This is a genomic window from Stenotrophomonas sp. STEN023 (genome assembly GCF_056760135.1).
In genome coordinates this window covers 1-51,031 of record NZ_JBRREF010000005.1, presented here as the reverse complement: position 1 = coordinate 51,031, position 51,031 = coordinate 1, and the positions used below count along the sequence as shown (strand labels likewise).

Genomic DNA, 51,031 nt, shown 5'->3' with positions numbered 1-51,031 from the left:
CGCGATGCCGGCGTCGGCTGCGGAGATTCCGGAGTTGCTGACCTGGATTCGCCACCGGGATGCCAGTGGAGTAGATCCTGCCGTGGCTCTGATCGCGATGGGCGATGCGATGCCGCCGGCAGCGTTCACCAGTTTCAGCACCCCTGCACCGATCAGCTCCATCACCTGGAACGTAGAGCTGCTTGAGCCTGTGCCACAGGGTGAGTGGTTCCTGCTGCGCTCTTTCAGCCAGCATGCGCGCGATGGTTATTCATCGCAGGACATGCAGGTATGGGATGAGCAGGGCCGGGTGGTGATGCGCGGCCGGCAAAGCGTGGCGGTGTTCGCCTGATGCGCGCCATGCGTGTGTTGGGTGGACTGGCGCTGCTGCTGGCGATGCTTGGCTGGAGCGCGTGGTTCGTCATCTGCAATGTATATGAATTCTCGCTCGCCTTGGATCCGGTGGCGTTCGCCTGCGGCTGGTTGTTGAGCGTGGTGCTGGTCTGGCGTGTGTTCCGCAGCGCTGTCCGCCGTGTTGCCTGGCCGTTGTTTGCACAGGCAAGCTGCATCGGCGTGTACCTGTTGCTGATCCATCGTGGCATCGGCGAGGCCACTGCGCTGGCGCTGTTTGTCGCAGCCAGCGTAGCGGTTGTTGCCGCGGCATTGCGGTTGACGCTGCGCGCTCGCCCCGCCTGAAGCAGGCTCAGCGCTTGATCCGGATTTCCCCTTCGACCAGCGCCTTCCGCAGGAATGCCAACACTGCCGGGCCGCTCTCCCGGTCGGCGCGCGCATAGCCTTCGGCAGTGCCGCCGACCGGGATGTAGGGGCCGGTGTCGCTGCGGAAGGTGGTGGGCTGCAGGAATGGTGTGATCAGATGACCAGCGTCGGAGTAGTAGAGCAGCACATCGGGCTGCGGCGCACTACGACGCTTCAGACGCTGCATCGCCAACGCCGCCATCTCGCCGGAGGCGCCGAGCTGGTCGTCACCGCCTGCGATCAGCAGTAGCGGGCCGTTGATGCGTTCGATCGGCAGCATCGCCTGCTCCAATGCTGCCGCGTGCGCGCCGGGCTGATTCCAGTTGAGTTGTTCCACATAGGGCAGGAACGGGAGGTCGCGTCCAGCAACGCTCAATGCAGGCTCATCCACGGCGCGGAAATCGGCCGGCGGCACATCACGGCGGATACCGCGGAACGGTGCGGGACTGCCTACCCATGACACAGCCGCCTGCAGGCGCGGATCATGTGCGGCGGATGCCATCGCCACGGTGCCGCCCCAGGAACCTCCCATCACCCCGACCTTGCCGGCAAAGGGCTGGGTACGCAGCCAGTCGACCGTGTTGCTGACCGGGTCGATCGGTACGCGGATCAGATCCTTGGGCAGTCCGGGCATCCGGTAATAGGCAACAGCCACAGCGACGAAACCGTTGGACGCCAACCAGGCGGCATACAGATTCGCGGTATCGATGCCGCCTTCGGCGCCGCCCAGGGTGATCACGACAGGATGGCGGCGGCCATCGTCCAAGGCTCCTGCAGGGTGATAGAGATTACCGACCACTCCTCGCAGCTGCAAAGGCGTGGCAACGACTTCGGCCGCGTTGATCCGCCGCAGCAAGGTCTGTTGCCCGATCCGTTCGCCATCAACGAAAGCCTCCAATTGCATCGTTGCTGGCGCATGGCGCAGGCCGTCTGCTTCATTGCGCATGGGCAGTGGCGTGGGTCGACCCTTGCCCGATTCCGGCCGCATCGACCAGAACAGTCCCATCGCATCGACACCTGCGTAGCTGCCGGCCTCGGCGCCAGCCGTGGCGGTATCGGCAATGCCGTTGTGATCGGCACGGTAGTTGGCGTGCGCCAGCCAGCGGTTGCCGCTACTGTCCTGCAGGGAGAGCTGCAGTTTCACCGCTTGGCTTGGCAGCAGCCCGGCAACGCTGATCTGCACCGGTTGATCGGCTGGGCCGTCCACGGGATGTACGCGTAGTTCGGCGGCAAAGGCGAGGGGGCTGCAGCTGAGCAGCAGCGGAAGCAGGAGATGCTTGAGCATTGGTGTTGTGAACGAGGAGCGGCCTGCGATGTTGCCGCTGCAGGAAATGCAACGGAACAGCTGGGCGCCAGCAATGGTGCAGGCCGTGCCGGGCTTGGCATGAGCCGTGCGTCTCAGCTGGCCTTGCCCATCTTCGCTTCGAACGCTTCGCGATGCAGCCGGCTCAGTGGCAGTTGGGTGCCGTCCAATAGCTCCAGCGTCGCATCGCCATTGCGGCGTGGCAGCAGGCTGCGCACGCGTGCGCAATTGACGATGACCGCGCGCTGCACCTTCACGAAGCCGGCCGGCGCCAATTGCTCTGCAAGCCGGCCAATGCTCTCGCGCAGCAGGTGCACCTGCTTGCCGACATGCAGGCAGGCATAGTGGCCGGCGCTGTCGATGTAGTCGATGTCGGTCGGCGACACGTAGTCGCTGCGGCTGCCATTGCGGATGCACAGCGGTGCCAGCGGGTTGGGGGTCTCGCGTGCCAGATGCCTGCGCAGCCGGTCCAGTGCGACGGCAAGACGGCTGGCATCCAGTGGCTTGGGCAGGTAATCGACCGCGCCCAGTTCGTAGGAGGCCAGTGCATGTTCTGCATGGGCGGTGGTGAAGATGATCGCCGGTGCAGGCGCGGCCAGGCTGCGCGCGAGCTGCAGGCCGTCTTCATCGGGCAACTGGATGTCCAGCAACAACAGCTCGACCTGTTCGGTAGCCAGCAGCGAACGTGCATGGGCAATGCTGGGCGCCTCGCCGACTATCTGGATATCGGCATGTGCGCCCAGCAGGTGGCGCAGCTTGTCGCGGGCCAGTGCGACGTCGTCGATCAGCAGGGTGCGGATCATGCGGCGGGCTCGCTGCTGGCAAGTGGTAGCTGGATGCTGACCTGGAAGTGCGCAGCGTCGCATTGTGCGTGCAGCGTGGCACGCTCGCCGTAGATCGCCTGCAGACGTTCGTGGCTGGCTTGCAGACCAATCCCCATGCCGGCGGCAGCGTCGCCAAGCGGGTTGCGGATCTGCAGGTAAAGTTGATCATCGCGAGACTCGAAGTGCAGGTTGATCGTGACGTCGTCCGTACCCGCGGCGCTGGCGAAGCGCACGGCGTTCTCGATCAATGGCTGCAGCAGCAGGCTGGGCACGCGCGCATCCCATGCATCGGCGCTGGCCTGCAGTTGCACCTGCACTGGCTGTTGCAGCAGCAGTCGCTGCAGTTCGATGAAGGTCATCGCCTGCGCCACTTCCTCGCGCAGGGTGACGAAAGGTTCGCTCCGCAGCAGGTTACGTAGTAACTCACCCAGCTGCACCAAGGCAGCGTCAGCGCGCTCGGCATCGCGGTAACCCAGTGCGCCGATCGCATTGAGTGCGTTGAACAGGAAATGGTGATTCAGTCGCGCTCGCAAGGCTTGTTCGCGCGCCTGTGCCAGCAGCTCGCCACGACGGCGATAGCGGCGAATATAGGCCAGTGTCTGGCCGATGCCGATCACACCGATGTAGGTGGGCAGCGCAAACAAGCTGGTGGCGATAACCGCATGCAGCCAGCTGTCGGGCAGCGCACGGGGCAGCGCCAGTTGCGAGAGGGAGTAGCCAAACATCCAGCCCATCAGCGACAGCGCAGGAATGATCCAGATGCCGGCAGCTAACAGCTTGCCCGCCGCTCTGGCGTCGCTGCCCATGCCCAGCGGCCAGCGTGCGCACAGCCGCCAAAGACCAGGCGTCGCCAGCAGCCAGGGGCTGTAGATGCCGAGCAGGAACAGCAGGGAACGCATCAGCTCGATGGGAGCCAGACTGCCTGCGGAGGGGCCGGTGAGCTGTACTGCCGGCAGGGTGACCAGGGTCAGCAGCAGCCAACCCGCAGACACGGCACGCCACGGAAAGGCCGTGGCGTGCGTATCAGCCGCAATGCTGGAAGAGCGGGTGTCCGGCTGGGAAGTCATACGCGCGTTCAAGCGCCGGGCTGGGCCGGCGCCTGCTTACATCTTGCGAACGCGGAAACGCTTGCCCTTGATCTTGCCGGCTTCCAGGCGTGCAAGAGCCTTGCCTACCTGCTCACGGGCAATGGCCACGTAGGAGCGGGTGGGGAAGATGTCGATCTTGCCGATCGCCTTGGCCGACAGCCCGGCATCACCGGTCAGAGCACCGAGGATGTCGCCAGCGCGCAGCTTGTCGGTCTTGCCGCCATCGATGCGCAGGGTGGTCATCGCCGCCTGCGGCAGCTCTGCCGGCCGCGCCGTTGCCAGCGGGGTCTTCTGCCAGTTCAGCGGCTTGCCCTGCTGTGCTTCCAGCGCATCGGCGCGGCTGCGCTCGCGGCCGGCAACCAGGCTCAATGCCAGGCCATTGCGACCGGCACGGCCGGTACGGCCAACGCGGTGCTGGTAGGTGTCGATGTCGGTCGGCAGCTCGTAGTTGACCACGGCAGCCAGGTCTTCCACGTCCAGGCCGCGTGCGGCCACATCACTGGCGACCAGCACGTTGCAACTGCGGTTGGAGAACTGCATCAGCACTTCGTCGCGGTCGCGCTGTTCCATGTCGCCGTGCAGCGCCAACGCCGAGAAGCCGAATTGGCGCAGCGAGTTGGCCACTTCGTCCACGTCCTTGCGGGTGTTGCAGAACACCACCGCCGATTCCGGCGTATACCTCAGCAGCAAGCCGCCGAGTGCCTTCTGGCGGTTGGCCGGCTCGGTTTCGAAGAACAGCTGCTGGATGGCCGGGGCCTCGGCCTGGCCATCGACAGTGACTTCGGCCGGCTCGTTGAGCAGGGCGCGGGCCAGTTCGCGGATCGCTTCCGGGAAGGTGGCCGAGAACAGCAGGCTCTGGCGTTCCTTGTGGGTGCGGCCGGCGATCTCGCGGATCGGCTCTTCAAAACCCATGTCGAGCATGCGGTCGGCTTCGTCCAGCACGAAGGTTCGGACCTGGCCCAGATTCAGCGCGCGCTTGCGTGCCAGTTCCTGCACGCGGCCGGGGGTGCCGACCACGACCTGCGGGTCATGCGCTTCCAGCGAGGCCAGCTGCGGGCCCAGCGGCATGCCGCCGGTGAGGATCAGCAGTTTCAGGTTGGGAATGCCGGTGGCGAGCTTGCGCAGCTGCTTGCCGACCTGGTCGGCCAGTTCGCGGGTCGGGCACAGCACCAAGGCCTGGGTGCGGCTGATCGACAGGTCGAGCCGGTTGAGCAGGCCAAGGCCGAAGGCGGCGGTCTTGCCGCTGCCGGTCGGTGCCTGTGCGATTACGTCGCGGCCTTCCAGGATCGGCGGCAGGGCCAGCGCCTGGACCGGCGTCATCGAGGTGTAGCCCAGCGCGTCGATGCCAGGAGCGAGTGCCGGCGACAGCGGCAGGGAAGAGAAGTCAGTCATGCCATATTTTCGCAGAAGCCGGGCGACGGCGCTTGCCATCCTGAATGGGTAGCGTCGCGGGCTTCATCTAGCGCCCAAGGGAAGGATTCAACCCTTGCGATTGTTGGTGACGGGCTTGCTCTTGGGTGTGACGGTCTTGGCCCCGGCTGGCCGCTGGTGAACGAAGGGATAGGGCACGGCAGGTGCTTCCGGCAGGCCCGCGCGCCATTGTTCAAGCACGCTTGCGACCGTCCTGCCGTTCTTGAACTGCGGTTCGGAGGGGAGTTCGCCTTGCTCCTTCTCGCGGCGCCGCACATTGCCTGCGGCCAGCGTGTAGGCGTGGGCAAAGTCATTGGTGGCGTTCAAGGCCTCGACCAGGAAGGCGCGGCCAAACCAGGTTGCGCTATCGGTATTGCCGCAGCCAAAGGATGGGCGGTCCTTACGCGCGGCGGTGATCACCATGCGTTGCGGAGACATCAGCGCCGGTACGAAGGCACCTGAGAAACAGGCCGAAACCACGATCACCGCATTGCCGATCTGGGCCTGATCCAGCATCCGTGCGAGCTGTGCCGGTGCCAGGTAGTCTTCCTGGTCGCGGCCGGTGTGCAGGTAGACGCTGTTGTCATGCAGACCGTGGCTGGTCAGGTAGAGGAACAGCACGTCTTCATTCGGGTCCAGCTTCTGCCCGAGTCCATTGAGGGCATGGCCGATGCTGTCGGCGGTAGCCATAACCTGCGGCGGGCCGCCATGGCCCAGGGCGGGCTGGTTGACCAGGCTGATCATGCGGCCTTCGGCACCCCAGCGTGTTGCCGACAGTTGCCGCAGGTAGGCTACTTCATTGGTGAACACGTCTTCGTCGGCATCGCCGGCTACGCCGAGCACGTAGATGTCGGTGACGCCGGGGCGCTGGGCTGGCAGGCTCGCTAATGCGGCGTCCAGCATCGTGAGCTGGCTGCCTTCGAGTTTGGGTGTGGTGGCTTGCCGTTCGGACTCGTCTGCCGCGCTGGCGAATGCGGGCAGGGCCACACAGGCCGTCAGCAATGCGCTCGCGATGGCCCTGATAAGCCGGGGAGGGGAAGGCTGTGAACCGCGTTTGGCTGCCATTGCCGTAATCCATGACGGTGGGTATGGCGGCAGGGTCGAGCCGACCGTGCTGCATCCAGTGCGCGCCGATGGGCGGCCCTGATGGCTATGGTGCCGGAGTTGAGGGATGAATGCGTAGTGGGCGTGTCGCGGATCTTCAGAAAGCGCAGCCAGCGATCAAAACCGCAGGCATGGGGCGAGTGCCCAGTAGCCGGGCAGCGCTTGGTCAAATCAGTCCGTATGCAGTGACCAGCCATAGGCCAGGGCGGACTTCTTTCTGAGGTTCTCAAGCTGCTCGGCGGCATTGATGGCGCTGTTGGCGCGGTAGACCAGGTCTTCCAGCCGGCACAAGATGCTGGCCTGTTCGTCATCGTCCGGCACTACCTCGACGATCTTGTCGACCAGTTGATGCATCTCCAGCAGCTTCTGCTTGCGCTCGTACTCGCCAAGCGACGTGGCGTCCTGCACGACCTGCTGCGCCAGAACGTCGAAGCTATCCCGCAACTTCTCGTAGTCCATACAGCACCCGCTGTGATGGCTGCCAGCCAATGGCCTGTAATGGTGCTGTCGGGGATACCACTACATCTATGAGGGATACACCTTATTGAGGCTAGGATTTATCTGACAAGATGAGAGTTCAGCAGCGTGCGCCCCAATTTGAACGGTAGCGAGCCGAAGGGAAGCATCAAGACTCAAGCGCCGAGCAGGCGACGGGCAAGGATGGATTGCATGTCCCGACGGCCGTCAGCTATCAGATAGATGATGACCTGGTCGCCCGCGATGCGGTAGATCGCCCGGTAAGGTTTGAAGAAAGTCTGGCGAAACTCTTTGATACCAAGTGCGGCCAACTCGTTCGGGTGACTACCACGCTCTGGAAACCTGGAAAGGCCATCAACAACGTCCATCAGCGCATCCAGCACGGTGTTGGCGTTGGCTGCACAGTCGAATTCCGCGATGTAGTCGTGGATGGACTCCAGATCCTGCTCAGCCCCTTGGGTGAGTAGAACCTCGTAGTCGGCCGATGCAGCAACCATCAGTCGGTTGCACGCTTTGCGCGAAGGCGGGCGATGACATCGGCCACCGGCTTGACCTTGCCTGCACCAACATCCTGGGTGCCCAGCGCGAGGATCTTCAACAGAGCCAAGGTCTCCTGCGTCTCTTCGAAGGAGCCGACGTCTTGGAGTACGGCCTTTGCCTCACCGTTCTGGGTGATCACCAACGGCTCGCGCCGCTCAGCGAGCTGCGTCAGGACCTCGGCCGCATTGGCCTTGAGGTAGCTGATCGGCTTGACTTGAGATGAGTAGCGCATGGCCTGGCTCCTGAGTAACAAGGACCAAATATAGTTCTTATATGGTCTTTCGGCAATGTCGAGACGCTGGGCCTTGCTGAACATCGCGCAAAGAAAAACCCCTGATTTCTCAGGGGTTTTTCGTGTTGCCGATACCTTGCGGTACCTTTATATGGTGGAGGTGGGCTCTACATCAAACCCGGCGTAAGTTATTGAGTGAGAGGGGTTAATTGGCTTGGGGCCGAGCTGATGCCCCCATTGGTGCCCCCGCATTACGCCGCGCTCGCCATACCGCCCTCCCGAGTGGCCATCTTGGCCTCAAGCCAGGCGTCGATTTCCGACTCGACCCAGGCCACGATGTTGCCGCCGAGGTGCAAGGATTTCGGGAACCGGCCTTCCTTCATCCAATCGTAGATGGTGGTCTTGCCCAGGCCGGTGCGGCGGCGAACCTCTGGCAAGCGGATGAAAGTTGGCGCAATGCCGGATGCAGTCATAGGGCTTCTCCTTCCAGCGCCGCGCGGGCGCTCTTGATTCGGTCTTCATTGGCCAGCTCCTGGGCGCGGAGCCGGATGATCTCGTTTGCGGCCGCGGCAAGCTGCTCGCGCAGGAAGTCCTTGAGCGGCTGCTTCATGCGCTTGACCGGCTTGGGGAACAGCTGCGGGGCGGTCATCGGCGCTTCCTCGCAAACGGCGCCATGATCTTGGTGGCCTCGTCGAGATCGCCTCGGGCGAGGGCGATCACAGCCAGGCCGCGCGCCTCCCACATGCGGCGGGTCTTCGGCCGGGCCTTCTCCAGGTTCACGCCGGTCTTGCGCGCGAGGTCGTGGCCGATGGCAACGTGGTCGATGGCTTCCGTGGTGCTCATACGGCATACCTCGGCTGCGGCCGCACAGGCCCGAACCACAGGGAAGCGGCGTTGTTGATGCGGACCTGCTCGATGTCAGGCACCTGGTCGGGCAGGGGAGCACGCAACCGGCGCATGTCGTTGGTGCACGGCACGCACACGCCGGACCGGCCTTGCTTCCCTGCGCGGTTGAACTGCTGCAGCGGCAGGGAGCGGACGCATTTGGTGCAGGTCTTATGCATCCTTCACCCCCTGCGGAGTGGTGGCAGGGAACGCTGGCAGGTCCATCCACCACTGGTAGGGCGCGTTCTCCTTCGGCATCTTGCTGCCGGGCGTCGCGACTGCAAAAGCATGCTCGGCGCAATCTTCGTGCTTCGCCCAGAGTCTATCCTCCAGATAGTCGAACTCGTAGTTCTCTGGGTAGTGCGAGTCTTCGATGTCCAACCAGCCGACCACCACCAGCCGGCCTTCCGGCGCAGATTCGATGGGCCTCCACTCCGGCGCGGCGCGCAGGGCGGCGGTGATTGCGGCGATGGCCACGTTGAAATCCCGCGCCGATCCCAGATGCGGGTCCATTCGGTTTGTCCGATTTTCTCGGGCGGAATCAACCAGCCCGGCGCGCTCATACTCCTGCGCAAGCAACTCCCTGGCACGCTGCTGGTCATCCATTGCGGGCCTCCGTAACCGTGGTGATGGCTTTGATGGAAGCGACGCCGACGATGCGGATTCGCTCTTTCTCGAACAGTCGGCGCAGCTTTCCGACAGCCTCTTCGGACGCCTGCCTGTAGACCTGCGATAGCTCGCAGCCAGTGCCCCACGACCCGGCGGGCACCTCGACGGTGACCTGCACTAGGGCGGTCGTACTTGTGCGGATGGTTGGCTTACTCACGGGACACCCGGGCCTCGCGGCGGGCTTTGGCCAGGATCTCGCGCAGGTAGTCCTGTACCTTGCGGACTTCGCCCTAGGCAATCGCGGCGGCCAGTGCGCGCTCCAGCGCGTAGACCCAGTCGTTCGGATGGATGTATGTCATGGCAGAATCGGCTTGAACAGGGAGGGGTTATGAAAGATTTTCTGTACTGGACCTTCGTCCGTTGCTGGCCGCTGGGCGAAAAGTGCGAGGTGAACTGGGATGCTTGGGCCGCAATCGGCACGTTGGCAGCAGTAGTCGTTGCTCTGCGTATAGCAAATAGGGACAAATTGCGCCGGTGGGATGAGGCGGATGCCAGAGCTGGAGTGGCGTACGCAAAGCTGCTCCCACCATTGAAAGCCTGGCAGGAGTTGATCGAGGGGTATTCGGACTTGATCCGTGATCGAGACCTCGAATCAATGCGCCAGAAAATTGATGGCGGATTTATGCGTTGGTCTGCCCACTTAGTCGATACTGCGGGCGAAATGCGGGACCTAGGACCTGCTACGGAGGCAGTAATGGAAGCCTTCGTCAGGTCGGAGCAGGCTTCATCTCTTGATGAAAAAGTGCTCGAGATCGCAGTCTCTCCCCAATTGACGGAGACGTCTTTTGGCAGAGAAACGTTAGCCGAGTATGAATGGTCGGTCCGCATGGCGTATCGCGCGGCCAATGCTGCCACTGGGCTTATGAGTTCTCGATTGGATAGAGTCACAAAGAAAACGCGTTGGAAGACCCGATATGAGGATGAGTTGTTGGAGCGGTGGGAGCGCGAGGGGATCCCAATGAAGTTCGTTGGACCGCGAGCGTGGATTCCGCGGAGGTTGTTCAATTTGATTGCGCGCCCTCTGCGACGGTTGTATGAAGAGAGGCCTTTTAGAGGTCGCTGATCCAATACGTTCATGACGCCGCCTCCATCGCCACCAGGTCGATCTCGTCCACGTCGTCGCGCAGCTGGCGCTTCAAGCTGCGCAGGACCTTGGCGATGTGCGCCGGCTCGCTGCCGGTGAAGAACGTGCGGGCCTCCATGTGCAGCTTTCCGCTCAGCTCGCGGCGGAAGATGCGGTACACCACGGCCGAGCCGTCATCGGTTGGAAACCGGCCCCAGCTCAGGCCCTGATTGCGCTTCGGTGCCCGGCGGGTGAATCGGTTGCGGCTCACTGCATGTTCCTCTCATGGATTGCGAGCCCTTCCCAGGTCAGTGGGAACGGGCCACGCTTAGCGCGCCTGAGTGCGGTTTCTTCGTGGATGCCGATGCGCTTCGCGATCTGGCCAGTGGTGACCAGCTTTCCCTCGACAACGTGGGCGAAGCGCTTGGATGCCGCTGCCGTGCAGTTTTTGCGGTGATGCGGCATGACGTAGCGGGTGGTCGGGATGCCGCGCATGTCAGGCGGCCTCCTGCTTCAGCTGGTTCTCAAAGCTGTCGACCATCGCCTTGAAGCTGGCTAGGTCGTCCTGCAGCTTCTCGATGTAGGCATCGTCGCGTTTGAAGGGACGCCACCACAGTTGCCTGCCGACGGCAGCGAGGGCAGGGCAATACAGGCCGATGTGCCACCACTTGCGCTTGGTCAGCCACATGCAGCCCTGGGCCTGCTCAAATACCTCGCTGGCATCGTTGTCGATGTGGAAGGCGCGCAGCTTCTCGGGGTTGAGAAAGCACTTGTATTCCGAGCCGCCGTCCTCGCCGATGAAGCCATCGGCCGAGCAGCCATAGGCGCCATCGTCGCTCAAGACAAAACCAGCCCGCCGAACGATTAGGCCTGACTGCACCTCATGCTCAGCGCGGGCAGCCGGTTCCAGTTCGTGGCCACGGCGCATGGCGAAAGTCTCGAAGCCTTCATCCAGTGGCTCGCCGCTGATGCGTTCGATTGCCAGGCGGAAAGCGTAGTTCTTGGCGACCTCGCCGAAGTCGCCGATAGGCTCACCCGCAATGGCGCGCTCGATGATGGCGGAGCGCGGCACGGCCTTGTAGCCAGCGTGCTTGGCGGCGACCTTCGAAGTGTTACCAGCCCTTACCGCATCCACGTAGATCTGCTGCTGTTCGGTGAGTTCGCCGACACGCGTGCGCGCCGTGGCGAACATACTGGCGGTGATCACGCCGGCGCGTGCGCGGTGCCACGCCTCGCTCCCCTGGTCGCAGTTGACGAGGATCATTCGACCACCTCAGCAGCGGCCCGTTCCGCCTCCGCCTTCAGTGCGTTCAATCCAGTGTGGCCGATCATGGTGCGCTGCTCTTTGGTGAGCTTGGCCCACGCCTCACTGAGGGCGTCTGCGCCCTTGGTCGCAATGTCCTGCAGGCTGGCATAGAGCGCCAACCGCTCCGGCGTGTCCTCGGGCGGAGCTGGCAATGCGCTGCGCTGCGGCTGCTGCACGTCAACAAACGCGAGGCCTTCGCCGCCATCGGTGTTGAGGTGGTGGATTGCCTGGTCCAACCGGTCCGTCTTCGGCCAGTACTTGTAGGCACGCTTGACGACGGTTTTCTTTGCCATCTCGCCCCAATCTGTCAGCCACGGGCAGGACTTCTGCTTCGAGATCCACGCCTTCCATGCCGACGAGCGGCCGCGGATGGCGTTGATCTCGTCAACCGACATGGCATCGGTGAGGTAGTCGCCGTCGGCGGTCTTCACCACCACATAGACGCCCACCACATCGCCACGGTCCCGCGCGAACGGGTTGCGCAAATGGGTCGGCTGTTGATCGACGCCGTTGAGACTGAAGGTGTCCGCCTCGTAGACCAGCTCTGCCTGCCCTCAGCGGATCGAACCCGAATCAATCGCCAGATCCATCAAGCCCATGTAGCTGATGTCGAGGCAGATCTTTCCGTCGCGCGGGACCAGGTAGGCCTGCTTCTTGGCCGGATTGAGGCTGATGCCGATCGCGGCAATGTTCACGACTGCTGCGATGACCGACGACCGGTTCTGCATCGCGATCTTCATCGCATAGTCGTTGCCGTACAGGGTCTGCAGGGCGAACTCGGCTTCGCGGTCGAAGTTGATGGAACGATCAGTCAGCACCGAGGCGAATGAATCTTTGGTGCCGTAGATGGAGTGCTCGATGGGGACGATCTGGTTCACGGATAGCTCCTGCCGGCGGTGCCGACGCGGTTGGAATGAGGTGCCCGTCTTTCCGGGCTGTCAGCGGCACGTGGTGGGGAGGCCATTTGCCGCGGTACCGCCCGAGGGGATGGGCGGGCGGATTCGGGGATCAGGCCGCGTCGGCCAGGTCCTTCTGCTGGGCCGCAGCCTTCGGCGGCGTCAGGGTCAAGCGCACTTCACCGCGTCGCCACGCTGCAATCAGTGGCGCATCGTCTTCGTCGTCGGTCAGCACGGAGGCGGTGAACGTCATCGACACGCTGCCGCCCTCGATGGGCTTCCAGCTGATCTTCTTCACCTTGCAGTCGGCGAAGAACACCGGCTCGATGTGGTCGAGCAACGAGCCGACGGACAGCTCGTAGCCTTCGAACTTGCCATCGATGACCTGTTCGCCCAGCAGCGGCAGATTCAACGCGACCAGGTCGCTACTGCCTTCCATGGGCAGGTTCTGCTGCTCGCCCTTCTTGGCCTTGCGAAAGAAGGCCGGGACGATGGCCGGGTCAATGGTGTTGAGGATCGTGTTGCTGGCCTGCAGGACGAACTTCAGGTCTGCGGCGGTGGCGTCTTCGTCACCATGCTTCTCCTTCCTCAGGTTGAGGTTGGAGAACACGGCATCGTGTTGTTCGAGTCCAAACATGGGTATTGCCTCGTTGGTATGCCGGCCGGGCCAGCGGGGGATCAGTGGATGTCGTCCCAGCTCGGGTGGCGTGGGCGGATGAAGGCAACCTTCTTGCGCCGAAGGCGACGCAGCTGCCGGCGGGTGTGCTTGATGACCAGCACCAGGAACACCAGCACCACGGCGGCGATGGGAAGCAGCAGCGAATCAGCGCGCACGGTCCAAGCCTTGCGGAGCATGTCGGCGAAGAAGCCCAGCAGCACCGCGTAGACGAACAGGCGGATCATTCGTCACCTTCCTGCGCGCACACGCCTTCGGATGCTTCGAGCGAGTCCAGCGGGTCCGGTGCTTTGATCGGCGGCAGGCCAAGCTGCATCGCCGCGATGAAATCCAAGTCGTCCATCAGCGCAGGCCCTCCGCGATCAGCAGCAGTTGGAGGGGAGCGAACAGCAGCGCAGCTGCAGCGACCATCACCCAGCCCATGTAGAGCAGGGCGCTGTATTCCCGCGACTTGGCGAAGCAGTGCAGCCAGGCATTGAAGCGGCGCATGGTCATGCGACTCGCTCCTCGGGAGCCGGCTTTTCGATCTCCACCCATTCGCCGTTCTTGATGGGGCGCTGGAAGATGCAGGCGAACCTTTCCGACGGCCGACCATTTCTCTGGTGGCAGATCGACGTTCCGTCTGAGAACACTTCGACGTAGTCGGTGCCGTCGAGAAAGCCGCCCGGCAGGCGGTAACACTTTGAGGTGAGGGCGCTCATGAGAACGTCCTCGCCAGCTGCTCTGCAGCAGCACCGCGCGACAGCCACGGCTGGTCATCAACGCGGTTGTCGATCAGCGCATCAGCGAAGTTCTCGCGGGCCTCAGTGAACAGCCGGGCGAACTCGATGGCGTCGCCGGAAACAAGCGCGGCAGCCATGGCGGAGTGATCAGAGGTGGTCAGGTCGCCCAGCAGCTCCGAGAACAGGGCAGGGCTGGCGAGCAGCGGAGCCTTGGCGGTCTGGACGGCCTCTGCAGCCTCGCGGCGGGTGATCGCCGGGTCTTCCTGGTGGTCGTACTGGCGAGCCGCTGAGTGCTGGCGGGCGCTGGAGAGCTGGAAAGCCATGAGCCTTGCCCCGTGGATGGCCCGGGTGGGCCGACGGGGCAAATCTACGGTATTCCGTTATTTCGTGTAAACGGTATTCCGTAGAGTGGATCCGCGAGATTGCTTAACCAGTTCAGCCCCAAGCCCCGCCCAATAAAAACCCCGCCGGAGCGGGGTAGGTTTTGATGTCAGTGTTTGGGAGGCGTTGGCAACGTGGGTGCCAGGGGTTTCTGCAACTGATTCTGGTTGTACATCGCGCCAATCTTGAGCGCCTCTTCCTTTCCACCCTGAAGCAACTTCGCCTTGGTCAAAATGTACTTCGGGAATCGCGTTAGCAAGTAGTCCTGCCTGAACCACTGCCGGAACGTCGGCAATGCTGCATCTGGGTAAGCGTTCGGCTTCTGGGGGTTGCTCATGGACTGCGGGTAGTAATCAGGGTAGTTGTGCTCGTACTGAATCCGGCATCCGTACTGTGATTCCAAGTTGTTCTCAGCCCAGAACTTGGCCCAGGCAATACCGACGCTGATGTCTGGAATTGTTTTATGGTTGACCGTTAAATCCGCTTGAATCAAGTCAACGACAAGTCCTGTGATCTCCTTGAACACTGTGAAGTGCCCAGGTGGAGAGCTGTCTTTGAGAAGGGAAACTCGGTCGTTGTGATACTTCCACTTGTCCGACGGGGTGTAATCGAGCGATTCATAGATGAACTTTTGTAAACCAAATGCAGCAAATTTACGAAAGCTCTCTAGCGCGGTCCCTCCATCCGCCTTTGACTCAAAGGCGTAGTACTCGAGGAATGCCATACACACCACGTCTGGGTACGCGAAGTGTGTCGTTCCGTTCTGCACCGTCTCTACGTGCAGCTTTTCTTCGAAGTAGCCTTTGTCGAACAGGTATGCCTTGAAATACGAAATTCGATCCTTGCCAAGAACTGTGTCATGGAAATGTTCTTCCCATTCCTTAGTGATGGTCTGGATCACATTTCGAGATACCCCGGCTACCCCGGCTAGGCCTCGTTGAGTCAAATAGGGAATCCCATTCTCCAGAACCCCCATCTCAATCCCATTTACGTCCCGCTGAACTTCAATTCCAAGTTCCAGTGGAAGCTGTTTTGGGGCGGCCTGTTCCATTGCCTTTTTCATTCCTAAGTCGTTCCTTTATTTAGGTTTTTTGGTGGCCTGTTGATGGTGCGGAATCTAGTCCGCCCAACCACCTATCCAGTGGACACGGCCAATGACCGTGATCGGGTGCTTCTTTGAATCCATCCGCTTTGACCGCTTCCAGTTGTGGTCGCCGGACGGATTATCTGTCCTGAACAGCACAGTGCCGTCGTCCAGTACCTCGGCTCGTTTGACGAAGTATTCCGGGTTGCCGTTGCCGGCCACCTGGATCACGTAGAGCACATCGTCGACAGGACGGGAGTCGCTGGTGTCGAAAAGGATGGCATCACCATCCATGATCGTCGGCTCCATCGAATCACCCTTGCCGTAATAGACGGCCAGCGGCTTGTTCAAGATGCCCCGGCGCCGCAGGCTCGACTTCTTGAACTTCAGGCTATGCGTCTCGGCATAGTCCATCGCTTCGGCGCAAGCTGCTCCAAGACCGACGGCCTGGGAGTAAGCGATCACGTCGGTGTAGTCGTCGTCAGTTGGCGCAGACTCAGCCGCAGCCTTCGGCCCCTTTCCGGTTTCGAGCCATTCCGGGCGCAGTGCCAGCCGCTTAGCGATCTTGTGTAGCGCCGTGGTGGACTTCGACAAGCCCAGCTCAAGGTCGGACAGGGTGGTGGTGGCAATGCTTGCAGAACGAGCAAGCTCGGCCCGGCTGATGCCCTGAGCCTCCCTCTCGGTGCGAATTCGTGAACCAATCGTTTCCATGTTCACATTGGAACGGAACCCCGTAACGGAATGCCGTTGACCTTGCGCAACGGAATACCGTAGCCTCTCACCCATGGACATGACCTGGGCTGATCGAATCAAGGCGCTCGAAGCACGCGGATGGTCTCTGACTGAGATCGCCCGGGCTATCGGGAAATCTCCACAGACCGTTAGTGAGATCAAGCAGCGTCGCACACGCGAGCCGGGCGGCATGGCTGCCGTGCAGCTGCATCACCTGCATTCGACCGGTGCGACGCCGCCAGCTGAGCGCCAAGCGCCCGAAGGGGAGGCGGCCAATGCAGCCTGAGTACGTTAAGCCGGATGCGTTGGCATTTGGCCATTGGGGGGCCCATGTCACGGACGAATACCGGCGCATTCCGTTCGATGAATTCCTGATGCCGGTGACGGCGGCCATTTCTTTGCATTTCCGTCGCACGAAGGTCAACCCAACATGCTTTGAAGTAGTGGGAGCAGTTTTCCCGAGTGCGCAATTGCTGCATCAACTGCCTTCAGTGCGAGGTGTTTTGTGGTCTCGGCAGGCAGCTTGCGAAGCTCATCGAGGTATCTCTGCTTTTGAGGCTGGTCTAGATCTGACCGCAGAACCATCAGTTCAAGCATCTGCTGCAGGGACTCGGCGTGAATCTTGACTGTCAGCGCCCCGAGTTCTTCAGTCAGCCCGCCGTCGTCGCTGAGGTAGTCAAGGCCGGCAGAGGTTATGCGGGCTCCACCCAGCGCGTATTCGCCGTCCAGCGCACGCGAGATGAATACATCCAGCAGCCCGTGGTCCTTCAGGTATTGGATCTCAACGATTGCCTCGTCTGCCTCCTGACCAAGGGCGATCGACAGATTCACTTGTTGGGGGTTGGCGTCCTCCGCGAGCTTAAGAATGCGGATCAGGCGTTCCTTGTTGATCTTGGCCATAAGTCGCCCTCCTTGCGGGCTGTTCGTGTGGAAACAGCAGCCTACCGCAAGGAGGGCGGCGCCTTTGCCGGCCACCTACGGAACCGCTCGAAAGGGCAGGACAACCCCAGGCAGGAGCTGCCGGACAGGGCAGTGCATCCGCAGCGCTCGCTGCGTTACCCGGCCGTTCTCCCAGCTCAGGGCATAGGCCCGATCTCCGGCCCACACCAGTTTCACGACCCCTGCCGGCATCGGCTTCGGTTCCTTCCGCGACTTGATCTTCTCCATGCCTCGCAGCTTGCGACGGCGTCGTAACGCAAACCACGTTTTCAGAGACCGCCCATGAACGTCCTCGATGCTGCTTTCGATACCGTCCACGACTACCCCGGTGGCGCTGGACCTCTGGCTGAGCGCCTGACTCGCGTGAACAAGGATGGCGAGCGCGTGCCGATGTCCGAAGCTGTGCTCAACAGCAAGGTCAACCCGAACACCACGACGCATCACCTCTCGCTCGCCGAGGCTGACCGCCTGATGGGCCTGACGGGGGATCACCGCATCCTCTTCGCACTGGCCAACAACCACGGCTATCAGCTCCACAAGATCGGGACTGAGGCCGGGCATGGATCCCTGATGCAGCGCCTGCTCAAAGCGAACAGCGCAGAGGGTGAGGTCGATCGCGTGCTCGAGGAAGCGCTGGGCGATGGCGTCATCACGCCCAACGAGCTGAAGGCTGTGCTGGCTGCCGAGATGGAGCGCCAGGCCGCAAGCATGCGGCTGATGTCCAAGTTGCGGGAGATGTGCGAGGCGAGGGCGGCAGCATGAACGAGATATTTCTAACCCCCCATCAATTGGCAGGGGTTGGCGGCATTTTTGATGGGCTCTGCCTTATACCTTTCTTGTTGGCTTTTAAAAGAGACAACACGATGAACTACGACGTGGCACGGGAACAGCGCATTCAAAAGCTTTCCGACCTTACGAATGCCGCGCTCGCCGCTGGCAACAAGGAAGAGGCGCGGAGACTGTGCGCTGAGTTAAAAGCGGCCGCGCTCGCGCGATCACCTGAGCAGATTGCGCGAATGGAAATCGCGCTTCATAAGCAGATCTTCGGGGGCGACCAGTGAGCACCACGGTCATGTCCCTTTGCTGGCCGCTGCAGATGCCGCCGACACCGAAGGCGGTTTTGGTTTCATTGGCTGACAACGCCAACGATCAGGGCGTTGCCTGGCCGTCACTGGCGAAGATCTGCGAGCGCACTTGTTTTGGCAAGACGGCAGTCATTGCCGCCATTCGCTGGCTGGAGGATGAGGGGCTGGTTTTGGCGGACCGGAGCAATGGTCGGCACACGTCCTACACAGTCGATCTGAATGCAGTGAACCTGTTCGCCTCCCGAACCAGTCCGTCTGCCGAACCGGTCCGCCTGCCGAACTCGAACCTGTCCGGGAGGCGGACACTAACCGTCATAAACCATCAAGAACCGTCAGAAGCAACCGTCATAGCGTGGCAGTGACGAATGCCATCAAGCTGCTTCCAGATTTGTCTGCCGAACTTGTCAGCGACTTCGTGGCAATCCGGCAAGCGAAGAAACTACCCTTGACGGGAACTGCGGTGGCAGGCTTGTTGCGTGAAGCGGGCAAGGTGAGGCTATCGCTGGAGGATGCAGTCCGCCTCTGCTGCGAGCGCGGCTGGGCATCGTTGCGCGCTGACTGGCTGGCACGCGAGGGCGGACAGGCAGGCTCACAGCAATCGCTGTCCGGCTTAGCCCATGACGGCCGGGAGCTGCTGTGATGGCTATGCCACGCGCTCACGGACAGCATGGCCGCAGCCTGCCCACTGCCATCGAATCGGAGCAATACGTGCTCGGCGGCTGCATGAACTATCCCGAGGCCATCGGTCGCGCCAACCTGGAGCCGAGCGATTTTTTCCGCAACGACCACGCGGTCCTGTGGAGCGAGATGCTTAAGCTCGAAGCCAGCGGAAAACCCTGTGATTCCATCTACCTCGGCGAGTGGTTGATGGCGCAAGGACTGGGCAACCGCATGGACGGTGCCTACCTGATCGAGCTGCAATCGAACGGCTACACCGTAGTCAGCGTTTCCGAGCACGCCGCGCTGATCCGCGAACGGGCGGCCATGCGGCGCGCAATCGACATCAGCGACACCCTGATCGGCAAGTGCATGAACCCGGAAGGCGAGGAATCCGTGACGATTCTGGATGACGCCATCCGCGAGCTGATGCAGCTGACGAAGACCCGCATGGGCTACGAGCACACGCTGGAGCAGGCGCTTGGTGAAGCGTGGCGCGACGCCGAGGATGCCTATGCCCACAAGGGCGAGGTGCGCGGGGTGCCGTATGGCTTCACCCGGCCGGACAAGCGGCTGGGCGGTGCGCATGGTGGTGATCTGATCTTCATCGGTGCACGCCCATCGATGGGCAAGACCGCGCTGCTGGTGAACTGCGCCTTCCACCAGGGAGGCCTCGGCCTTCCGGTGGGCATCATCTCCGGTGAGCAGTCAGCCAGGCAGCTGGCCTCGCGCGGCATCTCGGGCGAGTCCGGCGTGGCGGCTGAGAAGCTGCGCAGCGGGGACTTCACCGCCGAGGAATGGCCACAGCTCAGCGCCGGCATGCGAAAGCTCATCGGTCGCAGTGTTTTCATCTACGACCGCAGTGCGCCGACGCTGGATGAGGTCGTCCGCGCCATCCGCCGCTGGAAGCAGGAGCACGGCATCCGCATTGCGTGGGTGGACTACCTGCAGCGCATCCGCGTGCCACGGTCGAACAGTCGGGCCGAGGAAGTGGGCGAGGTGGCCCGCACCCTGAAGACGCTGGCGCGCGATCTGGACATCCCAATCGTGGTGCTGGCGCAGGTCAAGGCCGAGGTGGACACCCGGAACGGCAACAAGCGGCCGAGCCTGGGTGATATCGCCAACAGCGATGAGGCCACGCGCGAGGCGGACATCATCGCGTTCCTGTATCGCCATTGGGTCTACGACCGCGAGAACGGAGATCCGAGCAAGGCCGAGTTGAACGTCGAGAAGAACCGGCACGGCCCCTGTGGTCGCTTCGATCTGGGTTTTGACGGCAAGACCATGCGGTTCCTTGATCCGGAGCTGCAGGCTGATTACCTGGACCAGCCGCCGGCGCCGCGCCGCGCGCGCAGTGTTCCCGTCCACACGACCGCAGCAGCGGCAAGGGCAGGTGACTAATGACTCTCACCCCAGCAGCAAAGAAAACCCGCGCCAAGCGTGCCCGTCGGCCGGTGTACCTGATGGTGCGCAGGTTGGTCGATCCCAATACCGGTGAGCTGGTTGGCGCCTTGGTGCCGGCCAACGATATCGATCAGCGCCTATTGCGCGACCGTCGGTTCGTGGTAGGCAAAGAGATCCGTGGCGACTTGAAGCAAAGCCGCAACTCGGCATTCCATCGGCTGGTGCATGCGGTCGGCTACCTGCTGGTGGACCACGTCGACGGCTTCGAGTCGATGACGGCACATGACGCCGTGAAGGAAGTACAGAAGCGGGCCGGAGTTCTCTGCGACCCGATGGAGATCGACCTGGGCCAGCTCGGCAAGGTCGAAGTGCAGGTCCCTCGGTCCATCGCGTTTGACGAGATGGACGAGGGCGAGTTCCACGAGTTCTTCCGGGGGCTGACCGACTATATCGATCGGAATCTGATCAGCGGCTTGGCTGACACAGTGCGGTCCGACTACCTGCTGATGACTGGTGGCAGACAGCAATCGAAGAGGATCGCGTGATGCTACGGCGTCTGAACCTCAACATTGTTTCGTCCCTCAAGGCGGTCGCTAAGCTCCTTGCGTTGCGCAGACAGACGCTTGCACTCGTCATACTGCGGGATTTTGCTACCAGGAATTTCCTCTCCGGACTCACAGACTTTGATGATCTGAGCGTTTGTGGCGAGGCTTTTGATCGAAACCAAAATGAAAGCTGCGGCAAGAACGAGCAGCGCGTAAAGAGCGATTGCCCCAATTTTTCTGCCTTTCCCTGGTCGCGCCTTAATCCATATGCTGACGACTTCCCAAAACCTGAAACCGGCGAGGAAAAGCCAGGCGATGGAAAACAGTATGCAAGCCGTAGCAAGGTACTGCTCCCAACCACTGGGGCCATCAACGGTTTCAATGTAAAGAGCGGCAGTTCCAGCCGATGCAACGACCACTGCAAGTGCCCAGTTGCGGCCGAGCTCCAGCGTTGCTTCAACGAAAGAATTTCGCTTCAGAGTTTCATTGGACATTGTGGTCAGCGCCATATGTGGGGGAGCCAATTGGCCATATCTCAGTCTCAGGGTCTGAGACTTTGGGGTGTCGATGAAACAGCAGTGATCAACCTTCTAGCCAACTGCACAGCGCAGCGCTTTATCGCCGCTCTCCCCGAGGGCGGCGGCAAGCGCTACAGCCAAGTAAAGCTCGATGCTGTGCGCGCCGAGTTCTGGGAGATGGCTGGGACGAATCGGAGGGCTGCGTGACTGCAACCTGCCAATTATTCCAAGGTCGCTCGGAGCCCATCGAGTGCCAAATCAGCATGCTGATAGGCCTTTTCCATGAACTCGGCATATGTGCGGATGTCCTCGCGGACGACTGTTCCACCGGATTCAACATCGCGGGCACGATGGACGGAGTAGATCGCTCGGAGGGCGTTCTCCCCTGGCTCACCAAGCTTGTGAAGGGAAAGCGCGTTCGACCAAAGGGATTGGGGAATAGCCTTCGTGTTGACCTCGATGATCGAGTGGGGGTCAGCACCTTTCGCTTGGGTCAAATCCATGAAGATTCGAAATCGGAACTCCTCCAGCTCACGAATCATAACGGTGGCAAGAGCAAGTGCTTCGGCTCGCTCCTTCCTTTCTCGATCTTCAGTTTCTGCCTCGCGCGTCCATCTCGGGACCAGAACCGCGAAAACGATGGCTGCAATGCTGCCAACGGCCTGTACCCATGCTGGCCAAGAATCCCCAATCCGGAGTGGGCCAGCGACGGCCAAGAGGGAAAATCCGACAAGCACTCCGAGGGTGATCAGCCCGGCGTGACCTATCGCGCGCTTCAAATTGATCTTGATGTTTTGCCTCAAAGCACACCCTTCAGCATGGCCGCGACCTCGGTTGTTGGGTTCGCCGGCCGCGTGGAGCATGCCTGATGCGAAGCAAGAACGCCAAGCCAATCACCCCAGCCGAGTCTGCGCACATGGAGGCCGTGAAGTGGCTCCCTTGCAGCGTCTGCGATGCGTCGGGTCCAGGTGACGCCCACCACATCAACCAGGGCCAGCACTTCACGACCGTGGCCCTGTGCAATGACTGCCACCAGGGCAGCTTCAACGGCTGGCACGGCCAGAAGCGCATGTGGACGGTCATGAAGATGGATGAACTCGCCGCGCTGAACGTGACGTTGCGCCGGCTCAATCAAAGGAAAGCAGCATGATTACCCTGATTCTTCCGTACCCGATCTCCAGCAACCGGTACTGGGCCACGCGAGTGATCCCGAAGAAGCCGAGGCCGCTGGCTATGACCTACGTGACCGACGAGGCCAAGCAGTACAAGGCTGAGGTGGCAGCCATTGCCCGCGCCGCCGGCATCCGTCAGCCGCACGCCGGGCGGGTGCACCTGACCATCCGCCCGTATCCGCACCGGCCGCAGGACTGGACGAAGCGGGCTCGCAAGGACCCGTACACCTGGGATGACACTGTCCAGTGCATCGATCTGGGCAACTGCGAAAAAGTCCTGTCCGACGCCTTGAACGGCGTGGCCTGGGTGGACGACAAGAAGCACCGCCGCATTCTGCAGGAGCGGATGGAGCCGGACGAGAAGGGCGCGCGGGTTGAGGTAGAGATTGAGTTCCTCGCCGCGGCGCCGTCGCTACTGGATGGGGTGGCCGCTTGAGCACTGACCGCATGTGGAAGCGGTATAAGGCCCGGGTCCGCCGCCTGGGCCGGTGCTCGGTGTGCCAGTTCCGTGACCTGACGGACGAGACGTTCCATTGCAAGAAGCAGCCGGACCGGCAGGGCGCCTGCGCGATCGACAACAAGTTGCCGGCTTTCCGGCTAGATGATGAAGTATTAGAGGAGCTGAGCGATGCGCAATGAAGATCCGATGGTGCTGGCGCTCCGCGCATGGGGGCATGCCCAAGCCAATCGCTACGCGCTGTCCCGTGCTGACCGCAGCGTCCATGTGCTCGACAAGGCGAGGGACTTTGCCCCCGGGACCAAGGAACGGGCGCTGCGTGACCTGGTTGGGAGGGACGGCTCCAGCCGCCGACAGTTCATGGCCAGGCGCAGCGGGGTGGATGCCATGCACATCCTGCCGACGTGGGCGGTGGATCCGATCCGGTCGACCAACGACGCTGACCGGCTGCACGACAACCCAGAGATCGCGGTGGATGTGGGCATTCCCGACAACCTGCGCTGGGTGGAGTCAGCCTTGGTGGCAATGGAGCGTCAGAACTTGCTCCGAGCCATGATTCTACGCACCGAATACACCGTGGCAGCCAGTCAGGCGGTCAAGTCGCGGATGGTTGCTGAGAAGTATGGCGGGTCTCTTACGCTGAGGCAGTATCGATATGAGCTGACCAAGGCACTAGACTGGCTTAGGGGCCGGGTTGCGGCATAGGAATAGGGGGAGTGTCGATGATTGGACGTGGAACTAAGTCAGGCGGAAAGATTGATGGAGCGGACGCAAGGGCGACTGGGGAGGCCGATGCCATATCGAGGCAATGGCGTCAGTTCCGTGAATTGATCTTTGAGCCTTGGACCTGTCTGCTCCTGGTCGCGTCGGTTTTGCTCTTTGTCATAGGTCAACAAAAGCTGGACGGCGGGGTTACTGCCCTCGTGCAGATATTGTTGGCTGTGTCGAGTGGAGTACTCGGTGCACGAGTGACAAACCTAATCGCCGAGGCATCCGGTCAAGGCATTTTGACTGCTAGAGGGAAGGTGGCGGTTCGTGGGCTGAAGTTGATGCTTGCGCAAACGGTAGCTTTTGAGCGGAGGTTGCAAAAGTTCGCAAGCCATCGAGAGCACATTGAAACGAATCCCGAGGTCACTGTCCGAAACTACGAGGAGGCGATTGAGTTCTGCAAACGCATCCAAGAAGAGGCTGCAAGCGCGATGGAAACATGGGCGGACATTATTCCAGCAGCAGATCTAAGTTCGCTTATAGGTCTTATTACTGAGGCAGAGGAACAGAAAGATTCGCTTGCTGAAAAGTTGGCAACGGCGCAGGCGGAACTAGCTGCTGCTGAAGGAAATGCGGCGGAGGCGGAAGCACTGCGCGGTGAGGTAGTAGTGCTCGCAGGTCAGGTTCGCGAGGCCGAGGAACGAATTGACACTTTGAATACGACGCTGGCGAGGCGAACATCTCCTAACCGAAGTGTCGTTGCCAAAGTGAATCCTTACTCTGACGACAACTATTTGCACTGGGCTCGTTTACCAACGGACCAGGAAAGGGAGGCGCAGATAAAGGCCATAATCAACCACTACTCTCAGAATAGAGGGGGGGCGAAGCGGCTCCCCCCTTGACAGTGACGTAACGGGATGGTCGAATTGCGCGACCGTCAATAATTGTCTCCGAAGCCCTGGCCTAATGCCGGGGCTTCGTCGTTTCCGCCCGTCCACCCTCACCGAACCAATCATCGAGCCAGTCGGGCTGCGGTGACGGGCACCTATTCGACACCACCGGGAGAGCGCAATGACGCACCGGAGCATTCAGGGGATTCACATGCGCGACGAGATCATCGGCAGCGTTGGCAGTGCTGTGGCAAAGGCAGCACCACCGGTCGCTGTCGCGGGGTCCGTCGTCGCTGGTGCCAGCCTGGACCGGATCGTGCTGGTGCTGACGGCCATCTACCTGGTCGGGCAGATCAGCTATCTGGCTTGGAAGTGGTTCCGGGAGTGGCGCCAAGCCCGCCGCGGCGAGGCTGCCGAATGAAGGGCAAGATCATCGGCGGTTCAATCGCCGGCGTCCTGCCGACTGCGGTCGCCTTGGTGAAGCCATGGGAGGGCTACGAGGCCCAGCCGTACCGCGACATCGTCGGCGTCCTGACTGTCTGCTACGGCAGCACGACCAACATCGAGCGACGGACCTACACGGAGAAGGAGTGCAGCGACCGCCTCAACAGCGAGCTGGGCAGCTACTTCAACGGTATCAGCCAGTGCATCAAGCAGCCCCTACGTGAGCGGGAGTGGGCAGCGGTGCTGAGCTGGACCTACAACGTGGGCGTGGGCGCAGCTTGCCGCTCGACGCTGGTGCGCAAGATCAATGCCGGCGAGCCTGCACCGGCCTGGTGCCCTGAATTGGACAAGTGGGTCTATGCAGGCGGTAAACGCGTGCAGGGCCTTGCCAATCGACGTGCGGCGGAGCGCGCCATGTGTGAGGGCCGTAAGTGATCACCCGCGCTCACATCCTCGGCGGGCTCGGTCTGTTCCTCGCCGGCTCTCTGCTGGGCCGCGAGTGGCGCGACCGCTCGGCGGATCTGGCAGAGAGCCGGCAGGAGACCAAGGTGCTGACTGCTCAGGTCGAGGCAGTGCAGAGCGCCCGGACGATTGAGCAGTCTCAAGGCCAGGCACTGGCCACCATCGGAGCCAAGCATGAAGAAGACCGGGAAGCGGCCGAGGCCATCCCTGCTGCTGTTGTTGCTGATCTGCGCAGTGGCAATGTCCGCCTGCGGCAAGAGTGGGCCGGCTGTGAAACCCGACTACTGTCCCAAGCCGTCGCCAGCACCGTCGAACGTGATGCGCTCGCCCAAAGCAGAGCAGAGCTTGCGGGTGCTGTTATTCGAGTTGGACGGGACGCAGACGACCAGCTCAAAGCTTGCCAGGCCGTGATTGAAGCGGGTCACTGAGGACCCCGGGGTGACGTGGTCACCCCGGGGTGATTTCACTAGAGAGTGAACCTAAATTGTGTTCGCTGATACTGGTGGAACTGCTCGAATAGCACGTCTTTATGCTCTTCCGGGCAGCACAGCAACCCTTGCAAAGCCGAATCACGTTCGTACTCAGTTAGTGCGCGTCCTTCGGATCCTTGTTGGAAGAGAGCTAGGGCTTCGCCGAATTTTTTTCCGAGTTTTAAGCAGTTTTTCATGGTTTTCTTCTACCTTCGTTGAGTGCGAGAAATATCGCCCTCAGAAATTGGTATTTCCTTCCCGTCGCTGCGGCAGGTGTGGGAAATGAAAAAAGTCGACGATGAAAAAGTGTCCAAGTCAAACGGCCTAACTCCTAAACAACAACGTTTCGTGTCTGAGTACTTGAAGGACCAGAACGGTACGCAGGCGGCGATCCGCACCGGCTACAGCGAGAAGACTGCCAAGCAGCAGGGTTCCCGGCTCTTGGCCAATGAGTTCATTCAGGCGGCGGTTCGGGCCGGCCAGACGAAGGTTGCCAAGAAGAACGAAGTGACTGTCGACAGCCTGATGGCCGAGCTGGAACAGGCTCGGAAGCTGGCGCTGAAGGAGAAGCAGGCCAGCGCTGCAGTCACGGCCACGATGGGCAAGGGAAAGCTGGCCGGCCTGCTGGTGGAGAAGCACAGGCACTCCGGCGCCATAGGCACCTACAATCTGAAAGACCTCTCAGACGATGACCTCGACCGCCTTGAACAGATCCTCGGTCCGCTTGCCGACATTGGCGGAGATCCGAGAGGAGAGGGCGAGGAGGGCGGCTGAGCGGGAGCGGGCCAGGATCGCAGAGGACATCGTAGGCATCCGCGCGCGATCGCAGACGCTGGAGGGTTTTATCAGGGAGCACTGGCGGGTTCTGGAGCCGACCAGACCGCTGAAGTTTGGATGGGCACTGCGGGCTATGTGCCGGCATCTGGAAGCGGTCACGGAAGGTCGCATCCAGTTCCTTTTGATGACCGTGCCCCCGGGCATGATGAAGTCGCTGCTGATGGTGTTCTGGACGGCGTGGGAGTGGGGTCCGGTCGGGCGCCAGGACCTTCAGACACTGGCGACCTCCTACAGCCAGCCCAACGTGCTACGCGACAACCTGAAGCTGCGGCGCCTCATCGAGAGCGACCAGTACCAGGCAGCGTGGCCGATGAAGCTGCGTGGCGACCAGAACGCCAAGGGAAAGTTCGAGAACACGGGCAACGGTTTCAGCGAGGCCAGGCCTTTCAGCTCCATGACAGGCGGCCGTGGCGACCGAGTGAAGGTCGACGATCCGCACTCGACCGAGACGGCCGAGAGTGACGCCGAGCGCAAGACCGCGGTTCGCATCTTCCGGGAAGGGATCACCGATCGCCTCAACGACCTGACGTCATCGGCCATGGTCATCATCATGCAGCGCCTGCACCAGCAGGACGTTGCAGCGGTAGCACTGGAGCTGGACCTGAGGTTCGTCCACCTGAACCTGCCCATGGAGTTCGAGGGCGAGCGGGTCGAAAAGGATGGCAAGAAGACAGGCGGTCCGTGCCGCACCTATGTCGACGGCGAGCTGTTCTTCGAAGATCCACGCACGCTGGACGGCGAGCTGCTGTTCCCAGAGCGTTTCCCCCGCGTCGAGATTGAGAGGTTGAAGCGGGCGAAAGGCAGCTACGCATATGCCGGCCAGTACCAGCAGCGGCCAACGCCGCGCGACGGCGGCAAGTTCAAGCGTGAGTGGTTCGAGGTGGTGGAGGCGGCGCCGGCCATCTCGGCGGCGCGCAAGGTCAGGCGCTGGGATTTCGCTGCCACCGATCCTAAGGAGAAGACGAGCAGCGACCCCGACTACACGGTCGGCCTGCTGTTGGGCGAGATCGGCGGCACTTACTACGTGCTGGACGTGGTGCGTGATCAGGTGTCGCCTGCTGGTGTAGAGCGGATGCTGAAGAACACCGCGCTGCAGGACGGTAGGACCATCAAGGTCCGCATCCCTCAGGACCCCGGTGCCGCGGGCAAGAGCAATGCTGCGCACCAGGTGAAGCTGCTTTCCGGTTGGGACGTGAAGGCGGTCGTGGAATCCGGATCGAAAGAGGTCCGGGCAACACCGGTTGAGGCACAGTCCGAAGCCGGGAACATCAAGCTGGTGAACGGCCCTTGGGTGGCGGCGTTCTTGGACGAGATCGCCGAGTTCCCCAACGCCAAGCATGACGATCAGGTGGATGCGCTGTCTGGTGCGTTCGCTGAGCTGGTCACTGGAAGTACCTACAACCTCGGGAACGCGCTCTGATGGGCAAGCTCGCACAATTTAAGGACGGGCTAGTCAACCTGGTGGCGAACCTGGGGACCCCGCGCGACAAGGCGGCGGCGACCTTCTACGGCATCCCGACTCTGTCGGAGCAGGAGGCCGACAACGCATACCGAGGCACTTGGCTGGCGCGGAAGGTGATAGACATTCCAGCGATGGACAGCTGCCGAAAGTGGCGTGGCTGGAGCGCTGATCAGGCTCAGATCAGCGCTCTGGAAGCGGAGGAGAAGCGGCTGGGCCTGCAGCAAAAGCTACTGAAGGCGATGATCCGGGCGCGGCTCACCGGCGGCGCCGCGCTCTACATCGGTACCGGCCACTCCGATCCGAGGCAGCCGCTGAAGGCGGAGTCGCTCGGAAAGAGCGGAATCCGCCACATCAATGTCCTCTCGAAGCGCGTGCTGCAGGCGGGCGAGCTGGATCTTGACCCGGAATCTCCGGGGTACGGGCAGCCGGCGTTCTACACACTGAGCAGCGGCAAGGCCAGTCAGGTGCAGATCCACCCTTCGCGGCTGGTGATCCTGCACGGTGCGGAGAAGCCGGATCCGGAGCTGGGTATCGGCGATGGCTGGGGCGATTCGGTGCTGCTGGCCATCAGCAAGGCCATCAAGGATGCCGACGCCAGCGCGGCCAACATCGCTTCCCTGGTGTTCGAAGCAAAGGTTGACGTGATCAAGATCCCGAACTTTATGTCCATGCTGGCAGATGAGGACTACGAAAAGCAGGTTCTGCAGCGGCTGCAGCTGGCGGCCATGGCGAAGGGAATCAATGGCGCGCTGCTGCTGGACGCAGGCGAAGAGTACGAGCAAAAACAGGCGCAATTCGGCGGCTTGGTCGACCTGCTGATGGGGTTCCTGCAACTGGTATCCGGTGCGTCGGACATTCCGATGACCCGCCTGCCTGGGCAGTCCCCAGGCGGCCTGAATGCCAGTGGCGAGAGCGACCTGCGGAACTACTACGACCGCATCAGCAGCAATCAGGAGCTGGTGCTGCAGCCGTCTTTGCAGGTGCTGGACGAGTGCATCATCCGCTCTGCGTTGGGCAGCAGGCCGCCGGAGGTGTTCTACAACTGGCGCAGCCTGTGGCAGACCACCGACACCGAGCGAGCGAGCATCGGCAAGACCACTGCGGACACCATAAAGACCATTGCCGACACAAGGCTGATTCCGGACGACGTGCTCACCACGGTGGCCGTGAATATGCTTACCGAGGTGGGCGTTGCACCGGGCTTGGAGGCCGAAATGCTCGAGTACGGCAAGGCCGAACAGCGGGCGGAGGATGAGCAGGACGATGTCGAGACGCGGGCGGCAGTGTCCTCGCTGGGTGATGCGGAGCCGCGTTCGCTCTATGTCAGTCGCAAGGTTCTGAACGCCGACGAGATTGAGTCGTGGGCCAAAGGGCAGGGCATCACCAAGCTGCAGGATGACCTGCATGTGGCGGTTGCCTATTCCCGCGCGGCCTTCGACTGGATCAAGGCCGGCAATGCCAACGAGTGGTGTGGCAGTGCCAGGGATGAATTGGTGATCCCGGAGGGCGGACCGCGCGCGATCGAGCCTCTGGGGGGCATGGCGGCGGTGATTCTCTTCGCGTCGTCGCAGCTTACCTGGCGCCATGAAGCCATCATCCGCGCCGGTGGATCGCACGATTACCCAGACTACACGCCGCACATCAGCCTGACCAAGGCGCAGATCGACTTGGTCAAGGTCGAGCCGTACCGGGGCCGCATCGTGCTGGGCCGGAGATCTTCGAAGAGATCCGCAGGGATTAAAGTGTTGGCGGTCCGATAATTTCGAAACTGTTAGGCTATTCCTATCGAACTGCGAAGGATCGCCAAAAGGTGAGATGCAAGCTATGCGATAAGGAATTCGCAACAACCGAGCAGCTCGGGAAACACGCGTGGGTCGCTCACAAAAAGCAACTCACAGATCGGCGCTTAGCCAAAGTCCGCGCAGAGGCCGGGCATCGCAGGAATGAGCGTAACAAGGTCCGAGGCATGACTATGGCTCGGATGCGTGGCGGGCCACCACTTCGTGGCGGAGCTCCCGGCTCCAAAAGATGACTACAAGCCCCGCATAGCGGGGCTTTTTCTATTGAGGTGTCCATGTTCCTTACTGACAGAGTCTCGGTGACGGCACCCCGCCGCACCGCGGACGGCTACCTCGTGGCCGACGCATACGTTGCCCGCACCGGTATCCAGAACTACCTGGGCGAGGAGGTGGGCCGACCTGATCTGCTCAACGTGCGCGTGTATCGGCCGCCTGAAGAGGTGTTCTCCGAAGCGACACTTCGAAGCTTCACGCATCGGCCGATGACCAATGACCATCCGCCCGAAGACGTCAGCGCCAAGAACTGGAAGGACTACGCCATCGGCCACACCGGCGATGAGGCGGCGCACGACAAAACCCGCATTCGCGTCCCGCTGGTGCTGATGGACCAGGCTGCGATCGACGACTTCGATGCAGGAAAGCGCGAGCTGTCGCAGGGCTACTCGGCCGAGATTGTCTGGGAGGACGGCTTCACGCCTGAGGGCGAGCCATACGAGGCCAAGCTGAAAAACATCCGCAATAACCACTTGGCCCTAGTCCGTCGTGGCAGGGCTGGGTCCCAGTTTCGCATCGGGGATGGGCGCCCCCCCGGTGCACCGGACCCGAGCGCCCACCCCAACTCGCAGGAGAGCAATATGAGCAATCAGCAGACCCGCATCGTGGTGGTCGACGGCTTGCCCGTCGAATGCACCGATGTTTCGGCCGCTGCCATCGGCAAGCTGCAGGCGCAGCTCAACGATGCGCAGGCCGCCGCAGGAAGCGCCGCGGCGGCGCACCAGGCCGCCTTGACCGTCAAGGATGCTGCCATCGCAAAGGCCGAGGGCGAGCGCGATGCCCTGAAGAGTCAGATCCTCAGCGATGCGAATCTGGACAAGCGCGTGCAGTCGCGTGGCGACCTGATCGCCAAGGCCAAGGCCGTCCACGACTCAGACTACAGCGGCAAGAGCGACGCCGATGTCCGCAAATCCGCCGTTGTCGCGAAGCTAGGTGATGCCGCCGTGGCCGGCAAGCATGAGGCCTACGTCGAGGCGCTGTTCGACGGTCTGTACGGCCAAGCAAAGCCGCGCGATCCGGTCGCTGTCGCTCTGGGTGACCGCACCATCAATCGCCAGACCGTGCGGGATAACGGCTACGCCGCGTCCGTGACCGGTCTCGATTGCCGCACCGCTGACCAGAAGGAGGCCTAAGCCATGGCACTACAGACCAACTATCCGGACACCCCGCCGGCAGCCATCGAGGGTGCGCAGGCGACCATGGTGCCTGCCACGATAATCAGCCGCGACGTGGAAAACGCGCCCGGAATCGCGTTTGGCTGCGCCGTCGCCCAGGGTGCCGCCGACAAGTGCATCGTTTTGGCCGGTACCGGTGCTACCAAGCTGGTGGGCATCACCTTACTGGACCGCTCCGCAGTCGGTAGCGCCGGAGTGCCGGACAGCTTCGCGCAGCACACGTCCGCCCGCGTCATTACCGAGGGCGACGTTTGGGTGACCGCCGCCGTGGCCGTCAATGCCGGTGACCCGGTCTACGTGACCGCCACGGGCGCCTTCACCAACGAGGCCACCGACAACACCGCCTTCACCGGCGCCCGCTGGGACACCAGCACCACCGCCGCCGGCCAGCTGGCCGTCGTCCGTCTCGGCTAAGGAATCATAACCATGAGTGGAGCAATCCCCCTGTTCGACGCCCAGGCCGCCCTGGGTTTCGTGATCGCGCAGACCGCGATCATTGAGCCTGGCGTTTACAAGACCGTCTATCCCTCAGTTCAGTATCGCGGGTTGATTCCGGTCGACACCAGCGGCAGTGAGTTCGCCACCTCGGTCACCTACTTTTCGTCCGACCAGTACGGCAAGGCCGGGTGGATCAACGGCAATGCCAGCGACATCCCGAAGGCCGGCACCACCCGCGCGCAGCACCAGACCGGCGTGCACACCGCAGGCATCGGCTATGGGTTCGGCTGGGAGGAAGTTGGCCGGGCGCAGATGCTGGGTATTCCGCTGCAGGCGGATGACGCTGCGGCCGCGCGCCAGGCATCCGAGGAGATGGTTGATCGTGTGGCCCTGCTGGGCGACACCGAAAAGGGCTTCACCGGGCTGTTCAATGCGGCCGGTGTTACCCCGATTGCCGCACCGACCGGCGACTGGGTGAGCGCCACGCAGGACCAGATCGTCGCCGATATGAACCAGTCACTGCTCAATGTGTTCAACGGCACGAACACCGCGTCCATTGCTGACCGCCTACTGCTCCCGTGGTCGCGTTACCTGCTGATCGCAACTCGCAAGATGAGCGACAACAGCGACATGACCATCCTGCAGTGGTTCTTGGCAAACAATGTCTACACCGTGCAGACCGGGCAGGCGCTCACGGTTCGCGGCCAGCGCGGCCTGGATACCGCCGGCGTCGGTGGCACTCCGCGTCTGGTGGCATACCGCTACAGCCCGAACGTGCTGAAGCTGCATATGCCGATGCCGCATCGCTTCCTGCCGGCGTGGCAGGCAGGCGCGCTCTACTGGGAGGTCCCGGGCGTCATGCGTCTGGGCGGCCTGGACGTTCGCCTGCCGAAGGAAGTCGTCTACCTGGACGGCATCTAACCCTCACGGCCCCGGCCATGTGCTGGGGCCACATCGGAGCGAAGAATGAAGATCAAGAACAACCACAATGGCCCACTGGGCCTGCCTGACGGCACCATCCTTCCGCCGGGCGAGCAGACGCCAGTCGCGAACTGGGAGCAGCTGAAGAAAAACTCGGTGGTGCAGGGCTGGATCAAGGCCGAGATCCTTTCCATCACCGGTGGCGACGCCAGCGACAGCAGCCAGGCCGCCGGCGGCAACGCGGGCGGCGAGGGCGGTGCCGACAAAGAAGCTTTGCTCGCGCGCGCCAAGGAGCTGGGCATCGATGCCAAGGGCAACTGGGGCGTGCCGAAGTTGCTGGCGGCAATTGCCGATTCCGAGAAGGCCACGACCGGCGGCAACCCGGGCGACGAGGGCTGATCATGTACGGCACGCTGGAAGGCGCGAACAGCTACCACCAGGCGCGTGGAAATGTTGCCTGGGCTGCCGGCACGGTCCAAGCCCGCGCGGGTGCGCTGATCAGTGCGACGGACTACATCGACGGCCGGTACAGGGTGCTGCTCGCATCCGGCCGCTGGGCGTCGATGTTCCCTGGCGTGCGCACTGCCGGACGGGGTCAGCCGAACGAGTGGCCCCGCACCGGCACCGTCGACTACGTCGGGAATCCCATCCCTTCAGGCGAAGTGCCCGACGAGGTGGAACGCGCAACTTACGAGGCCGCTCTCCGAGAGCTGGTAGCACCTAGAAGCCTATCGCCGGACTACGTGGCCACCGAGGCGGTGACCAAGGAGAAGGTCGGCCCCATCGAGGTCACCTATGCCGATGCCACGGCCGCTGGCCAGGTGCCGAACCGGCCGGTGGTGCCGGCCATTGATGAGATCCTGGCACCGCTATTGCGGACGCCGGCTGTGTTGCCTGCGGTGCGTGTCGTATGAGCCGCTTCTACGATCGGATGCAGGCAACGGCCACGAAGCTGATCGACCGCTACGGCTACAGCACTCAGCTGGAGCGCGATGGCGCACCAACCGGCCCGCCGCATAACCCGCAGCCTGGCCCGCACACCCGGCACGACTGCAAGGTGGTGGAGCTGGACTACAGCCTGACCGACCGCGACAGCACGCTGGTGGTGCAGGGAGACAAGCTAGGCCTGATCTCCACAGCCGTCGACATCCAGCCCGGTAAGGACGACCGGCTGCTGCTGGGCGACCAGCTGTACCGCTTCATTGACCTGCAGTCGCTGTCCCCCGGCGGGCAGGTGCTGCTCTACGAGTTTCACGCGCGACGCTGATGGCCGACTACACGCCCCGCGAGCTGGAGTTGCTGGCCAGGCGCTTGGAGCCGGCTATCCGTCGAGCGTTCGAGCAGGCCATCGCTGGCGTTCGGTCGCAGGTGAAGTTGGACCTGTTGGCGAGCCTCCTGCAGGCTGGCCAAGTGGACGTCGTGCTGGAGGTGCTGGGCTTTGATGCGGAGCGCTTCTCCCCGCTGGCCGAGCAGGTGCGGCAGGCCTTCATAACTGGCAGTGAAGTGGGAATGAGGGAGCTGCCGACGGTGTTGCTGCGGCAGCAGGTGCGCGGCCGGTACAACCCGGCCAACGACACGCCGCTGCTGCGGTTCGGTTTCGACATGCGCAACCGTGGCGTGGAAAGCTGGCTGCAGTCGAACTCCTCGCGGTTGATTACCGGCGTGGTGGAGGATCAGCGGGTGCTGGTGAGGCAGCATCTGACGCGCGGCATGGCTGCTGGCACCAATCCACGCCAGACCGCGCTGGAGTTGATTGGGCGAGTTGGGGAAAGCGGCCGGCGTGCTGGTGGCGTTGTCGGCCTTACCGCGCAGCAGGCTCAGTTCGTCGCCAATGTGCGGCAGCAGCTGGCCAGCGGTGACCCGAATCAAATGGCGAGGTACTTCGACCGGAAGCGCAGGGATAAACGACTGGACGGCATCGTCCGCAGGGCCATCAATGCAGGCCTGCGGATGGCGCCTACGGACATCGAGAAGATCTCAGGGCGTTATGCGGACCGACTGCTGGCGCTGCGCGGCGAGGTGATCGCCCGGACCGAGTCGCTGACGGCAATGAACGCCGGACGGGAGGAGTCTTACCGGCAGCAGATCGAAACGGGGCGCTTGGCGCCGGAGAGTGTCATCGGTACCTGGTCCGCAACAGGTGATGACAGGACGCGGCACAGCCACGACCTTATGAACAGACAGGTTCGGAAGTTCGGGGAGCCATTCCATACGCCGAGTGGGGCCTTGATGCGCTATCCGGGTGACATGGCTCTCGGTGCCGGGGTGGAGGAAGTGATTGGTTGCCGCTGCACAAAGAACTATCGGGTGGATATGGTGGCGGAGGTGAAACGTGGGAAATAAGTTCGGAGCGCAAGTGCGTGCGTTCGTGGAGAAAGCCAAGACCATGCAGAGCACGATCTTCCGGGAGTCGGCCACGTTGCTGGTCGAGGAAGCGAATACCCCGGAGGCGCAGGGTGGTCGGATGCCGGTGGATAGCGGCTTTCTGCGGAACTCCTCCGCGGCGTCGATCGAAGGCATGCCATCAGACAGTGGGCAGTCGCCAGCGTTGGTGTTCTCTACGATGGAGCTGGGGCAAACGGTATGGGTCGGATGGACCGCAAAGTACGCCATGCGGATGGAGCACGGTTTTCAGGGTAAGGACAGTCGCGGTCGCACCTATGCCCAGCCGGGCAGGGGATTTGCCCGAGCTGCTGCTCTGCGCTGGGACTTCATTGTTGCCGAGGTTGCTGCCAGCGTGAGAGGAAGGATGGGATGAATGACTCCGCGATCTACGACGCGTTCGCCACGTTGGCGGGTACGTTTGCCGCAGCACAAAGGCTGGAGTGCTCGTACCCTGGCAAGGCGTTCTCACCCCCAACGGGTAAGGACGGCCGGTGGCTGGAACTGCAGTGGTTTCCAAACCGGACCGAGAACTACGGCATTGAAAACGATGGACCGTCGCTTATGCAGGGCTTCTGTCAGCTGTCCGCGTGCTATCGACCAGGACAAGGGATCATGGTGGGAACCGCGATGACGGACCAGATCATCGCCGCCTTCGCCAAGGGCATCACTTTCGCTGGTATGCGGGTTGAGCGGAAGCCGTGGACGTCCAGCATCATCCAAGACCCCGAGCGGATCATGCATCCTGTGACCATCCCTTGGAGAGGCTTTGCATCGTAGGACGATGCTAGGATCTAGAGCACCACTGCTGCGGACTTGCACGTTATGGAAGATTTGCTTGAAGAAATCGAGTCAATCAGGATCACTGATGTGTTGCCTGAAGATATTGACGTACTTGAAGGGCTGAAGCAGGAGATCAAGGAGCTGATTCAGGCGTACGACGGAGATGTCATCCCTCTCGAGGTTGTGAAGGCAATAACGAAGGCAATTATTCTGCTGGCAAAGGCATTGGCCGCAGCGCAGGAGAAAGCGCGCTTGCAGCGTGTTCTCGACAAGATCCTTGACGAAATTGAAGGTCTTGAAGAGAAACAGCGGGAAAAAACCCTTTCTGAGGAGGAGAAGAGTCGCCTCGCTAGGCTGAAGGAGGAGCAGGAAGAGGTTGAACGAAGACTCAAGGACTGCTCCGCGCGATTGGGTGACTTGATCAAGCAAATACGGGATCACATTAGAGACATCCCCAAGCCGCAGCCCCAAGAAGGGTATCGGGCATGAGCTCAAAACCTCCCAGTTTGCACCTGGTCAGTAGCAACGAGATCCCGAACGAGGGTGAGTTGCAGGCAATGCGCGACGCGATTGTCCGTATGAAGCGGAACAGGGCTTTGCTCGACGAGTTCTGTGTTGAACAGGCCCGGTTCGTTCGGGCGGAGTACTTGGCCTACGTGGAGGCAGGGTTCACCCGGCCGCAGGCCCTGCAGCTGGTGGCGGCGAAATTGTCGCCGAACGCCAAATGAGCGCCGGTCCACAGATCTACCAATTGTCTCTGAAGCGTCTTGATGAGATGGATCCGAAGCGCGCTGCCACGTTTGAGTTCCGACAACAATTCATGAAAGCGCCTGAGACGTTTAAGGATTGGACGGGCGCTTTGGGGCGCTGGCGTGGAACCGACGGCAAGACTGTAGAAACAGTGGTGTTGCCGGGCCCCTTAGAGTTTCAGGTGCGCATTGTTGGGCGGAATGGCAGTAGCGAAATTTATCCCCACTTCGTAGCGTCAAACCAACGGTTGGGTGGCACACCCGCACAGAGAGGAGTTGTGGACCTAATTGAAGGCTCGCCGAAAGGTAGTGTGCGGCGCTTTTTAGTTACATGGCACGGTTTACCACCTCAGTTTTGATTTCAGCGGAGGCCCGCGAGAGAAGGGGCCTCGCTCGATTCCACAGACCCGCCTGATGGCGGGCTTTTTTTTGCCCATCGCGAGGAGATTTATAAATGTCGGAAGCCCAAACCAACAGCGGCGACAAGCTGCATATCTGCATCACGCCCCAGAACGAGGAATTGGATGCGTCCGCGTTCGCCGCGTTGACCTATGTCCACGTGAGGAAGGTGGGCAGTCTGGGTGAGCGAGGTATCAACACCAACGTGGTCAGCTACGACACGCTAGACACCATTGTGTCGCTCAAGGGCAAGGGCATAACCAATGCAGGTGATCCTGCCGTGGAAATGGCTGAGGATCTTGCCGATCCCGGCCAGGCCGCTATGCGCGCTGCTGGATCACCTTTGGTCAGGGCCAGCTACGCGTTCAAGATCGAGCGTTCTGATGGGACGTTGGAGTTTTGGCGCGGCTTGGTTGTTGGTCCCAACGTGCCTGGCGGAAGGAACGAAGACTTTCGCCTCAATACGTTCACCGTCGCACTTAACCAAGCCCCGATCATCGTCACCGCGCCTGCGGGACCTTGATTACTCACGAGGTGGATTGGACGCAGCAGTTTTGAGCGTCTTTCAGCGGGCCGACCTTCTGAATCAAAATCATGGATCAAAGCTATGAGTGAACTGAGCAACATCGTCGCCGCGGAGCGCGGCATCGAGATCAAGCACCCGGCTACTGACGAGCCTGTTGGCTTGGTGCTGACCATACTTCCAGACAGCCATGCCCAAGTGCGGGCGGCGTCACGAAAAGCGACCAACGAACGCATGCTGACCCGCGGCAAGATCACTGCGGAGAAGCTTGAGGCAGGCCGGACGGACCTTCTCGTCGCATCAGTCGGTGGATGGCGATGGGAGGGTGATTTGACCTTCCACGGCGAAAAGCCTGAGTTCACGGAGAAGGCCCTTCGGCAGCTGTTTAGAGAGCTTCCATGGGTGAGCGAGCAGGTCGACGTTGCCCTCAACGATCGTGCCGAGTTTTTTCGCAGCCCTGGCGAGGGGCTTAGCTGACGCCGTGTACCTGACTGTCAGGTATGACATGCCTGATGGGAATGGAGAGACCCGCCGTGCTCGAAACGCGCGATTCGGGGAGGAGTCACCGGAGGTCGAGATTCCGGAGGAGACCGCGCATGTCTGGGATTGGTTCTGGCAGCTGTCTGGCCGGCGGCATAGTGGGCCTCAACCGTTGACGTTTGCTGACGTGGGTGATTGGCAGCGCCTGTTGCTGGTGGATGTCCTGCCCCAGGAGGTCGAGATGCTGATGGCAATGGATGACCGGTACCTCGGGGCCGTACGTGAAGAACAAGCCGCCGCTCACGCGCGGGCGCTTGAGTCGAACAAAAGGAGCTAATGAAGATGGCGGATATCGCAGAACTTGGCTTCCGGATCGATTCGAGCGGCTTGACCGAAAGCACCAAAGCACTCGATGAGAACGCTGCCGCTGCTACACGAACCGGTGGTGCGGCCGAGCGACTTGAGAAGGACTATCAGGCGTTGGCTAAGACCGCCGATAAGGTCGGGGTGTCGCTGGACCAAGCTATCAACGACGATGGTCGCTATGCCCGCGTCGCAAAGCAGGCGCTTGAGTATGCTGAGTCCATGCGCGGCGCCAATCTTTCGGAGCGGGCTTTGGCCGAGGCGGCAGCGGAGGCCACCTCTGCTTACAACTCCCGAGTCGCGGTCATGGCCAGGGTCGGATCCGAACAGGAACGGATGGTTGCCAAGGCGAGGGCAATTCAGGAAGCCGAAGCCCGAACCGCGAATGAAACCCGACAGGCAGCTGCTGCGGTCGAGGCGAAGACGATCAACCTGCAGCAGCTACTGGGGCAGATTGATCCCACCATCGGCGCGCTCAACCGACTGGCTGCAATCGAGGACCGGCTGGAGCGAGCCCACAAGGCCGGCTTGGTTAATTCTGCTGTGTTCGAACAGTACCAGGCCAAGATTGACGCTATGCGCGCGTCGGTATTGAACGCGACCAACGCTCAGAACGGGATGGGGATGTCCGCACGACAGCTCCAATCCAACCTGCGCATGGTCCCGATGCAGGTGACCGACATCACCACTAGTCTACTGAGTGGCCAGCCGGCGTGGATGGTGGCCATCCAGCAGGGCGGGCAGCTGAAGGATGCATTCGGCGGCATCGGCCCTGCAGCTCGAGCGGTTGGGAGTTACGTGCTGGGCTTGGTCAACCCGCTGACGGTGGCGGCAGCGGCGCTGGGTGCACTGGTTATCGCCGCCAAGCAGTCGGAGGATCAGCTGTTCGAGTTTCATAAGGCCCAGATCCTTAGCGGACAGATGGCGGCAGTTGGCTCTGCGGGCTTCGTGGAGTTGGCCAGCAGCATCGACAAGCTGACCGGAGTGACCCATGGTGGCGCGGTGGCGGCGCTGACCGAAACAGCGAAGGCAGGTCGCTATGCAGGTGAGCAGTTCGAGTTGGTGGCGGCTGTGGCTGCACGCATGGAGGCTTCTGCTGGGCGCTCGCTTGCTGCAACAGTCGGCGCATTTGAGGCCATCTCCAAAGATCCGGTTGAGGGCCTGCTGAAGCTCAACGAAGCGGAGCGGTTCTTGACGGCTGCGCAGCTGCAGCGCATCACCGTCCTGCGAGACGAGGGACGTTCTCAGGAGGCGGCCAACGAGGCCATCCAGATCTACGCTAGCCACCTGGACGATGTAGCGAACCGTACGGAAGCCGCAATGCCGGCGATGTCGAAGGGCTGGCGCGACATCAAGGACGACATTGGTGGCGCGTGGGGGGCGCTAGGTAACTTCACCAGCGCCGTTGTCGACTTGGCGGGGGAGTGGGGAGTCTTGTCTCGTTTGCCGAGGCTGACCGACCTTCTTGGCTTGGGGCTTGCGGGCGGCACTGTTGTGAAAGCAATGGGCCTACCGTCGCTCACCGAAGCCTTGAACGGGGCAGCTGTAGCTATGCGCGGCATGCCGCCCCTGCCCACGCCGATCGACGAACGTCAGGTGCTTGATCCGCAGACTGCACGTGATCTCGCCGCCGTAGCGCAGGAACGCAGGACTTCCGAACAGGCTGCTGCGGAGGCTATAAATGCGCAGGTAGCGGGTCTCGACCGAGCTACTGCCAAAGAAGCAGCCCGCCTGAAGATCATCGCGCAGTACAACAGGCTCGCCGACAGCGATGCTCGTCATTTCGACGGGTCGATGCAGAGGTTGATCGAGCAATCGAACGGCCGGATCGACAAACAGTTCAATAGCTCAGAGAAGGGCCCGCTCAGCCAAGGCGAAAAGGAGGCTCAGACATTGGCTCGGGCTTTCGAATCCCTGAATGGTCAGTTGGCCCAGCAGATTGCGTTGTACGGTGAGAAATCTCGACTCTCACAAGTTTCCTACCAGATCGAGCATGGCAATCTTCGAGGATTGAACTCCGATCTTGCAGAGTCGCTTCGCGCCCAAGCAGCACAACTGGACGCCCAGGACCGACAGAAAGCCGCCTTGCAGGATATTTTGAAGGTCCAGTCCGATTTAAATCATGTAGACGGGAGGGGACTCGAGCTAGCCCGTGAGCGCTTACGCGTGCTCAACGAAGCAAAGGGCGAGGGTGTCGTCTCAGATGACAACTACAACGCAACCTTGGCCAAGATCCTGTCTGCCGGTGGTGACGCACCCAAGTCCAGGGGTGCTGATGCCCTGTACGGTGGCGCAAGTGGGGAACTTCAGAAGATTGACCAGCAGCAGGAGGTTTTGCAGGCGTGGTATCTCGAGAGGGTGCATATGCTCGACACGTTGCGACTGGCCGAATCGTCGATCAACGCGGAATATGACGCCCAGGCTCTCGCGGCCTATGCCGAATACTCTGCCGCCATGTCGGACATTGATGCTGCGCGAAAGAGCGTGATGCTGACGGCAGCCGAACAAGGGTTCGGTGCTGTCGCGGAGATCATGCGTAGTTCATTAGGAGAACAGTCCAACATCTACCGCGCAGCTTTCGCCGTGAGCAAGACGTTCTCTTTGGCAAAGGCAGCACTCGCTGCAAAGGATGCAGTGAGTTCGGCTCTTTCAAGCGGCCTGCCTTTTCCAGCGAACCTTGCCGCAATGGCGGCCGCAAGTGCCGCGGTAGCCGACTTGGTAGGCGAGGTCTCTGCAATTGGCATGGCCCACGATGGCATCCACTCCGTGCCGCGGGAGGGTACATGGCTGCTGGAAAAGGGGGAGCGGGTGCTCACTGCGGGGACAGCAGCAAAGATGGACGCCACCCTCGACAGAATCGCGGCAGGTGGCGGCGGTGCCGGAGCATCTGGTGGCCAGAGTACTTTTGCACCACAGATATTCATCAGTGGCGATCCCGATGCTCGAACGATGGCGGCATTAAGGTCGATCCTTGCCGAAAACAACGCGGCAAGCGAAGCGCGAGTTGTTCGTCGTGTAGCGGGAGAGCTTTATAGCGGGAATGGCGCAGTCAGTAAGGGGTTGCGCGCCGGCAACAACGTATCGCGCCAAGTCAGGTAGAACGGCGGAAATCACACTGAGGTGTTTATGGCAGCAGCAGTGCCCTGTCCAGCATGGATGCCGGTGCCATTGCGAGATGGGTATGGATTCAAGCCGATCTCGCCTATGGTCTCTTCGCGGTTCGTCAGCGGAGCAACTATCAACCGCCGGAACTACACCAGCACACCGAGTCGGGTGAACTTGTCCTGGCTGTTTGCGACCGATGTGCAGGCTGCCTTGTTTGAGAAATGGGTGCAGGAAGATCTCTACGATGGTACGGCTTGGTTTCTGTTGAAGCTAAAGACGCCTATTGGGATGGACCATTTCCGAGCAAGGTTTACAGAGAGCTTCTACGACGGCCCGTTCTTGGTAGAGGGCGACTTCTGGCAGGTCAGCGCCACCATCGAGCTGTTCCGGCGTCCACTGTTGCCGGACGGCACGACTGCCTATCCAGATGTCGCAATTAACTCCGACGTTCTAGATGTGGCGATGAACAAAGAGTGGCCGATTGACTGAACATGTAGCGACAATACAGAGATCGACTGCGCAGCACCCTTTCTTACGGAGATGCATCCCGGGGCGGGATATTGGTGTCTGCTGATTCTGTGAAGAATATGTGATAAAACGCGCGAAGCGGTGGCATGACGCTGCCGAACAGGGGGATGCATGAAACTCTTTCCAGTTTTACTGGTTGTTTCTTGTATTTGTTTGCCAGGCTGCGGCGTCTACAAAGTGACAAAGCAAGGCAGCTCGGGCGGCACAGATCAGGTGGATGTGAAAGGCGTTCCGTTTCTGACGCGCGTTCCGATTGTCTATCAGGAGACGAAGCTGCTCCAGACTAGGTGGAAGGTCCAATACGTATTGAGCATCAATGGCAAGAAACACAGGGCGCCGGGAGTCCCCTTCGATGTGCTACCAAGCTCGCAAGCTGACCAAGCGTTAAAGTCGATTGTGGAGAGGCTCGAACGCGATGGTGTGCGAAGTGCTCCGGCTTTCAGAGATGCTGTAGACAGCCTAGTTCGTGGAAACTCTTCGGCTTGGCATGTGTGCGGAAACCCTGCACTGCAAGACAGGATGTGTGCGAATTCTACGGACGAGAATTCTGTGCTCGTTTCCAATCAAGTGGTGGTCAGGACTGAGATCTCGGGGGATCAGTACTACATAAATACCCGCCGTCCTCTGATCGGTAAGGCTTCTGCGTCATTTGAGATCGCTAGCGACGGTACGCTGGGTAAGTCGACAGCAGAGGTGGAGAGCAAGACGGTCGAGACGTTCGCAAGCCTTGTTCCATTTACTGACTACTTCTCGAAGGTGCTGGAGCTAGGCGAGTACGCCGCTGTTGCTGATAAAACTGCGGGTCTCCAGCAAAAGATCAACCTGGTTCCTGCGAACTCTAGCGTTTCTATTGCTTACGAGGTTACGCCTGAGCCCTGGTTATACGTGCTTCGACAACGAGCGGTTTACGCGCCTGTTAAAGATAGCGATGGGAAAACTACAGGTGCTCAGCTTGAGATCCAGAACCCGGTGTCCTACACCGCAGGGGGGAAGGTGGAACTGGTGGAAGCCAGCAGAGTGGTGGTGGCTGAGAAGAAGACTGAGGAGTCGGGAAAGGGCTGGAGCATTAATGGAACGGTGACACCACCTGAGGCAAAGCAAAAATAGAAGTCGACAAAGCCCCACGAAAGTGGGGCTTTCTTTTTGGGAATGGTCATGACGATCTTGAATCGGCTTTATGCCTCCAGTGGATCGGACGTGATCCACGAGACTGTGCAGATTGACATTGGCTCGCAACGCTACTACCTGACGAAAGGATGGGAGGAAGTTGTTGCCTTCACCGAAGTTGGGGTGTACGTGACGTTCCTCGCCTGCGGCATGGACGTCGCGCTGCCGACACGTAACGCTGATGGCACACAGGACCTGAAGTTCGCTATTTCAAACATCACAGGCGAGGCCAGCGGAGCAATTCGGCAGGCACTGGCTGAGCGGCAGCAGATGTTACTGACATACCGCAAGTACGTTTCAACCGATCACGCTGCACCTGCCGAGCGGCCCTACACCTTGGCGGTTAAGTCAGGCGAATGGTCTGCCACCGAGGTGCAGTTGGTAGCCGGCTACATGAACCTTCTGGACACGGCATGGCCGCGTGATCGCTACACCTTGAGCAAGCATCCCGGGCTTCGGTACCTCTGATGAACAAACTGAATCTTGAAAAGTACCTGGACGTTGTCTGGGTGGCTGGTGGGCGCCTGTATCCCGAGCTGGACTGCTACGGGGTTGTGCAGGAGGTCCGCCGCGATCTTGGCTGCCCTGCATGGCCGGAGTACGCCGGTGCGGGTGTCGCAGAGCTGCCGGAGTTGGCGGCAGCAGCGGCGCAAGAGCGGCACGGTGGTGGCCTGGCTGATGGCGCGGTGGCGTTCTGCTATTCCGGCTCTCTGGTAACGCACGTGGCGGTGCTGCTGACCGTGGACGGGCGAATGTGTGCCTTGGAGTGCAACGAGGCCCACAACGTCACTGTGCTGCCGCTGGCGCGCTTCGAGCGGCGCTACGCACGGGTGGAGTACTACGCATGATCCGGGTGTATCCGTCCCGCCTGCCGGGCGAGCCGCTGGAATGCCATGACCACGAACGCACCACAGTGGGCGCGTGGCTTGTCGCCAATGTCGAAGGCTATCGAGCCGGCGGGCCGCAACCCATCGAGCTGGAGGTTGACGGGTGCCCGTTTGCGCCCGAAGCGTGGGCAGATGCTGTCATCGATGCCGGAAGCGACGTGCGCATCTATCCGGTGCCTCGGGGTGTGGCCGCCATCGTGATGGCGGGGGTCTCGTTGGCCTTCACGGCATACGCCTTCCTGGCGATGCGTGGTGCTAATTCAAACAACCCGCAAGGGACAGCGCCCAGTCTTAACCCGGCCAACGCCAACACGGCCAAGCTGGGTGGACCGATTCGCGAGGTCCTTGGGCGGTGCCGCGTGTACCCGGACTATTTGGTACAGCCGGTGTCTCGATTCCGAGAGGAACCGGGCAAGTACGAGACGAGCATGTTCCTCGCGGTTGGGCGCGGGAGCTACGTGGTGCCGTCTGGCGGTATGCGGATCGGGAACACGCCCGTCAGTGCATTTGGCGACACCGTAAGTGTGAGCGTCTATCCGCCTGGTGCCAACGTGGCCGGAGATGCGCGCTCGGAGAACTGGTTCAATTCCACCGAAGTCGGGTCGACCACGTCAGGCTCGGCCGGCTTGGACCTGGGAGATACGGCAGACACAGAGACCAGCATCAATGCCGATTCCGTCACCGTGGTGGGCGATGTTCTGACACTGAACGGTGCGACGGCAACCGACGATGATGGAGACGAGCGCCCAGCCACATCAGTGCCATCAGAGTGGGTGCGCGGTGCCATTCTGACCGTGAAGGCATCGGCGGTTTACGTTGCACAGACGAGTGGGCTCTTCACTTCGCTGTCGGGTGCAGCCGTCGATGAGCTGGCCCCCTTTGTTGGCATGCCGGTGCTGCTGACCTACAGCGAAGCGGATTACAGCCTGTTCATAGCCAGCTATAGCCCGGGGATGCCTGCGGTGCCTGGTGTGGGCGGCAGCGCCGCTGCGTTGAATGGATCTGCACCGGTTACCAGCCACGACTTCAGTGCCAGCCCCGTGGCCTTCGAAATCCAGTGGCAAGGCGTCACCTATCCGGTGGTGCTGGATGCCGACTACATCACCGCAAGCGTGCTGCTGGCCGCCATCAACGATCAACTCGCTGGGGGCACCTTGGTCGCCACTGTGGCTGCTGGCGTACTGTCCATCGCAGAGGCAGGTAGCCCGTTTGCGGGTGGGGCGATTACCCATGCTGGCCTCCCGGTGGAGCTGTTCGGGTCGTCGCCGGCTGTGGTACCTGGTGTTGCGACGGTGGGCGGTACGCCGGCACAAGCCCCGCGCATCACCTTGGCCTATGACAGCGCCACCGGTACCGCTTTCGGTGGCCTGCCGCCGGGCCCCGTGGTGCTGGCAATGGGGCGCGGTGGCAGTGAGTACCGGATCGTCGCGGTGTCAGGGCTGACCCTGACGGTGCAGCGGCTCACCGAGGGCGGCGTTCCAGACGTTGGCTGGCCAGGTTGGGTTCAACGGATGACCACTGAATTTGCCGTCACCGGCTTGCAGGAGGGCGAGACCTGGCTCGGTCCGTTCCTGGTCTGTCCTGATGGGGAAACGACCACTGCATTCGAGTACGACTTCAACTTCAGCTCCGGCTTGATCCACTACACAAGCAAGGGCAAACGCAGATACAAGACGGTCACGCTCAGGGTGGCATGGAGACTCTATGGCTCAGGTGGTCCATGGATAACCCGCTCGCACAGATACAGGGAGAAAACAGCCGATGCGCGCGGGTACACAGAGCGGGTGACATTGAGCCAGCCGGCGCAAGTGGAGGTGCGTGTGAGGCGGGTAACCGCACGCGGCGGCAGCTCAACACGCGATGCCGTTTACTGGCAGGGCCTGCGCGCGCGGCTTTCCCAGCGCCCAACCCGCTATGAAGGCATGACCACCATCGGAGTCACCGTAGCTACCGGCAACCGCCTCGGGGCACAGTCGGACCGGCGCTTTAATGTGATGGCTACCCGGGTCTACGACGATGGTCAGGCGCGGACGGTGAGCGGGGCGCTTTATCACGTGCTGCACTCGCTGGGTCTCGCCGATGACCAGGTGGACCGGGCGACGATTGATGAGTTTGAGGCGGCTGTCTGGACGCCCCGCGGCGAGTTTCTGGACTACGTGGCCGAGCGTGGCAACGCCAGTGGATTGGATGCCCTGCGGCTCATCGCGGAAGCCGGTATGGGCTACTTCCTGCTATCGGAAGGGCGCTGTTCCGTCGGGCGGGAGGGCATCAAGCAGTGGAGCGGGGCAATCACCCCGCAGCGCATGCTTACGCCGTTGTCCACAGCGTTTAAGGCGCCCGGGGTCGATGACTTTGACGGGGTCGACGTGACCTATACCGACGGCGTGAGCTGGTCGGCGGAAACGGTTGAATGCCGCCTGCCGGGTGCGGACACGCCGCGCCGGGTGGAAGCCTTCACGTTGGATGGCGTGGGCTCGCGGGACCGGGCCTACCGCATCGGGATGCGCCGGCTGCTGAAACATCAGGGCCAGCGCCTGAGCCACAGCTGCAGCACGGAGCTGATGGCCTTGGCGTATCAGTACGGCGACCGCATCAAGTTGACTGACGACATACCGGGTAGCAGTACCACCAGCTGCATGATCGAGCAGGCCACTAGCGATGGCACGTTGATCACGCTGACCGTGGGGGAACTCCTTGACTGGAGCTTGCCGGCGCCGCGCTGTTTGATCCGCTTTCAGTCGGTAGGGCCCGCAAGACCTGGCGCGGGGTCGAACTGTCCGCTCCCATCGCCGTGGGCGCTGCGGAGGCGGCCGAGCGTTCGAGTGCCGATGCCAAGGCCTATGCCGAGAGTGCCATTACCGCGTCGGCGTCGGTATACGTCGAGCGCACGTGGTCGGCCCTTGCGGCCAAGCCGGGTTCGGTCGCAGGGCAGGGTGCCCAAGTCATTGGCGATGGCGGCACGCACCTGGACCCGGTGAGCGGCGTATCCGTGCCCAACTCGGGGCAATACCGGTGGACGGGCGCCGCATGGCAGTGGCTGCGCTCGGACGTGGTGGCGGATAAAGCCGACTTGACCAATGTCGACCTGCAGCTCGAGTTGAACACGCTGACGCTCAACGGCAGCGGTAGCGGAAACTCGTTGTTCAAGGGCTACGTTCCTGCAGGCGCGGGTGCCTTGGGGCTGGTGTTTGGGGCCGGTGGCATCGGCCTACGGGACCGCCGGGCGGGCGCAAGCCGGCACTACGAGCTGACGCTCGAGGAGGAGGCCACTTTCACCATCGGATCGGGGCAGATCCTGATTTGGGATCTGGCTACGAACGCACTGCAGGTTCAGGCCAACGGCGCTGCGCGTCCGCTGCAGCATGCACTGCTTGCCTACAACAAGGCAGGACAGATCGTGGCTGGACTGCTGATGGGGGCTATCACGCGGACGACTGAGGACCTTCAGGCAGCTCATTTGGCTTGTTCACCGTGGTACACGAACGGCATCATCAGTGCAGGGTCGGCTCCGATAACGATTAATTTGGCCAGTACTTCCCTATATTTAGCGGCGGGCACAGGCAAGGAGGTGGCTCAGAAGCCTTCTGCACAGATGCCCGATCCCTTCTCGGTTCCTGCGAATTCGGTGTTGCTATGGGATCTGGTCACCAACACCGTGGCGGTGTACGGCAACAATGTCGCCAAGCCAATGCCGCATGTGGTCTTGGCAAATTGCCGTACGGGCGGATGGGCCGATGCCGGTCTGCTGGTGGAGAAGCGCAACGCCTTTGATTCCATCAACGCCAAGGCTGCGGTTGATCGGATAAATACCCGAACAAAACTCCTGTACTCGCACATTGTCTTCTCGCGCGCGCCTGGGACGACATCGGCGATCTCGGTCAATGGCGCAACAGTTGAGGCAAGTGGCTTGACCCTGTACGCCATCGGCTGGAATGCGGAGACTGTAAAGCGCGTTGATCCAAGCACGACAGGTGCGGTCACGGCGTTCTGGACGTTCGCTGACAACGAGGTCTTGGTATGGGATTGGGACATGAACGCTGTTCGCAAGATAGGGAACAACGAACCAAGGCCGGGCCAGTTCGTTACCCTACTGATGCGCAAGAACGGTGTTTTTGTAGCTGGCGAACTGCTGCCGTTGGTGCAAGCCGCTCAGTTGCCTGACTTCGCGCAGGCCGACAGCCCGGCGGAATCCACCGAGTCGCGGGCGATCACGATTACCGGCAAATTCGCCGCCCAAGGCATGACCATCGTCAGGGACACGATATGGGTCTTCAACGGCAGCGCGGACGACCACAGCGCCTTCGGTTCGGTGATCCGCTATTGGGCCAACCTGGAGGCCGGCTTCCCTGGTGCGGGCAACATGACCCACAACTTCGGGCATGCGGCTTCGGTTGATTACAACATGCGCAACGACGTGCTGTGCCTTGGCAACGGTGAGGGAGCGAACACATGGTTGCCGCGTGTTGACCTGCTGCTCAATGCGAGCGGCTACAACGCCACCGATGGCGTGGTGCTGGACTTCAATGATCCGGTGGGAACGCCCCGTGTGTCGGTTGAGTTCTTTGTGGAGGAAGGAGGCGCGGTGGTCAAGCAGATCGGCGGCGCCGGCTCGGTCTGCTGCTGGGGCGAGGACGTGAACGTGCTTTACATGCTGGTGGGGAGGCAAGGGTTATGGCCCATCCGCTTCTTCAAGGTCGTCCTAGGCATGGGAGACAACGATTTCAGCGATCCAACCGGCCTGGATCTCAATCGTTGGGGCACGTTCGCCGCAGGGAAGGCGGCTGACGAGTACAACGGGACCGCGCTGATCAAGCAGGTCTACACAGGTAAGCACTACGGCGTCGCGCAGGGGCTGTGCTTCCACGATGGAAAGCTCTTCTATGCAGTGACCGGGACCACGGGCACGCAAGAAGTCATTGAGCTGACGCTGCATGAGAACGGTACCTTTCGGTGTGGGAAGAAGTACCGGTATAGTCCGATCAAGCCCGATGGGGCGTTCAACGTCGTCGAGAGTGAGGATTGCTGCAAAGGTGTGGTCGGTGCCCCGGTCACGTTTCCATTTTCGTGCAACCAGGTGCCCGCCCCGCAGGTGACAACTATCAGCGGCGCCACTGACCTTCGGGTCTCGGATCTGACATCGGACGGTTTTCGGGTGGATTCTGTTTCTGGAGGTAGTGGGGAGTTCCTTTGGGTAGCTCGAATGAGTTAGTTGCAGGCGCTGCGTGTGCGCGAACCATTGGGTAGAGTCTCGCCCCCTCCCGCACGGACTCGACGAAATGCGCGACTCAAGGATCGACGCCGCCAAGTACATTCTGATGATATTGGTGGTATTCGGGCATCTGGTTGAGTGGATTCCGATTGACTTTGATCAGATCGTCTATCGCTGGATCTACTTCTTACACATGCCAGCATTTGTCCTGCTTTCCGGACTTGTCTGTTCCGAAGTGGTCGACGCTCGGCGGTCGAAGGCGTTGCTCGCGGGCGTTGTGTTGCCCTATCTGGTACATCAGTTGGTTCTAAAAGGCGGGCTGTCTTTCATTGCCCATGAGCCCTTCACCTACTCGGTAGGTGACCCTTATTGGGCGCTCTGGTATCTGATGAGCCTGTGTTGTTGGCGGCTCATGTTGCCGGTTCTGCTGGCGTCCGGTTTCCCCTTACTGGTCTCCATTGGCATCAGCTTGGCTTCCGGGATGGGCAGCGAGTTCGACGATGGATGGTCGATGGGACGCGCCGCGAGCTTCCTGCCTTTCTTCGTACTTGGCCATCTGTATGGAAAGAGCAGAGGGATGCGCATCCCAGCGATTAACCCAGTCATTGGTGCCGTGCTGCTGGTGGCCGTTGGGTTGCTCGCCTACGTCACGCGCGGGCAGCTGCTGCAATGGTTGTGGGGGCACACGCCCTACAGCGAATTCGCTTCGTCGTGGGTTGCCGGCGCCGGTCTGCGCTCCCTGCAGCTGCTGGCGGGCGTTGCCGGTGCGCTGGGGCTATTCATGCTCGTTCCCCGCATCGCTTGGTTGGGAGAGCTAGGGCGGCAATCCATGGCTATCTTCATTGGACACATTTATGTGTTGAAAGCGATGTCGGCCTTGGGCTTGGTGACGGCGGTGGTTGGCTTGAGTGAACTGGTCAAGGTCCTTTGTGTCTTGGCGGCGTCCGTTGTGATCTCCGTTGCATGCGCAATCGGTGGTCGAATCGCCCCATGGGCGTTTGACTTCGCGTGGTTGCTCAACTTGTTGGGCAGAGTACGTCGTGGCGCAACGCAGCGAGGATATTGATAGGCGGAACAGGGTGCCCGGCCAGCGGCAGCAGCTGCTGGCGGGGCGCCTAGACCATCCCGAGCAGCTGCTCGCGCGGCAATACGCCCAAGTGGATGAGCCACGCGTTCATCATCTCAATTGTGGCTGTCTCGTCCTCCGGGTACTGGTCGATCAAGCGCTCCTCGACCTCATCCGGAAGCTGTCACGCTGCAGTGAATCCGGCGGATCTTGTCCGCTTCAATGAGGAAGTTGTGAACCCTGGTGGTGCCCAGTATGAGGACGCGTTCACCAGGCCGGGTTCGCCGTCCCTTTGGGAATGAGCATCTATGGGCTTGAGCTTGCTGGTTTGACGGCCGGTCAAATCGACCGGCCGGGGCGACTCAAAGGTGCCAAATCAAGTCACCGAAGGGCAACTGTTTAGCCCCAAGCTGCTGCCATGGCCGACTCAAGCCCATCCAAATAGTGCTGAGGAAGAGTGCTTTGCCCCATTGCGGGAGGGGTGTAATGACGACGTCCCCCCGCTTTCAGTAGCGGGGCCCTTTAGAGTCCAGATTTAATCGTAGCGGCTTTGGCCGCCAACTGTTGGGCATAGGCGGCCGGTGTCAGGCCGCCTAAGATCTTCTTC

Annotated in this window: 72 protein-coding genes and 1 pseudogene (1 of these 73 cut by a window edge); 46 read left to right on the top strand and 27 right to left on the bottom strand. The window is 61.5% G+C overall.

The window, feature by feature from the left end:
• Together ACVOLV_RS02240 and ACVOLV_RS02235 are read left to right on the top strand one after the other, a co-directional pair.
• Positions 1-331, top strand: the end of a protein-coding gene (locus tag ACVOLV_RS02240) for a thioesterase family protein (protein WP_481552945.1). The gene continues 452 nt to the left of window position 1, outside the view; 331 of the gene's 783 nt are visible here — the last part of the coding sequence; its start codon lies beyond the left edge, outside the window; it ends in the stop codon at positions 329-331.
• The gene (locus ACVOLV_RS02235; protein WP_481552944.1) at positions 331-675 is read left to right on the top strand and encodes a hypothetical protein; all 345 of its coding nucleotides are present in this window, start codon (positions 331-333) and stop codon (positions 673-675) included. Before ACVOLV_RS02240 ends, ACVOLV_RS02235 begins: the two co-directional genes overlap by 1 nt.
• Positions 676-682: 7 nt before the next feature.
• On the opposite strand, the gene ACVOLV_RS02230 is transcribed toward ACVOLV_RS02235, so the two are convergent.
• The 14 genes from ACVOLV_RS02230 to ACVOLV_RS02165 form a co-directional block, all read right to left on the bottom strand.
• Positions 683-2,020, bottom strand: a complete 1,338-nt coding sequence (locus tag ACVOLV_RS02230) for an acyl-CoA thioesterase/bile acid-CoA:amino acid N-acyltransferase family protein (protein WP_481552943.1) — start codon at positions 2,018-2,020, stop codon at positions 683-685.
• Between the two features lie 113 nt (positions 2,021-2,133).
• Positions 2,134-2,841: a LytR/AlgR family response regulator transcription factor gene (locus tag ACVOLV_RS02225; protein ID WP_481552942.1), complete on the bottom strand. Its 708-nt coding sequence runs from the start codon at positions 2,839-2,841 to the stop codon at positions 2,134-2,136.
• Entirely contained in the window at positions 2,838-3,929 is a 1,092-nt protein-coding gene (locus ACVOLV_RS02220) for a sensor histidine kinase (protein ID WP_481552941.1), read from the bottom strand. Before ACVOLV_RS02220 ends, ACVOLV_RS02225 begins: the two co-directional genes overlap by 4 nt.
• Before the next feature lie 36 nt (positions 3,930-3,965).
• Positions 3,966-5,342 (bottom strand): ATP-dependent RNA helicase DbpA, encoded by a 1,377-nt coding sequence (gene dbpA / locus ACVOLV_RS02215; protein WP_481552940.1) that lies wholly within the window; start codon positions 5,340-5,342, stop codon positions 3,966-3,968.
• 87 nt (positions 5,343-5,429) lie between these two features.
• The gene (locus ACVOLV_RS02210; RefSeq protein ID WP_481552939.1) at positions 5,430-6,347 is read right to left on the bottom strand and encodes a C13 family peptidase; all 918 of its coding nucleotides are present in this window, start codon (positions 6,345-6,347) and stop codon (positions 5,430-5,432) included.
• A gap of 288 nt (positions 6,348-6,635) precedes the next feature.
• Positions 6,636-6,923: a hypothetical protein gene (locus ACVOLV_RS02205; protein WP_303746674.1), complete on the bottom strand. Its 288-nt coding sequence runs from the start codon at positions 6,921-6,923 to the stop codon at positions 6,636-6,638.
• 173 nt (positions 6,924-7,096) lie between these two features.
• Entirely contained in the window at positions 7,097-7,438 is a 342-nt protein-coding gene (locus tag ACVOLV_RS02200) for a type II toxin-antitoxin system RelE/ParE family toxin (RefSeq protein WP_481552938.1), read from the bottom strand.
• Positions 7,438-7,713: a type II toxin-antitoxin system Phd/YefM family antitoxin gene (locus ACVOLV_RS02195; RefSeq protein WP_481552937.1), complete on the bottom strand. Its 276-nt coding sequence runs from the start codon at positions 7,711-7,713 to the stop codon at positions 7,438-7,440. Before ACVOLV_RS02195 ends, ACVOLV_RS02200 begins: the two co-directional genes overlap by 1 nt.
• Positions 7,714-7,964: 251 nt before the next feature.
• Positions 7,965-8,186 carry a helix-turn-helix transcriptional regulator gene (locus ACVOLV_RS02190; protein WP_481552936.1) on the bottom strand — a complete coding sequence of 74 codons (222 nt, stop codon included), beginning with the start codon at positions 8,184-8,186 and terminating at the stop codon, positions 7,965-7,967.
• Entirely contained in the window at positions 8,183-8,362 is a 180-nt protein-coding gene (locus ACVOLV_RS02185) for a hypothetical protein (protein WP_481552935.1), read from the bottom strand. Before ACVOLV_RS02185 ends, ACVOLV_RS02190 begins: the two co-directional genes overlap by 4 nt.
• Positions 8,359-8,556: a hypothetical protein gene (locus ACVOLV_RS02180; RefSeq protein ID WP_481552934.1), complete on the bottom strand. Its 198-nt coding sequence runs from the start codon at positions 8,554-8,556 to the stop codon at positions 8,359-8,361. Before ACVOLV_RS02180 ends, ACVOLV_RS02185 begins: the two co-directional genes overlap by 4 nt.
• Positions 8,553-8,777: a hypothetical protein gene (locus tag ACVOLV_RS02175; protein WP_481552933.1), complete on the bottom strand. Its 225-nt coding sequence runs from the start codon at positions 8,775-8,777 to the stop codon at positions 8,553-8,555. Before ACVOLV_RS02175 ends, ACVOLV_RS02180 begins: the two co-directional genes overlap by 4 nt.
• A complete protein-coding gene (locus tag ACVOLV_RS02170; protein WP_481552932.1) occupies positions 8,770-9,204 on the bottom strand; it encodes a hypothetical protein in 435 nt (144 codons plus the stop codon). Before ACVOLV_RS02170 ends, ACVOLV_RS02175 begins: the two co-directional genes overlap by 8 nt.
• Positions 9,197-9,385 (bottom strand): hypothetical protein, encoded by a 189-nt coding sequence (locus tag ACVOLV_RS02165; RefSeq protein WP_481552931.1) that lies wholly within the window; start codon positions 9,383-9,385, stop codon positions 9,197-9,199. The genes ACVOLV_RS02170 and ACVOLV_RS02165 overlap by 8 nt, the downstream gene beginning before the upstream one ends.
• Positions 9,386-9,595: 210 nt before the next feature.
• Between ACVOLV_RS02165 and ACVOLV_RS02160 the strand changes: the two genes are divergently transcribed.
• Positions 9,596-10,330 (top strand): hypothetical protein, encoded by a 735-nt coding sequence (locus tag ACVOLV_RS02160; protein WP_481552930.1) that lies wholly within the window; start codon positions 9,596-9,598, stop codon positions 10,328-10,330.
• A 10-nt stretch (positions 10,331-10,340) separates the two neighbouring features.
• Here the strand turns inward: ACVOLV_RS02160 and ACVOLV_RS02155 are convergent, their stop codons facing one another.
• From ACVOLV_RS02155 to ACVOLV_RS02105, 11 genes and pseudogenes are all read right to left on the bottom strand, one after another.
• Complete coding sequence (locus ACVOLV_RS02155; protein WP_481552929.1) at positions 10,341-10,601, bottom strand: hypothetical protein; 261 nt, start codon at positions 10,599-10,601, stop codon at positions 10,341-10,343.
• A complete protein-coding gene (locus ACVOLV_RS02150) occupies positions 10,598-10,825 on the bottom strand; it encodes a hypothetical protein (RefSeq protein WP_481552928.1) in 228 nt (75 codons plus the stop codon). Before ACVOLV_RS02150 ends, ACVOLV_RS02155 begins: the two co-directional genes overlap by 4 nt.
• Position 10,826: 1 nt before the next feature.
• Positions 10,827-11,594: a lambda exonuclease family protein gene (locus tag ACVOLV_RS02145; protein ID WP_481552927.1), complete on the bottom strand. Its 768-nt coding sequence runs from the start codon at positions 11,592-11,594 to the stop codon at positions 10,827-10,829.
• Positions 11,591-12,454 (bottom strand): annotated as a pseudogene (locus tag ACVOLV_RS02140) (recombinase RecT). Before ACVOLV_RS02140 ends, ACVOLV_RS02145 begins: the two are co-directional and overlap by 4 nt.
• A 190-nt stretch (positions 12,455-12,644) precedes the next feature.
• Entirely contained in the window at positions 12,645-13,169 is a 525-nt protein-coding gene (locus tag ACVOLV_RS02135) for a hypothetical protein (protein ID WP_481552926.1), read from the bottom strand.
• Between the two features lie 41 nt (positions 13,170-13,210).
• Complete coding sequence (locus ACVOLV_RS02130; RefSeq protein WP_481552925.1) at positions 13,211-13,435, bottom strand: hypothetical protein; 225 nt, start codon at positions 13,433-13,435, stop codon at positions 13,211-13,213.
• Positions 13,436-13,550: 115 nt separating this feature from the next.
• Positions 13,551-13,703: a hypothetical protein gene (locus ACVOLV_RS02125; RefSeq protein ID WP_481552924.1), complete on the bottom strand. Its 153-nt coding sequence runs from the start codon at positions 13,701-13,703 to the stop codon at positions 13,551-13,553.
• A complete protein-coding gene (locus ACVOLV_RS02120) occupies positions 13,700-13,909 on the bottom strand; it encodes a hypothetical protein (protein WP_481552923.1) in 210 nt (69 codons plus the stop codon). The genes ACVOLV_RS02125 and ACVOLV_RS02120 overlap by 4 nt, the downstream gene beginning before the upstream one ends.
• Positions 13,906-14,253, bottom strand: a complete 348-nt coding sequence (locus ACVOLV_RS02115; protein ID WP_481552922.1) for a hypothetical protein — start codon at positions 14,251-14,253, stop codon at positions 13,906-13,908. Before ACVOLV_RS02115 ends, ACVOLV_RS02120 begins: the two co-directional genes overlap by 4 nt.
• 167 nt (positions 14,254-14,420) lie before the next feature.
• Positions 14,421-15,374, bottom strand: coding sequence for a BstA C-terminal domain-containing protein (locus tag ACVOLV_RS02110; RefSeq protein WP_481552921.1), 954 nt, complete (start codon positions 15,372-15,374; stop codon positions 14,421-14,423).
• A gap of 54 nt (positions 15,375-15,428) precedes the next feature.
• Positions 15,429-16,106 (bottom strand): XRE family transcriptional regulator, encoded by a 678-nt coding sequence (locus ACVOLV_RS02105; RefSeq protein WP_481552920.1) that lies wholly within the window; start codon positions 16,104-16,106, stop codon positions 15,429-15,431.
• A gap of 73 nt (positions 16,107-16,179) precedes the next feature.
• Here ACVOLV_RS02105 and ACVOLV_RS02100 point away from each other — a divergent pair, with 73 nt between their 5' ends.
• Entirely contained in the window at positions 16,180-16,413 is a 234-nt protein-coding gene (locus tag ACVOLV_RS02100; RefSeq protein WP_481552919.1) for a helix-turn-helix domain-containing protein, read from the top strand.
• Between the two features lie 134 nt (positions 16,414-16,547).
• Here the strand turns inward: ACVOLV_RS02100 and ACVOLV_RS02095 are convergent, their stop codons facing one another.
• Positions 16,548-17,027, bottom strand: a complete 480-nt coding sequence (locus ACVOLV_RS02095; RefSeq protein WP_481552918.1) for a hypothetical protein — start codon at positions 17,025-17,027, stop codon at positions 16,548-16,550.
• A 321-nt stretch (positions 17,028-17,348) separates the two neighbouring features.
• On the opposite strand from ACVOLV_RS02095, the gene ACVOLV_RS02090 reads away from it, so the two are divergent.
• Genes ACVOLV_RS02090 through ACVOLV_RS02065 form a run of 6 tightly spaced genes read left to right on the top strand, consistent with a single transcriptional unit; the run spans position 17,349 to position 20,757 of the window.
• On the top strand, positions 17,349-17,828 hold the full coding sequence (locus tag ACVOLV_RS02090) for a phage regulatory CII family protein (RefSeq protein WP_481552917.1): 480 nt from the start codon (positions 17,349-17,351) through the stop codon (positions 17,826-17,828).
• Positions 17,825-18,127 carry a hypothetical protein gene (locus tag ACVOLV_RS02085; RefSeq protein ID WP_481552916.1) on the top strand — a complete coding sequence of 101 codons (303 nt, stop codon included), beginning with the start codon at positions 17,825-17,827 and terminating at the stop codon, positions 18,125-18,127. Before ACVOLV_RS02090 ends, ACVOLV_RS02085 begins: the two co-directional genes overlap by 4 nt.
• The gene (locus tag ACVOLV_RS02080; protein ID WP_481552915.1) at positions 18,124-18,513 is read left to right on the top strand and encodes a helix-turn-helix domain-containing protein; all 390 of its coding nucleotides are present in this window, start codon (positions 18,124-18,126) and stop codon (positions 18,511-18,513) included. The genes ACVOLV_RS02085 and ACVOLV_RS02080 overlap by 4 nt, the downstream gene beginning before the upstream one ends.
• Entirely contained in the window at positions 18,510-18,791 is a 282-nt protein-coding gene (locus tag ACVOLV_RS02075; protein WP_481552914.1) for a hypothetical protein, read from the top strand. The genes ACVOLV_RS02080 and ACVOLV_RS02075 overlap by 4 nt, the downstream gene beginning before the upstream one ends.
• Positions 18,791-20,209, top strand: a complete 1,419-nt coding sequence (locus ACVOLV_RS02070) for a replicative DNA helicase (protein ID WP_481552913.1) — start codon at positions 18,791-18,793, stop codon at positions 20,207-20,209. Before ACVOLV_RS02075 ends, ACVOLV_RS02070 begins: the two co-directional genes overlap by 1 nt.
• Entirely contained in the window at positions 20,209-20,757 is a 549-nt protein-coding gene (locus tag ACVOLV_RS02065) for a hypothetical protein (protein ID WP_481552912.1), read from the top strand. The genes ACVOLV_RS02070 and ACVOLV_RS02065 overlap by 1 nt, the downstream gene beginning before the upstream one ends.
• Positions 20,758-20,759: 2 nt before the next feature.
• Here the strand turns inward: ACVOLV_RS02065 and ACVOLV_RS02060 are convergent, their stop codons facing one another.
• Entirely contained in the window at positions 20,760-21,251 is a 492-nt protein-coding gene (locus ACVOLV_RS02060; protein WP_481552911.1) for a hypothetical protein, read from the bottom strand.
• Positions 21,252-21,335: 84 nt separating this feature from the next.
• On the opposite strand from ACVOLV_RS02060, the gene ACVOLV_RS02055 reads away from it, so the two are divergent.
• The 36 genes from ACVOLV_RS02055 (at position 21,336) to ACVOLV_RS01880 (ending at position 50,424) form a co-directional block, all read left to right on the top strand.
• Entirely contained in the window at positions 21,336-21,482 is a 147-nt protein-coding gene (locus tag ACVOLV_RS02055) for a hypothetical protein (RefSeq protein ID WP_481552910.1), read from the top strand.
• Positions 21,479-22,144, top strand: coding sequence for a hypothetical protein (locus ACVOLV_RS02050; protein ID WP_481552909.1), 666 nt, complete (start codon positions 21,479-21,481; stop codon positions 22,142-22,144). Before ACVOLV_RS02055 ends, ACVOLV_RS02050 begins: the two co-directional genes overlap by 4 nt.
• On the top strand, positions 22,144-22,425 hold the full coding sequence (locus ACVOLV_RS02045) for a hypothetical protein (RefSeq protein WP_481552908.1): 282 nt from the start codon (positions 22,144-22,146) through the stop codon (positions 22,423-22,425). Before ACVOLV_RS02050 ends, ACVOLV_RS02045 begins: the two co-directional genes overlap by 1 nt.
• Positions 22,422-22,883, top strand: a complete 462-nt coding sequence (locus ACVOLV_RS02040; RefSeq protein ID WP_481552907.1) for a RusA family crossover junction endodeoxyribonuclease — start codon at positions 22,422-22,424, stop codon at positions 22,881-22,883. Before ACVOLV_RS02045 ends, ACVOLV_RS02040 begins: the two co-directional genes overlap by 4 nt.
• A complete protein-coding gene (locus ACVOLV_RS02035) occupies positions 22,880-23,086 on the top strand; it encodes a hypothetical protein (protein WP_481552906.1) in 207 nt (68 codons plus the stop codon). The genes ACVOLV_RS02040 and ACVOLV_RS02035 overlap by 4 nt, the downstream gene beginning before the upstream one ends.
• A complete protein-coding gene (locus ACVOLV_RS02030; protein ID WP_481552905.1) occupies positions 23,076-23,609 on the top strand; it encodes a hypothetical protein in 534 nt (177 codons plus the stop codon). Before ACVOLV_RS02035 ends, ACVOLV_RS02030 begins: the two co-directional genes overlap by 11 nt.
• 11 nt (positions 23,610-23,620) lie before the next feature.
• Positions 23,621-24,514, top strand: a complete 894-nt coding sequence (locus ACVOLV_RS02025) for a hypothetical protein (protein ID WP_481552904.1) — start codon at positions 23,621-23,623, stop codon at positions 24,512-24,514.
• 199 nt (positions 24,515-24,713) lie between these two features.
• Positions 24,714-24,923, top strand: a complete 210-nt coding sequence (locus tag ACVOLV_RS02020; RefSeq protein ID WP_481552903.1) for a hypothetical protein — start codon at positions 24,714-24,716, stop codon at positions 24,921-24,923.
• Entirely contained in the window at positions 24,920-25,381 is a 462-nt protein-coding gene (locus tag ACVOLV_RS02015; protein WP_481552902.1) for a lysozyme, read from the top strand. Before ACVOLV_RS02020 ends, ACVOLV_RS02015 begins: the two co-directional genes overlap by 4 nt.
• Positions 25,378-25,836 (top strand): lysis system spanin subunit, encoded by a 459-nt coding sequence (locus tag ACVOLV_RS02010; protein WP_481552901.1) that lies wholly within the window; start codon positions 25,378-25,380, stop codon positions 25,834-25,836. Before ACVOLV_RS02015 ends, ACVOLV_RS02010 begins: the two co-directional genes overlap by 4 nt.
• Positions 25,837-26,160: 324 nt before the next feature.
• Positions 26,161-26,652 (top strand): terminase small subunit, encoded by a 492-nt coding sequence (locus tag ACVOLV_RS02005; RefSeq protein ID WP_481552900.1) that lies wholly within the window; start codon positions 26,161-26,163, stop codon positions 26,650-26,652.
• Positions 26,653-26,857: 205 nt separating this feature from the next.
• A complete protein-coding gene (gene terL, locus ACVOLV_RS02000; protein WP_481552899.1) occupies positions 26,858-28,135 on the top strand; it encodes a phage terminase large subunit in 1,278 nt (425 codons plus the stop codon).
• Positions 28,135-29,937: an anti-CBASS protein Acb1 family protein gene (locus ACVOLV_RS01995; protein ID WP_481552898.1), complete on the top strand. Its 1,803-nt coding sequence runs from the start codon at positions 28,135-28,137 to the stop codon at positions 29,935-29,937. Before terL ends, ACVOLV_RS01995 begins: the two co-directional genes overlap by 1 nt.
• A 314-nt stretch (positions 29,938-30,251) precedes the next feature.
• Positions 30,252-31,382 (top strand): DUF2213 domain-containing protein, encoded by a 1,131-nt coding sequence (locus ACVOLV_RS01990; RefSeq protein ID WP_481552897.1) that lies wholly within the window; start codon positions 30,252-30,254, stop codon positions 31,380-31,382.
• A 3-nt stretch (positions 31,383-31,385) separates the two neighbouring features.
• Positions 31,386-31,838 carry a structural cement protein Gp24 gene (locus tag ACVOLV_RS01985; RefSeq protein WP_481552896.1) on the top strand — a complete coding sequence of 151 codons (453 nt, stop codon included), beginning with the start codon at positions 31,386-31,388 and terminating at the stop codon, positions 31,836-31,838.
• A 12-nt stretch (positions 31,839-31,850) separates the two neighbouring features.
• Positions 31,851-32,783 carry a DUF2184 domain-containing protein gene (locus ACVOLV_RS01980; protein ID WP_481552895.1) on the top strand — a complete coding sequence of 311 codons (933 nt, stop codon included), beginning with the start codon at positions 31,851-31,853 and terminating at the stop codon, positions 32,781-32,783.
• A 45-nt stretch (positions 32,784-32,828) separates the two neighbouring features.
• Positions 32,829-33,182, top strand: coding sequence for a hypothetical protein (locus ACVOLV_RS01975; protein WP_481552894.1), 354 nt, complete (start codon positions 32,829-32,831; stop codon positions 33,180-33,182).
• A 2-nt stretch (positions 33,183-33,184) separates the two neighbouring features.
• Positions 33,185-33,697: a DnaT-like ssDNA-binding protein gene (locus tag ACVOLV_RS01970; protein ID WP_481552893.1), complete on the top strand. Its 513-nt coding sequence runs from the start codon at positions 33,185-33,187 to the stop codon at positions 33,695-33,697.
• Complete coding sequence (locus ACVOLV_RS01965; protein ID WP_481552892.1) at positions 33,694-34,050, top strand: hypothetical protein; 357 nt, start codon at positions 33,694-33,696, stop codon at positions 34,048-34,050. Before ACVOLV_RS01970 ends, ACVOLV_RS01965 begins: the two co-directional genes overlap by 4 nt.
• Positions 34,050-35,126 (top strand): phage minor head protein, encoded by a 1,077-nt coding sequence (locus ACVOLV_RS01960; protein WP_481552891.1) that lies wholly within the window; start codon positions 34,050-34,052, stop codon positions 35,124-35,126. The genes ACVOLV_RS01965 and ACVOLV_RS01960 overlap by 1 nt, the downstream gene beginning before the upstream one ends.
• The gene (locus tag ACVOLV_RS01955) at positions 35,116-35,541 is read left to right on the top strand and encodes a hypothetical protein (RefSeq protein ID WP_481552890.1); all 426 of its coding nucleotides are present in this window, start codon (positions 35,116-35,118) and stop codon (positions 35,539-35,541) included. Before ACVOLV_RS01960 ends, ACVOLV_RS01955 begins: the two co-directional genes overlap by 11 nt.
• Positions 35,538-35,945: a phage tail terminator-like protein gene (locus ACVOLV_RS01950; protein WP_481552889.1), complete on the top strand. Its 408-nt coding sequence runs from the start codon at positions 35,538-35,540 to the stop codon at positions 35,943-35,945. Before ACVOLV_RS01955 ends, ACVOLV_RS01950 begins: the two co-directional genes overlap by 4 nt.
• Before the next feature lie 45 nt (positions 35,946-35,990).
• Positions 35,991-36,437: a hypothetical protein gene (locus tag ACVOLV_RS01945; RefSeq protein ID WP_481552888.1), complete on the top strand. Its 447-nt coding sequence runs from the start codon at positions 35,991-35,993 to the stop codon at positions 36,435-36,437.
• Positions 36,434-36,676 (top strand): hypothetical protein, encoded by a 243-nt coding sequence (locus ACVOLV_RS01940; RefSeq protein ID WP_481552887.1) that lies wholly within the window; start codon positions 36,434-36,436, stop codon positions 36,674-36,676. The genes ACVOLV_RS01945 and ACVOLV_RS01940 overlap by 4 nt, the downstream gene beginning before the upstream one ends.
• The gene (locus tag ACVOLV_RS01935; protein ID WP_481552886.1) at positions 36,673-37,056 is read left to right on the top strand and encodes a hypothetical protein; all 384 of its coding nucleotides are present in this window, start codon (positions 36,673-36,675) and stop codon (positions 37,054-37,056) included. The genes ACVOLV_RS01940 and ACVOLV_RS01935 overlap by 4 nt, the downstream gene beginning before the upstream one ends.
• Positions 37,057-37,151: 95 nt before the next feature.
• Positions 37,152-37,619 (top strand): hypothetical protein, encoded by a 468-nt coding sequence (locus tag ACVOLV_RS01930; RefSeq protein WP_481552885.1) that lies wholly within the window; start codon positions 37,152-37,154, stop codon positions 37,617-37,619.
• Between the two features lie 84 nt (positions 37,620-37,703).
• Positions 37,704-38,096, top strand: a complete 393-nt coding sequence (locus tag ACVOLV_RS01925) for a hypothetical protein (RefSeq protein ID WP_481552884.1) — start codon at positions 37,704-37,706, stop codon at positions 38,094-38,096.
• 28 nt (positions 38,097-38,124) lie between these two features.
• Positions 38,125-38,436 carry a phage tail assembly chaperone gene (locus tag ACVOLV_RS01920; RefSeq protein WP_481552883.1) on the top strand — a complete coding sequence of 104 codons (312 nt, stop codon included), beginning with the start codon at positions 38,125-38,127 and terminating at the stop codon, positions 38,434-38,436.
• Between the two features lie 5 nt (positions 38,437-38,441).
• Entirely contained in the window at positions 38,442-41,561 is a 3,120-nt protein-coding gene (locus tag ACVOLV_RS01915; RefSeq protein ID WP_481552882.1) for a phage tail length tape measure family protein, read from the top strand.
• Positions 41,562-41,741: 180 nt separating this feature from the next.
• A complete protein-coding gene (locus ACVOLV_RS01910) occupies positions 41,742-42,056 on the top strand; it encodes a hypothetical protein (protein WP_481552881.1) in 315 nt (104 codons plus the stop codon).
• Positions 42,057-42,206: 150 nt separating this feature from the next.
• Positions 42,207-43,202, top strand: a complete 996-nt coding sequence (locus ACVOLV_RS01905) for a hypothetical protein (RefSeq protein ID WP_481552880.1) — start codon at positions 42,207-42,209, stop codon at positions 43,200-43,202.
• Between the two features lie 48 nt (positions 43,203-43,250).
• Positions 43,251-43,730, top strand: a complete 480-nt coding sequence (locus tag ACVOLV_RS01900; protein WP_481552879.1) for a DUF1833 family protein — start codon at positions 43,251-43,253, stop codon at positions 43,728-43,730.
• A complete protein-coding gene (locus tag ACVOLV_RS01895) occupies positions 43,730-44,110 on the top strand; it encodes a hypothetical protein (RefSeq protein WP_481552878.1) in 381 nt (126 codons plus the stop codon). The genes ACVOLV_RS01900 and ACVOLV_RS01895 overlap by 1 nt, the downstream gene beginning before the upstream one ends.
• Positions 44,107-47,127 (top strand): host specificity factor TipJ family phage tail protein, encoded by a 3,021-nt coding sequence (locus ACVOLV_RS01890; RefSeq protein WP_481552877.1) that lies wholly within the window; start codon positions 44,107-44,109, stop codon positions 47,125-47,127. Before ACVOLV_RS01895 ends, ACVOLV_RS01890 begins: the two co-directional genes overlap by 4 nt.
• Positions 47,124-49,358, top strand: coding sequence for a hypothetical protein (locus ACVOLV_RS01885; RefSeq protein WP_481552876.1), 2,235 nt, complete (start codon positions 47,124-47,126; stop codon positions 49,356-49,358). Before ACVOLV_RS01890 ends, ACVOLV_RS01885 begins: the two co-directional genes overlap by 4 nt.
• 67 nt (positions 49,359-49,425) lie before the next feature.
• Positions 49,426-50,424: an acyltransferase family protein gene (locus ACVOLV_RS01880; protein ID WP_481552875.1), complete on the top strand. Its 999-nt coding sequence runs from the start codon at positions 49,426-49,428 to the stop codon at positions 50,422-50,424.
• Positions 50,425-51,031: the final 607 nt, after the last annotated feature.

Excerpts from the sequence above, each read along its gene's own strand:
- ACVOLV_RS02145 (WP_481552927.1), bottom strand. The coding sequence starts at position 11,594 with ATGATCCTCGTCAACTGCGACCAGGGGAGCGAGGCGTGGCACCGCGCA.
- ACVOLV_RS02185 (WP_481552935.1), bottom strand. The coding sequence starts at position 8,362 with ATGACCGCCCCGCAGCTGTTCCCCAAGCCGGTCAAGCGCATGAAGCAG.
- ACVOLV_RS02125 (WP_481552924.1), bottom strand. The coding sequence starts at position 13,703 with ATGACCATGCGCCGCTTCAATGCCTGGCTGCACTGCTTCGCCAAGTCG.
- ACVOLV_RS02220 (WP_481552941.1), bottom strand. The coding sequence starts at position 3,929 with ATGACTTCCCAGCCGGACACCCGCTCTTCCAGCATTGCGGCTGATACG.
- ACVOLV_RS01880 (WP_481552875.1), top strand. The coding sequence starts at position 49,426 with ATGCGCGACTCAAGGATCGACGCCGCCAAGTACATTCTGATGATATTG.
- ACVOLV_RS02085 (WP_481552916.1), top strand. The coding sequence starts at position 17,825 with ATGAACGAGATATTTCTAACCCCCCATCAATTGGCAGGGGTTGGCGGC.
- ACVOLV_RS01990 (WP_481552897.1), top strand. The coding sequence starts at position 30,252 with ATGTTCCTTACTGACAGAGTCTCGGTGACGGCACCCCGCCGCACCGCG.
- ACVOLV_RS02190 (WP_481552936.1), bottom strand. The coding sequence starts at position 8,186 with ATGACTGCATCCGGCATTGCGCCAACTTTCATCCGCTTGCCAGAGGTT.
- ACVOLV_RS02105 (WP_481552920.1), bottom strand. The coding sequence starts at position 16,106 with ATGGAAACGATTGGTTCACGAATTCGCACCGAGAGGGAGGCTCAGGGC.
- ACVOLV_RS02200 (WP_481552938.1), bottom strand. The coding sequence starts at position 7,438 with ATGGTTGCTGCATCGGCCGACTACGAGGTTCTACTCACCCAAGGGGCT.
- terL (WP_481552899.1), top strand. The coding sequence starts at position 26,858 with ATGATGAAGTCGCTGCTGATGGTGTTCTGGACGGCGTGGGAGTGGGGT.
- ACVOLV_RS02195 (WP_481552937.1), bottom strand. The coding sequence starts at position 7,713 with ATGCGCTACTCATCTCAAGTCAAGCCGATCAGCTACCTCAAGGCCAAT.
- ACVOLV_RS01960 (WP_481552891.1), top strand. The coding sequence starts at position 34,050 with ATGGCCGACTACACGCCCCGCGAGCTGGAGTTGCTGGCCAGGCGCTTG.
- ACVOLV_RS02180 (WP_481552934.1), bottom strand. The coding sequence starts at position 8,556 with ATGAGCACCACGGAAGCCATCGACCACGTTGCCATCGGCCACGACCTC.
- ACVOLV_RS02235 (WP_481552944.1), top strand. The coding sequence starts at position 331 with ATGCGCGCCATGCGTGTGTTGGGTGGACTGGCGCTGCTGCTGGCGATG.
- ACVOLV_RS01915 (WP_481552882.1), top strand. The coding sequence starts at position 38,442 with ATGGCGGATATCGCAGAACTTGGCTTCCGGATCGATTCGAGCGGCTTG.
- ACVOLV_RS01900 (WP_481552879.1), top strand. The coding sequence starts at position 43,251 with ATGACGATCTTGAATCGGCTTTATGCCTCCAGTGGATCGGACGTGATC.
- ACVOLV_RS02070 (WP_481552913.1), top strand. The coding sequence starts at position 18,791 with ATGGCTATGCCACGCGCTCACGGACAGCATGGCCGCAGCCTGCCCACT.
- ACVOLV_RS01945 (WP_481552888.1), top strand. The coding sequence starts at position 35,991 with ATGGAAGATTTGCTTGAAGAAATCGAGTCAATCAGGATCACTGATGTG.
- ACVOLV_RS02040 (WP_481552907.1), top strand. The coding sequence starts at position 22,422 with ATGATTACCCTGATTCTTCCGTACCCGATCTCCAGCAACCGGTACTGG.
- ACVOLV_RS02120 (WP_481552923.1), bottom strand. The coding sequence starts at position 13,909 with ATGAGCGCCCTCACCTCAAAGTGTTACCGCCTGCCGGGCGGCTTTCTC.
- ACVOLV_RS01950 (WP_481552889.1), top strand. The coding sequence starts at position 35,538 with ATGAATGACTCCGCGATCTACGACGCGTTCGCCACGTTGGCGGGTACG.
- ACVOLV_RS01985 (WP_481552896.1), top strand. The coding sequence starts at position 31,386 with ATGGCACTACAGACCAACTATCCGGACACCCCGCCGGCAGCCATCGAG.
- ACVOLV_RS02160 (WP_481552930.1), top strand. The coding sequence starts at position 9,596 with ATGAAAGATTTTCTGTACTGGACCTTCGTCCGTTGCTGGCCGCTGGGC.
- ACVOLV_RS02045 (WP_481552908.1), top strand. The coding sequence starts at position 22,144 with ATGCGAAGCAAGAACGCCAAGCCAATCACCCCAGCCGAGTCTGCGCAC.
- dbpA (WP_481552940.1), bottom strand. The coding sequence starts at position 5,342 with ATGACTGACTTCTCTTCCCTGCCGCTGTCGCCGGCACTCGCTCCTGGC.
- ACVOLV_RS02020 (WP_481552903.1), top strand. The coding sequence starts at position 24,714 with ATGCGCGACGAGATCATCGGCAGCGTTGGCAGTGCTGTGGCAAAGGCA.
- ACVOLV_RS01920 (WP_481552883.1), top strand. The coding sequence starts at position 38,125 with ATGCCTGATGGGAATGGAGAGACCCGCCGTGCTCGAAACGCGCGATTC.
- ACVOLV_RS02205 (WP_303746674.1), bottom strand. The coding sequence starts at position 6,923 with ATGGACTACGAGAAGTTGCGGGATAGCTTCGACGTTCTGGCGCAGCAG.
- ACVOLV_RS01995 (WP_481552898.1), top strand. The coding sequence starts at position 28,135 with ATGGGCAAGCTCGCACAATTTAAGGACGGGCTAGTCAACCTGGTGGCG.
- ACVOLV_RS02110 (WP_481552921.1), bottom strand. The coding sequence starts at position 15,374 with ATGAAAAAGGCAATGGAACAGGCCGCCCCAAAACAGCTTCCACTGGAA.
- ACVOLV_RS02135 (WP_481552926.1), bottom strand. The coding sequence starts at position 13,169 with ATGTTTGGACTCGAACAACACGATGCCGTGTTCTCCAACCTCAACCTG.
- ACVOLV_RS02005 (WP_481552900.1), top strand. The coding sequence starts at position 26,161 with ATGAAAAAAGTCGACGATGAAAAAGTGTCCAAGTCAAACGGCCTAACT.
- ACVOLV_RS02150 (WP_481552928.1), bottom strand. The coding sequence starts at position 10,825 with ATGCGCGGCATCCCGACCACCCGCTACGTCATGCCGCATCACCGCAAA.
- ACVOLV_RS01890 (WP_481552877.1), top strand. The coding sequence starts at position 44,107 with ATGATCCGGGTGTATCCGTCCCGCCTGCCGGGCGAGCCGCTGGAATGC.
- ACVOLV_RS01980 (WP_481552895.1), top strand. The coding sequence starts at position 31,851 with ATGAGTGGAGCAATCCCCCTGTTCGACGCCCAGGCCGCCCTGGGTTTC.
- ACVOLV_RS02015 (WP_481552902.1), top strand. The coding sequence starts at position 24,920 with ATGAAGGGCAAGATCATCGGCGGTTCAATCGCCGGCGTCCTGCCGACT.
- ACVOLV_RS02060 (WP_481552911.1), bottom strand. The coding sequence starts at position 21,251 with ATGTCCAATGAAACTCTGAAGCGAAATTCTTTCGTTGAAGCAACGCTG.
- ACVOLV_RS01970 (WP_481552893.1), top strand. The coding sequence starts at position 33,185 with ATGTACGGCACGCTGGAAGGCGCGAACAGCTACCACCAGGCGCGTGGA.
- ACVOLV_RS02030 (WP_481552905.1), top strand. The coding sequence starts at position 23,076 with ATGCGCAATGAAGATCCGATGGTGCTGGCGCTCCGCGCATGGGGGCAT.
- ACVOLV_RS02065 (WP_481552912.1), top strand. The coding sequence starts at position 20,209 with ATGACTCTCACCCCAGCAGCAAAGAAAACCCGCGCCAAGCGTGCCCGT.
- ACVOLV_RS02095 (WP_481552918.1), bottom strand. The coding sequence starts at position 17,027 with ATGGCCAAGATCAACAAGGAACGCCTGATCCGCATTCTTAAGCTCGCG.
- ACVOLV_RS01975 (WP_481552894.1), top strand. The coding sequence starts at position 32,829 with ATGAAGATCAAGAACAACCACAATGGCCCACTGGGCCTGCCTGACGGC.
- ACVOLV_RS02090 (WP_481552917.1), top strand. The coding sequence starts at position 17,349 with ATGAACGTCCTCGATGCTGCTTTCGATACCGTCCACGACTACCCCGGT.
- ACVOLV_RS02170 (WP_481552932.1), bottom strand. The coding sequence starts at position 9,204 with ATGGATGACCAGCAGCGTGCCAGGGAGTTGCTTGCGCAGGAGTATGAG.
- ACVOLV_RS02225 (WP_481552942.1), bottom strand. The coding sequence starts at position 2,841 with ATGATCCGCACCCTGCTGATCGACGACGTCGCACTGGCCCGCGACAAG.
- ACVOLV_RS02230 (WP_481552943.1), bottom strand. The coding sequence starts at position 2,020 with ATGCTCAAGCATCTCCTGCTTCCGCTGCTGCTCAGCTGCAGCCCCCTC.
- ACVOLV_RS02100 (WP_481552919.1), top strand. The coding sequence starts at position 16,180 with ATGGACATGACCTGGGCTGATCGAATCAAGGCGCTCGAAGCACGCGGA.
- ACVOLV_RS02115 (WP_481552922.1), bottom strand. The coding sequence starts at position 14,253 with ATGGCTTTCCAGCTCTCCAGCGCCCGCCAGCACTCAGCGGCTCGCCAG.
- ACVOLV_RS01905 (WP_481552880.1), top strand. The coding sequence starts at position 42,207 with ATGAAACTCTTTCCAGTTTTACTGGTTGTTTCTTGTATTTGTTTGCCA.
- ACVOLV_RS01965 (WP_481552892.1), top strand. The coding sequence starts at position 33,694 with ATGAGCCGCTTCTACGATCGGATGCAGGCAACGGCCACGAAGCTGATC.
- ACVOLV_RS01935 (WP_481552886.1), top strand. The coding sequence starts at position 36,673 with ATGAGCGCCGGTCCACAGATCTACCAATTGTCTCTGAAGCGTCTTGAT.
- ACVOLV_RS01895 (WP_481552878.1), top strand. The coding sequence starts at position 43,730 with ATGAACAAACTGAATCTTGAAAAGTACCTGGACGTTGTCTGGGTGGCT.
- ACVOLV_RS02175 (WP_481552933.1), bottom strand. The coding sequence starts at position 8,777 with ATGCATAAGACCTGCACCAAATGCGTCCGCTCCCTGCCGCTGCAGCAG.
- ACVOLV_RS01930 (WP_481552885.1), top strand. The coding sequence starts at position 37,152 with ATGTCGGAAGCCCAAACCAACAGCGGCGACAAGCTGCATATCTGCATC.
- ACVOLV_RS02130 (WP_481552925.1), bottom strand. The coding sequence starts at position 13,435 with ATGATCCGCCTGTTCGTCTACGCGGTGCTGCTGGGCTTCTTCGCCGAC.
- ACVOLV_RS01940 (WP_481552887.1), top strand. The coding sequence starts at position 36,434 with ATGAGCTCAAAACCTCCCAGTTTGCACCTGGTCAGTAGCAACGAGATC.
- ACVOLV_RS01925 (WP_481552884.1), top strand. The coding sequence starts at position 37,704 with ATGAGTGAACTGAGCAACATCGTCGCCGCGGAGCGCGGCATCGAGATC.